At 65.8% G+C, this 56,294-nt stretch carries 51 protein-coding genes and 1 pseudogene (2 of these 52 cut by a window edge); 31 read left to right on the forward strand and 21 right to left on the reverse strand.

The genetic code is table 11. From position 1 onward, the window contains the following. Window positions 1–1,261 carry the 3' portion of a xanthine dehydrogenase family protein molybdopterin-binding subunit gene (locus tag N2602_RS08275; protein ID WP_260382307.1) on the forward strand. Its footprint begins 1,001 nt before the window's first position, so the window shows 1,261 of its 2,262 coding nt (coding positions 1,002–2,262); its start codon lies off the left edge, out of view; the stop codon is at window positions 1,259–1,261. A 103-nt stretch (window positions 1,262–1,364) separates the two neighbouring features. On the opposite strand, the gene N2602_RS08280 is transcribed toward N2602_RS08275, so the two are convergent. Beyond that, the gene (locus N2602_RS08280) at window positions 1,365–1,913 is read right to left on the reverse strand and encodes a cupin domain-containing protein (protein WP_008561958.1); all 549 of its coding nucleotides are present in this window, start codon (window positions 1,911–1,913) and stop codon (window positions 1,365–1,367) included. Between the two features lie 148 nt (window positions 1,914–2,061). Between N2602_RS08280 and N2602_RS08285 the strand changes: the two genes are divergently transcribed. Both N2602_RS08285 and N2602_RS08290 read left to right on the forward strand, forming a co-directional pair. Beyond that, the gene (locus N2602_RS08285) at window positions 2,062–3,390 is read left to right on the forward strand and encodes an aspartate aminotransferase family protein (RefSeq protein ID WP_172788141.1); all 1,329 of its coding nucleotides are present in this window, start codon (window positions 2,062–2,064) and stop codon (window positions 3,388–3,390) included. A 66-nt stretch (window positions 3,391–3,456) separates the two neighbouring features. Then, window positions 3,457–4,722: a D-amino acid dehydrogenase gene (locus N2602_RS08290; protein ID WP_260382308.1), complete on the forward strand. Its 1,266-nt coding sequence runs from the start codon at window positions 3,457–3,459 to the stop codon at window positions 4,720–4,722. Between the two features lie 149 nt (window positions 4,723–4,871). On the opposite strand, the gene N2602_RS08295 is transcribed toward N2602_RS08290, so the two are convergent. After that, a complete protein-coding gene (locus tag N2602_RS08295; protein WP_172788143.1) occupies window positions 4,872–5,516 on the reverse strand; it encodes a helix-turn-helix domain-containing protein in 645 nt (214 codons plus the stop codon). A 168-nt stretch (window positions 5,517–5,684) separates the two neighbouring features. On the opposite strand from N2602_RS08295, the gene N2602_RS08300 reads away from it, so the two are divergent. The 4 genes from N2602_RS08300 to N2602_RS08315 are packed head-to-tail and all read left to right on the forward strand — an operon-like array spanning window position 5,685 to window position 9,165. Next, a complete protein-coding gene (locus N2602_RS08300; RefSeq protein WP_212259265.1) occupies window positions 5,685–6,443 on the forward strand; it encodes an ABC transporter substrate-binding protein in 759 nt (252 codons plus the stop codon). A 45-nt stretch (window positions 6,444–6,488) separates the two neighbouring features. Next, window positions 6,489–7,142 carry an amino acid ABC transporter permease gene (locus tag N2602_RS08305; protein ID WP_172788145.1) on the forward strand — a complete coding sequence of 218 codons (654 nt, stop codon included), beginning with the start codon at window positions 6,489–6,491 and terminating at the stop codon, window positions 7,140–7,142. Then, window positions 7,139–7,870 carry an amino acid ABC transporter ATP-binding protein gene (locus N2602_RS08310; RefSeq protein WP_260382309.1) on the forward strand — a complete coding sequence of 244 codons (732 nt, stop codon included), beginning with the start codon at window positions 7,139–7,141 and terminating at the stop codon, window positions 7,868–7,870. Before N2602_RS08305 ends, N2602_RS08310 begins: the two co-directional genes overlap by 4 nt. Before the next feature lie 11 nt (window positions 7,871–7,881). Further along, window positions 7,882–9,165: an FAD-binding oxidoreductase gene (locus N2602_RS08315; protein WP_260382310.1), complete on the forward strand. Its 1,284-nt coding sequence runs from the start codon at window positions 7,882–7,884 to the stop codon at window positions 9,163–9,165. 51 nt (window positions 9,166–9,216) lie between these two features. Here the strand turns inward: N2602_RS08315 and N2602_RS08320 are convergent, their stop codons facing one another. Beyond that, entirely contained in the window at window positions 9,217–9,441 is a 225-nt protein-coding gene (locus tag N2602_RS08320; protein ID WP_260382311.1) for a hypothetical protein, read from the reverse strand. A gap of 147 nt (window positions 9,442–9,588) precedes the next feature. After that, on the reverse strand, window positions 9,589–11,178 hold the full coding sequence (locus N2602_RS08325) for a gamma-glutamyltransferase family protein (protein ID WP_260382312.1): 1,590 nt from the start codon (window positions 11,176–11,178) through the stop codon (window positions 9,589–9,591). 119 nt (window positions 11,179–11,297) lie between these two features. Here N2602_RS08325 and N2602_RS08330 point away from each other — a divergent pair, with 119 nt between their 5' ends. After that, window positions 11,298–12,071, forward strand: a complete 774-nt coding sequence (locus N2602_RS08330; protein ID WP_260382313.1) for an enoyl-CoA hydratase-related protein — start codon at window positions 11,298–11,300, stop codon at window positions 12,069–12,071. A 158-nt stretch (window positions 12,072–12,229) separates the two neighbouring features. On the opposite strand, the gene N2602_RS08335 is transcribed toward N2602_RS08330, so the two are convergent. Together N2602_RS08335 and N2602_RS08340 are read right to left on the reverse strand one after the other, a co-directional pair. Beyond that, on the reverse strand, window positions 12,230–12,406 hold the full coding sequence (locus N2602_RS08335) for a hypothetical protein (RefSeq protein WP_172788150.1): 177 nt from the start codon (window positions 12,404–12,406) through the stop codon (window positions 12,230–12,232). Between the two features lie 9 nt (window positions 12,407–12,415). Then, window positions 12,416–12,649 (reverse strand): DUF6894 family protein, encoded by a 234-nt coding sequence (locus tag N2602_RS08340; RefSeq protein WP_025032002.1) that lies wholly within the window; start codon window positions 12,647–12,649, stop codon window positions 12,416–12,418. 200 nt (window positions 12,650–12,849) lie between these two features. Here N2602_RS08340 and N2602_RS08345 point away from each other — a divergent pair, with 200 nt between their 5' ends. The 3 genes from N2602_RS08345 (at window position 12,850) to N2602_RS08355 (ending at window position 16,989) form a co-directional block, all read left to right on the forward strand. Beyond that, window positions 12,850–14,937 (forward strand): sorbosone dehydrogenase family protein, encoded by a 2,088-nt coding sequence (locus N2602_RS08345; protein WP_260382314.1) that lies wholly within the window; start codon window positions 12,850–12,852, stop codon window positions 14,935–14,937. Further along, on the forward strand, window positions 14,894–15,832 hold the full coding sequence (locus N2602_RS08350) for an SMP-30/gluconolactonase/LRE family protein (RefSeq protein ID WP_260382315.1): 939 nt from the start codon (window positions 14,894–14,896) through the stop codon (window positions 15,830–15,832). Before N2602_RS08345 ends, N2602_RS08350 begins: the two co-directional genes overlap by 44 nt. Window positions 15,833–15,963: 131 nt before the next feature. After that, window positions 15,964–16,989, forward strand: a complete 1,026-nt coding sequence (locus N2602_RS08355; RefSeq protein WP_260382316.1) for a histone deacetylase family protein — start codon at window positions 15,964–15,966, stop codon at window positions 16,987–16,989. Between the two features lie 30 nt (window positions 16,990–17,019). Here the strand turns inward: N2602_RS08355 and N2602_RS08360 are convergent, their stop codons facing one another. The 3 genes from N2602_RS08360 to N2602_RS08370 all read right to left on the reverse strand — a co-directional run bounded on the left by N2602_RS08360 (window position 17,020) and on the right by N2602_RS08370 (window position 24,726). Continuing rightward, window positions 17,020–17,751: a 4'-phosphopantetheinyl transferase superfamily protein gene (locus N2602_RS08360; protein WP_172788154.1), complete on the reverse strand. Its 732-nt coding sequence runs from the start codon at window positions 17,749–17,751 to the stop codon at window positions 17,020–17,022. 218 nt (window positions 17,752–17,969) lie between these two features. Beyond that, window positions 17,970–18,143: a hypothetical protein gene (locus N2602_RS08365; RefSeq protein ID WP_172788155.1), complete on the reverse strand. Its 174-nt coding sequence runs from the start codon at window positions 18,141–18,143 to the stop codon at window positions 17,970–17,972. A gap of 139 nt (window positions 18,144–18,282) precedes the next feature. Next, complete coding sequence (locus tag N2602_RS08370) at window positions 18,283–24,726, reverse strand: non-ribosomal peptide synthetase (RefSeq protein ID WP_260382317.1); 6,444 nt, start codon at window positions 24,724–24,726, stop codon at window positions 18,283–18,285. Window positions 24,727–24,862: 136 nt separating this feature from the next. Between N2602_RS08370 and N2602_RS08375 the strand changes: the two genes are divergently transcribed. From N2602_RS08375 to N2602_RS08395, 6 genes and pseudogenes are all read left to right on the forward strand, one after another. Then, entirely contained in the window at window positions 24,863–28,333 is a 3,471-nt protein-coding gene (locus tag N2602_RS08375) for an AAA family ATPase (RefSeq protein ID WP_172788157.1), read from the forward strand. Beyond that, window positions 28,330–29,124: a protein-L-isoaspartate O-methyltransferase gene (locus N2602_RS08380; protein ID WP_260382318.1), complete on the forward strand. Its 795-nt coding sequence runs from the start codon at window positions 28,330–28,332 to the stop codon at window positions 29,122–29,124. The genes N2602_RS08375 and N2602_RS08380 overlap by 4 nt, the downstream gene beginning before the upstream one ends. A gap of 102 nt (window positions 29,125–29,226) precedes the next feature. Next, window positions 29,227–29,328, forward strand: a pseudogene (locus N2602_RS38905) (prevent-host-death protein); the annotation flags it as partial. Between the two features lie 15 nt (window positions 29,329–29,343). Beyond that, on the forward strand, window positions 29,344–29,493 hold the full coding sequence (locus N2602_RS08385; RefSeq protein ID WP_260382319.1) for a hypothetical protein: 150 nt from the start codon (window positions 29,344–29,346) through the stop codon (window positions 29,491–29,493). 8 nt (window positions 29,494–29,501) lie between these two features. After that, complete coding sequence (locus N2602_RS08390; RefSeq protein ID WP_172788160.1) at window positions 29,502–29,972, forward strand: hypothetical protein; 471 nt, start codon at window positions 29,502–29,504, stop codon at window positions 29,970–29,972. 138 nt (window positions 29,973–30,110) lie between these two features. Beyond that, on the forward strand, window positions 30,111–31,058 hold the full coding sequence (locus N2602_RS08395; protein WP_260382320.1) for a DUF6492 family protein: 948 nt from the start codon (window positions 30,111–30,113) through the stop codon (window positions 31,056–31,058). Between the two features lie 3 nt (window positions 31,059–31,061). Here the strand turns inward: N2602_RS08395 and N2602_RS08400 are convergent, their stop codons facing one another. Beyond that, window positions 31,062–32,129 (reverse strand): endo-1,4-beta-xylanase, encoded by a 1,068-nt coding sequence (locus N2602_RS08400; RefSeq protein WP_260382321.1) that lies wholly within the window; start codon window positions 32,127–32,129, stop codon window positions 31,062–31,064. A 347-nt stretch (window positions 32,130–32,476) separates the two neighbouring features. Between N2602_RS08400 and N2602_RS08405 the strand changes: the two genes are divergently transcribed. After that, a complete protein-coding gene (locus N2602_RS08405; protein ID WP_260382322.1) occupies window positions 32,477–33,913 on the forward strand; it encodes a lipopolysaccharide biosynthesis protein in 1,437 nt (478 codons plus the stop codon). A gap of 234 nt (window positions 33,914–34,147) precedes the next feature. Further along, window positions 34,148–35,698: a L,D-transpeptidase gene (locus N2602_RS08410; protein WP_260382323.1), complete on the forward strand. Its 1,551-nt coding sequence runs from the start codon at window positions 34,148–34,150 to the stop codon at window positions 35,696–35,698. A gap of 29 nt (window positions 35,699–35,727) precedes the next feature. Here N2602_RS08410 and N2602_RS08415 read toward each other — a convergent pair whose 3' ends face one another. From N2602_RS08415 to N2602_RS08435, 5 genes are all read right to left on the reverse strand, one after another. After that, complete coding sequence (locus N2602_RS08415) at window positions 35,728–36,540, reverse strand: class I SAM-dependent methyltransferase (protein WP_260382324.1); 813 nt, start codon at window positions 36,538–36,540, stop codon at window positions 35,728–35,730. A gap of 298 nt (window positions 36,541–36,838) precedes the next feature. After that, the gene (locus N2602_RS08420; protein ID WP_260382325.1) at window positions 36,839–37,348 is read right to left on the reverse strand and encodes a DoxX family protein; all 510 of its coding nucleotides are present in this window, start codon (window positions 37,346–37,348) and stop codon (window positions 36,839–36,841) included. Continuing rightward, the gene (locus N2602_RS08425; protein ID WP_260382326.1) at window positions 37,345–38,127 is read right to left on the reverse strand and encodes a DNA-binding domain-containing protein; all 783 of its coding nucleotides are present in this window, start codon (window positions 38,125–38,127) and stop codon (window positions 37,345–37,347) included. Before N2602_RS08425 ends, N2602_RS08420 begins: the two co-directional genes overlap by 4 nt. Continuing rightward, window positions 38,117–39,031, reverse strand: a complete 915-nt coding sequence (locus N2602_RS08430) for a DUF692 domain-containing protein (protein WP_260382327.1) — start codon at window positions 39,029–39,031, stop codon at window positions 38,117–38,119. The genes N2602_RS08425 and N2602_RS08430 overlap by 11 nt, the downstream gene beginning before the upstream one ends. A 37-nt stretch (window positions 39,032–39,068) precedes the next feature. Next, window positions 39,069–39,374, reverse strand: coding sequence for a DUF2282 domain-containing protein (locus N2602_RS08435; RefSeq protein ID WP_260382328.1), 306 nt, complete (start codon window positions 39,372–39,374; stop codon window positions 39,069–39,071). A gap of 311 nt (window positions 39,375–39,685) precedes the next feature. On the opposite strand from N2602_RS08435, the gene N2602_RS08440 reads away from it, so the two are divergent. The 4 genes from N2602_RS08440 to N2602_RS08455 all read left to right on the forward strand — a co-directional run bounded on the left by N2602_RS08440 (window position 39,686) and on the right by N2602_RS08455 (window position 44,781). Next, window positions 39,686–41,782: an adenylate/guanylate cyclase domain-containing protein gene (locus N2602_RS08440; RefSeq protein ID WP_260382329.1), complete on the forward strand. Its 2,097-nt coding sequence runs from the start codon at window positions 39,686–39,688 to the stop codon at window positions 41,780–41,782. Window positions 41,783–41,958: 176 nt separating this feature from the next. Next, entirely contained in the window at window positions 41,959–42,912 is a 954-nt protein-coding gene (locus N2602_RS08445) for an alpha/beta fold hydrolase (protein WP_260382330.1), read from the forward strand. Beyond that, window positions 42,887–43,471, forward strand: coding sequence for a HutD family protein (locus N2602_RS08450; protein ID WP_260382331.1), 585 nt, complete (start codon window positions 42,887–42,889; stop codon window positions 43,469–43,471). Before N2602_RS08445 ends, N2602_RS08450 begins: the two co-directional genes overlap by 26 nt. A gap of 104 nt (window positions 43,472–43,575) precedes the next feature. Then, window positions 43,576–44,781 (forward strand): adenylate/guanylate cyclase domain-containing protein, encoded by a 1,206-nt coding sequence (locus N2602_RS08455; protein ID WP_212259240.1) that lies wholly within the window; start codon window positions 43,576–43,578, stop codon window positions 44,779–44,781. Here the strand turns inward: N2602_RS08455 and N2602_RS08460 are convergent. The 3 genes from N2602_RS08460 to N2602_RS08470 all read right to left on the reverse strand — a co-directional run bounded on the left by N2602_RS08460 (window position 44,768) and on the right by N2602_RS08470 (window position 45,692). Beyond that, window positions 44,768–45,061, reverse strand: coding sequence for a hypothetical protein (locus N2602_RS08460; protein WP_172788174.1), 294 nt, complete (start codon window positions 45,059–45,061; stop codon window positions 44,768–44,770). The genes N2602_RS08455 and N2602_RS08460 overlap by 14 nt on opposite strands. A gap of 165 nt (window positions 45,062–45,226) precedes the next feature. Then, complete coding sequence (locus N2602_RS08465; RefSeq protein WP_036035855.1) at window positions 45,227–45,406, reverse strand: hypothetical protein; 180 nt, start codon at window positions 45,404–45,406, stop codon at window positions 45,227–45,229. A 79-nt stretch (window positions 45,407–45,485) separates the two neighbouring features. Further along, window positions 45,486–45,692 (reverse strand): hypothetical protein, encoded by a 207-nt coding sequence (locus N2602_RS08470; RefSeq protein ID WP_210342456.1) that lies wholly within the window; start codon window positions 45,690–45,692, stop codon window positions 45,486–45,488. A gap of 148 nt (window positions 45,693–45,840) precedes the next feature. Here N2602_RS08470 and N2602_RS08475 point away from each other — a divergent pair, with 148 nt between their 5' ends. The 3 genes from N2602_RS08475 (at window position 45,841) to N2602_RS08485 (ending at window position 49,865) form a co-directional block, all read left to right on the forward strand. Further along, window positions 45,841–46,638 carry an adenylate/guanylate cyclase domain-containing protein gene (locus tag N2602_RS08475; protein ID WP_212259238.1) on the forward strand — a complete coding sequence of 266 codons (798 nt, stop codon included), beginning with the start codon at window positions 45,841–45,843 and terminating at the stop codon, window positions 46,636–46,638. Between the two features lie 157 nt (window positions 46,639–46,795). After that, complete coding sequence (locus N2602_RS08480) at window positions 46,796–48,838, forward strand: PAS-domain containing protein (protein ID WP_260382332.1); 2,043 nt, start codon at window positions 46,796–46,798, stop codon at window positions 48,836–48,838. Continuing rightward, on the forward strand, window positions 48,732–49,865 hold the full coding sequence (locus N2602_RS08485) for a bifunctional diguanylate cyclase/phosphodiesterase (RefSeq protein ID WP_260383627.1): 1,134 nt from the start codon (window positions 48,732–48,734) through the stop codon (window positions 49,863–49,865). Before N2602_RS08480 ends, N2602_RS08485 begins: the two co-directional genes overlap by 107 nt. Before the next feature lie 57 nt (window positions 49,866–49,922). On the opposite strand, the gene N2602_RS08490 is transcribed toward N2602_RS08485, so the two are convergent. Beyond that, window positions 49,923–50,495, reverse strand: a complete 573-nt coding sequence (locus N2602_RS08490; RefSeq protein ID WP_260382333.1) for a hypothetical protein — start codon at window positions 50,493–50,495, stop codon at window positions 49,923–49,925. A 265-nt stretch (window positions 50,496–50,760) separates the two neighbouring features. Here N2602_RS08490 and N2602_RS08495 point away from each other — a divergent pair, with 265 nt between their 5' ends. Further along, window positions 50,761–51,702, forward strand: a complete 942-nt coding sequence (locus N2602_RS08495) for a Ku protein (RefSeq protein WP_260382334.1) — start codon at window positions 50,761–50,763, stop codon at window positions 51,700–51,702. A gap of 45 nt (window positions 51,703–51,747) precedes the next feature. On the opposite strand, the gene N2602_RS08500 is transcribed toward N2602_RS08495, so the two are convergent. Next, the gene (locus N2602_RS08500) at window positions 51,748–52,017 is read right to left on the reverse strand and encodes a hypothetical protein (protein ID WP_260382335.1); all 270 of its coding nucleotides are present in this window, start codon (window positions 52,015–52,017) and stop codon (window positions 51,748–51,750) included. Between the two features lie 247 nt (window positions 52,018–52,264). On the opposite strand from N2602_RS08500, the gene N2602_RS08505 reads away from it, so the two are divergent. The 4 genes from N2602_RS08505 (at window position 52,265) to N2602_RS08520 (ending at window position 55,397) form a co-directional block, all read left to right on the forward strand. Further along, window positions 52,265–52,741: a DUF3833 family protein gene (locus tag N2602_RS08505; protein ID WP_172788182.1), complete on the forward strand. Its 477-nt coding sequence runs from the start codon at window positions 52,265–52,267 to the stop codon at window positions 52,739–52,741. A gap of 156 nt (window positions 52,742–52,897) precedes the next feature. Beyond that, window positions 52,898–53,320, forward strand: coding sequence for a hypothetical protein (locus N2602_RS08510; RefSeq protein WP_260383628.1), 423 nt, complete (start codon window positions 52,898–52,900; stop codon window positions 53,318–53,320). A 502-nt stretch (window positions 53,321–53,822) separates the two neighbouring features. Beyond that, complete coding sequence (locus N2602_RS08515; RefSeq protein ID WP_260382336.1) at window positions 53,823–54,407, forward strand: hypothetical protein; 585 nt, start codon at window positions 53,823–53,825, stop codon at window positions 54,405–54,407. A 144-nt stretch (window positions 54,408–54,551) separates the two neighbouring features. Beyond that, entirely contained in the window at window positions 54,552–55,397 is an 846-nt protein-coding gene (locus N2602_RS08520) for a response regulator transcription factor (RefSeq protein ID WP_260382337.1), read from the forward strand. On the opposite strand, the gene N2602_RS08525 is transcribed toward N2602_RS08520, so the two are convergent. Further along, on the reverse strand, window positions 55,394–56,294 hold the 3' portion of the coding sequence (locus N2602_RS08525; protein ID WP_172788185.1) for an HlyD family type I secretion periplasmic adaptor subunit. It continues 572 nt past the right edge of the window; only the last 901 of its 1,473 coding nucleotides appear in the window; its start codon lies off the right edge, out of view; the stop codon is at window positions 55,394–55,396. The genes N2602_RS08520 and N2602_RS08525 overlap by 4 nt on opposite strands.

A 56,294-nucleotide genomic window follows, 5' to 3' on the forward strand; every position in this document is an offset into this window, starting at 1 on the left:
GCTCTATGCGGCGCCGGCGATCCGCACCTCGCACGATGCCGTCCGCGTCAACACCGGCACGCCGCTGTTCATGCGCGCGCCCGGCGAGGCGACCGGCTCGATCGCGCTGGAGAGCGCGATCGACGAGATGGCCTGGGCCTGCGGCATGGATCCGCTGGCCTTCCGCCTGAAGAACTACGCCGAGGTGGAGCCGATGACGGGGCGGCCTTTCTCCTCCAAGGCGCTGCGGGCCTGCTACGAGCAGGGCGCCGCGCGCTTCGGCTGGGCGAAGCGTCCGCTGCAGCCGCGCCAGATGCGCGACGATGCCGGCCTTCTGGTCGGCTGGGGCATGGGCACGGCGACCTTCCCGGCGCTCATGTTCCAGGCCGAGGCGCGCGCGGCGATCCGGCGCGACGGCTCCGGCGTGATGGAGATCGGCGCGCACGACATGGGGCAGGGCGCCTGGACGGCGCTGGCGCAGATCGCGGCCGATGCCGTCGGCCTCGACATCGACCGCCTCGACTTCAAGTCCGGCACGTCCGACCTGCCCGACGCCGGCATCGCCGGCGGCTCGGCGCACACGGCAACGGCGGGCGCGGCGATCCACAGCGCCGGTGCGGCCGTGATCGCAAAGCTCGCCGATCTCGCCACCAGCGACGAGCGCTCGCCACTGTTCGGCGCCGGCAATGCCGGCGTGATCGCGCGCGACGGCAGGCTGATCCGCCGCGACGACGAGAGCCGGAGCGAGAGCTATGCCGAGATTCTCGCGCGCGCCGGCGTTGCCGAAGTCGAGGCGCGCGGCACCGGCGCGCCGAACCCTGCGGCGATGGAGCAATATGCGATGCATGCCCACGGCGCGGTGTTCGCCGAGGTGAAGGTCGATCCCGAGCTCGGCCAGGTCCGCCTCAGTCGCATGGTCGGCGCCTTCGCCGCCGGACGCATCGTCAATCCGCGCATGGTGCAGAGCCAGCTGTTCGGCGGCATGATCTGGGGTCTGTCCTTCGCGCTGCACGAGGCGGCGATCACCGACCGCCGCAGCGGGCGGATCATGAATGCTGATCTCGGCGAGTACCACATCCCGGTGAACGCCGACGTGCCGCCGCTCGACGTCATCACCGTCGAGGAGCACGATCCGCACGTCAACGCGCTCGGCATCAAGGGCGTCGGCGAGATCGGCATCACCGGCAGCGCCGGCGCGGTCGCCAACGCGGTCTGGCACGCCACCGGCGTGCGGGTGCGCAAATTTCCGATCCGGATCGAGGAGTTGCTGACGCAGCTTTGAAGCGCGATGAAATGAGGCCAAATCGCTGCAACGACGGAGGTGCGCTCCCTCTCCCGCTTGCGGGAGAGGTGAACGAGTCGCGCCGGATGCGTCGATCTCGCCTTCAGAACGTCGGCGGCGTGCAGGCCGAGATCACCTCGCACGGCTTGCCGCCGACGCAGCGGAAGCGATGCGGGCGGCGGCTCTCGAAATAATAGGCATCGCCGGGATTGAGGATGCGGCGCTCGTCCTCGACGGTGACTTCGAGCTTGCCTGAGATCACGATGCCGCCTTCCTCGCCGTCATGGACGAGATGCACGCGCCCGGTGTCGCTGCCGGGCTCGTAGCGCTCTTTGAGGATCTGCAGGCTGCGGCCGAACAGATTGTCGCCGATTTGTCGGTACGAGATCGGCTTCTTGCCGACCTCGGTGAGCTCCTCGGCGCGGTAGAAGATCTTGCGCCTGGACTCCGGCTCCAGCGCGAAGAACTCGGCGAGCCCCATCGGGATGCCGTCGAGGATGCGCTTGAGCGCGCCGACCGAGGGGTTCATCTGGTTGGATTCGATCAGCGAGATGGTCGAATTGGTGACGCCGGCACGCTTGGCCAGCTCGCGCTGCGACAGCTTGTGGCGCGCCCGGATGAATCGCAGCCGTCCACCGATGTCGACGCTCATGCCCTGGTCCCGTGTTGCAGGTGTTGCGGATCGCGCAAATATGGACCGGCAGCCCCAGCTAAATCAATGGCTTGCAGGTCACCAGAAAAGGACTTGTTGCGGTTTCCAAGCCGTGGCTCTGCTAGCGGGTCAGCAAAGGAGCGCGGCCGTGACCCTTCATCAGATTCCGAACACCATCAAGACCGACTCGTTCTGGATGCCGTTCACGGCCAACCGGCAGTTCAAGAAGGCGCCGCGCCTGTTCTCCTCGGCCGAGGGCATGCATTACACCACCGTCGACGGCCGCAAGGTGATCGACGGCTCCGCCGGCCTCTGGTGCGTCAATGCCGGCCACGGCCGCAAGCAGATCGCCGCCGCGGTCGAGCGCCAGCTGATGACGCTGGATTTCGCGCCCACGTTCCAGATGGGCCACCCGCTGGCCTTCGACTTCGCCGAGCGCCTCGCCGAGATCGCGCCGAAGGGCCTCGATCGCATCTTCTTCACCAATTCCGGCTCCGAGTCGGTCGACACCGCGCTGAAGATCGCGCTGGCCTATCACCGCGCCAACGGCCAGTCGAGCCGCACCCGCCTGATCGGCCGCGAGCGGGGCTATCACGGCGTCGGCTTCGGCGGCACGTCGGTCGGCGGCATGGTCGCCAACCGTCGTGCGTTTGCGACCCTGCTGCCGGGCGTCGACCACATCCGCCACACCCACGATCTCACCCGCAACGCCTTCGCCAAGGACCAGCCCGAGCATGGCGCCGAGCTCGCCGACGATCTCGAGCGTCTGGTCGCCTTGCATGGCGCCGAGACCATTGCCGCCGTCATCGTCGAGCCGGTGCCGGGCTCGACCGCGGTGCTGCCGCCGCCGAAGGGCTATCTGCAGCGCCTGCGCGAGATCTGCGACAAGCACGGCATCCTCCTGATCTTCGACGAGGTCATCACCGGCTTCGGCCGCCTCGGCACGCCGTTCGCCGCCAACTTCTTCGGCGTCACGCCGGACCTGATGACGACGGCCAAGGGCATCACCAACGGCACCATTCCCTGCGGCGCCGTGTTTGCGAGCCGCAAGGTGCATGACGGCATGATGGTCGGCCCCGAGAATCAGATGGAGCTGTTCCACGGCTACACCTATTCGGCGCATCCGACCGCATGCGCCGCCGGCATCGCGACGCTCGACATCTACAAGGACGAAGGCCTGCTCACGCGCGGTGCGTCGATCGCCGAATACTGGCGCGATGCGCTGCACTCGCTGAAGGGATTGCCGAACGTCGTCGACATCCGCAATTGCGGCCTGATGGGCGCGGTCGAGCTCGCCCCGCGCGACGGCGTCGTCGGCGCGCGCGGCTATGACGTCATGGTCGACTGCTTCAACACCGGCCTTTACTTGCGCATGAGCGGCGACAGCTTCGCGATGTCGCCTCCGCTCATCGTCGAGAAGAGCCACATCGACCAGATGGTCTCGATCCTCGGCGACGCCATCAAGAAGGTGGCCTGATAATTGCTCTCGCCGCCAGCGAGTTGTGTCCTTGCAGCGGCGAGCGCCGCGGGAGTTTGACGAAGCGTGAAAGTCCTGATCCTCGGCAGCGGTGTCATCGGTGTCACCTCTGCCTACTACCTCGCGCGTGCCGGGCATGAGGTGACGGTCGTCGACCGTCAGCCGGAGCCGGCGCTGGAGACCTCTTTCGCCAACGCCGGCGAGGTGTCGCCCGGCTATTCTTCGCCCTGGGCCGGCCCCGGCGTGCCGGTGAAGGCGGTTAAGTGGCTGTTGATGAAGCACGGCCCGCTGGTGATCCGGCCGAAGCTCGATCCCGTCATGTGGGTCTGGCTGCTCAAAATGCTGCGCAACTGCACCAGCGCGCGCTACGCGGTCAACAAGAGCCGGATGATCCCGATCGCGGAATACAGCCGCGACTCTTTACGCGATCTGCGCCGCGACATCGGCATCCAGTACGACGAGCGCTCGCAGGGCACGCTGCAGCTGTTTCGCTACCAGGTCCAGCTCGACGGTACCGCCGAAGACATCGCCGTGCTCAAGCAGTACGGCGTTCCCTTCGAGGTGCTGAGCCGCGAGGGCTGCATCGCAGTCGAGCCGGCGCTTGCGGGCGTGAAGGAGAAGTTCGTCGGCGGGCTCCGCCTGCCACAGGACGAGACCGGCGACTGCCACATGTTCACGCAGGCGCTCGCCAAGCACGCCCAGGCGCTCGGCGTGCGCTTCATGTTCAACACCTCGATCGATCGCATCGTCACCGAGGGCGCGCGCGTCAGCGGGGTCGCGACCAGCGCCGGCCTGCTGCAGGCGGACGCCTACGTGCTCGCGCTCGGCAGCTGGTCGTCGCGGCTGGCGGCGCCGCTCGGCATCTCGCTGCCGGTCTATCCGGTGAAGGGCTATTCGATCACGGTGCCGATCAAGGACGCCTCCGGCGCGCCGGAATCGACCGTGATGGACGAGAGCTACAAGGTCGCGATCACCCGCCTCGGCAATCGCATCCGCGTCGGCGGCACCGCGGAGATCTCGGGCTATTCGAGCAAGCTCTACGACGCGCGCCGCGACACGCTCGATCATTCGCTGACCGACCTGTTCCCGCGCGGCGGCGATCTGTCCAAGGCGACGTTCTGGAGCGGCCTGCGCCCGATGACGCCGGACGGCCCGCCCGTGATCGGCCCGACGCACTACGCCAACCTGCACCTCAACACCGGCCACGGCACGCTCGGTTGGACCATGTCCTGCGGCTCGGGCCGCGTGCTCGCCGACATGCTGTCAGGCAAGAAGCCGGAGATCGACGTCAGCGCGCTGTCAGTGGAGCGGTACAAGCACCGGTTTGGCTAAGGCTCTATCCCCTCGTCATTGCGAGGAGCGAAGCGACGAAGCAATCCAGGCCGTCTCCGCGGTGAGACTCTGGATTGCTTCGCTTCGCTCGCAATGACGGCGTGGAGATGTCCCGGGATTTCTTCAGTCCGCCGCGTGCGTTGAAGCAGCTACCCCGCCCCCGTCACGCAATTCACCCACAGCACCACGGCCTTCGCATCCTGCGCCGGATTGGAAAACCGGTGCGGCCTTCGGCTCGCGAAGCGAAAGCTGTCGCCTGTTTTCAGCGACCACGTCTGGCTGTCCACCGTCAGCATCATCTCGCCTTCGAGCACCAGCCCTGCCTCTTCGCCGTCGTGGGTGTAGAGCTCATCGCCGGTGGAGCCGCCGGGCTCCAGATGCACCAGGAACAGATTGAGCTTGTTGTCGCTGCTGGCCGGGCTCAGCAATTGTTTGGACACGCCGGTGCGCCAGAGCTTCAGCTCGGGCCGTTGCAGCCCGCGTGTCACCACCTGATCCGATGCGCCGTCGGCGCTCGGGCTCGCGCCGAACAGCGCGGCGATGCCGACGCCGAGCACGTCGGCGAGGGTCGCCAGCACCCGCAGCGACGGCGACGACAGCCCGCGCTCGATCTGGCTGAGAAAGCCGATCGACAGCTCCGTGCGCGCGGCGACCGTCTCCAGCGAGAATTGCCTGACCCGCCTGAGGTCGCGGATGCGGCGGCCGACCGCGACGTCCATCGCCGGCTCGGCCGGCTTGGCCTTCACCTTAGCCGGCCTTTTCTTGGCCGGCTTTGCGGCGGCCGGTTTGCGCATTCTTTTGCCACCGCTCACGTCAAACCGCTTCCTTCATGTGCATGAAAACCGCTTGCATCGTCCGCGAAAGTATGACCAAATTTTCATATTGGTGAAAATAGGCCGAAACGGCCCGGCCCGCAACGTCTGATCGCGACATGCGCCGGCCAGGCCCAAAAGGGGGATGCGATGAAGCGTTTTGTTCAGGCCGCAATCGCGGCGCTCGCCATTGCCACAGCCGTGCCGGCTTCGGCGCAGCAGGTGCTGAAGGTCGGCTCGACACCGACAGGCATTCCCTTCACGTTCCTCGACACCAAGACCAACACCATCCAGGGCATCATGGTCGATCTCGTCACCGAGATCGGCAAGGACGCCGGCCTCAACCTGCAGATCGAGCCGATGGCGTTCTCGGCGCTGATCCCGTCGCTGACCTCGAGCAAGATCGACATCATTGCGGCCGCGATGTTCATCACCGCGCCGCGCAAGGAGGTCGTCGACTTCTCAGACCCGATCTACACCTATGGCGAAGGCCTCGTGGTGCCGAAGGGCGATGCCAAGGCCTACGCTGCGCAGGAGGACCTGAAGGGCGAGACAGTCGGCGCGCAAGTCGGCACCGCCTTCGTCGATGCGCTGAAGAAGTCCGGCCTGTTCGCGGACGTGAAGGCCTACGACACCATCCCCGACATCCTGCGCGACGTGAACACCGGCCGTCTCAAGGCCGGCTTCGCCGACTATCCGATCCTCGCCTACAATCTGAAGCAGGGCGGTTTCCCCGACGTGCGTCTCGTCGACAGCTACAAGCCCGTTACCGTCGGCTCGGTCGGCATCGGCGTGCGCAAGGGCGAGAGCGCACTGCTCGGCAAGATCAATGCCTCGCTGGCGAAGCTGAAGGCCAACGGCACCATCGACAAGATCCTCGAGAAATGGGGCCAGAAGGCGCAAGGTTGATTGCCAAGACCTGACCGCAAGACCTGATCGATCGAAGGCTGCCCAATGAAAGGCTTCTGGCGCGACGCCGTCGAGTTCTTCCCGATCCTGCTGAACGGCGTCGCCCTGACGATCATCGTCACGGTGGGCTCGCTGCTGCTCTCGACGGTGCTGGGCCTCGTCTGGGCGATGATGCGGGTCTCCGGCATAAGAGCGCTGTCGATGCTCAGCGCCAGCCTGATCAACGTGATCCGCGGCATCCCGATCATCGTGCTGTTGTTCTACCTCTACTTCGTGATGCCGGATCTCGGCGTCACGCTGTCGGCCTTGCAGGCCGCCATCCTCGGCCTCGGCATCGCCTATTCGGCCTATCAGGCCGAGAACTTCCGCGCCGGCATCGAGGCCATCGACAAGGGCCAGATCGAGGCGGCGCAGTCGATCGGCATGGGCTGGTGGCTCACCATGCGCCGCGTGGTGCTGCCGCAGGCGGTGCGCATCGTGCTGCCGCCTTACGGCAACGTCATGATCATGATGCTGAAGGATTCCTCGCAGGCCTCGACCATCACGGTCGCCGAGCTCGCGCTGCAGGGCAAGCTGATCGCGTCCTCGACGTTCAAGAACACCAGCGTGTTCACGCTGGTCGCCCTGATGTATCTCACCATGAGCATTCCGTTGATCCTGCTCGTCCGTCACTTCGAGAAGCGGGCCGGCAAGCGATGATCGAGCTGAGCGACGTCCACAAGAGCTTTGGCAAGGTCGAGGTGCTCAAGGGCATCACGGCGAGCGTCGAGAAGGGCGAGGTGGTCTGCATCATCGGCCCCTCCGGCTCCGGCAAATCCACCATCCTGCGCTGCATCAACGGGCTCGAAAGCTACGACCGCGGCGAGATCAGCGTCGAAGGCTTGAAGGTTGACCGCGACGCGCCGTCGATCGTGAACATCCGCACCCAGGTCTCGATGGTGTTCCAGCGCTTCAACCTGTTCCCGCATCGGACAGTGCTGGAGAACGTGATCGAGGGACCGCTCTTCGTGAAGAAGGAGCCGCGTGCGCAAGTGCTGGAGCGCGGCCGGACGCTGCTCGCCCAGGTCGGGCTTGCGGAAAAGGCCGACGCGCATCCGCCGCAGCTCTCCGGCGGCCAGCAGCAGCGCGTCGCCATCGCGCGGGCGCTCGCCATGCAGCCCAAGGCCATTCTGTTCGACGAGCCGACCTCGGCGCTCGATCCCGAGCTCGTCGGCGACGTTCTTGGCGTCATGCGCAAGCTCGCCGACGACGGCATGACCATGGTCGTCGTCACCCACGAGATGGGCTTTGCCCGCGACGTTGCCGATCGCGTGCTGTTCATCGATGGCGGTGTGATTGTCGAGCAGGGGCCGGCGAAATCGGTGCTCAATCAACCGCAGCACGCGCGGACGCAGGACTTCCTGCGCCGCGTGCTGCATCCGCTCTGACCGGACTCGCCATGACGCGCCTGCCTCTGCCGCCCTCGCTCTATGCCGATACTGCAGTCGCGCCGGTTGCCACGCCGCCGCTCGACGTCGACAAGAGCGTCTCCGTCGCGATCGTCGGCGGCGGGTACACCGGCCTCTCCACCGCGCTGCATCTGGCGGAGCAGGGCGTCGAGGCGCTGGTGCTGGAGGCGCAGGAGCCGGGCTGGGGCGCGTCCGGCAACAATGGCGGCCACACCAACCCCGGACTGAAGCACGATCCCGATCAGATCGAGGCCGATTTCGGCACTGACCTCGGCCGCCGCATGATCGCGTTCGCCTACGGCACGACCAACTTCACGCACGATTTGATCCGCCGTTACCAGATCCCGTGCGAGGCGCGGCAGAACGGTACGCTGCGCGCGGCTTACAATGAGAGCAGCGCCGCCGCGATCGAGAAGACCGCGCAGCAATGCATCCGCCGCGGCCTGCCGGTGACGTACCTCGACCGAGCGCAGCTCCGCGACATGACCGGCACCGACCGCTACATCGGCGCCATGCTCGATACAAGCGGCGGCGATCTGCATCCCCTCAGCTACGCCCGCGGGCTTGCGCGGGCCGCCATTTCGGCGGGCGCGACGGTTCATGGCGAGACGCCGGCGTTGTCGCTGCGCCGCGACGGCTCGCGCTGGCGCATCGAGACGCCGCGCGCGGTGGTTCATGCCGACAAGGTCCTGCTCGCCACCAACGGTTTTACCGACGATCTCTGGCCGGCGCTCCGCCGCACCATCGTGCCGGTGTTTTCCTCCATCGCCGCCACCGCGCCGCTCTCCGACGCGGTCGCCCGTTCGATCATGCCGACGCGCCCCGTTCTCTACGAGAGCGGCCACATCACGGTCTATTATCGCATCGATCAGCAGAACCGCCTGCTGATGGGCGGACGCGGCCCGATGCGCTGGATCAAGTCGCCGCATGACGTCGCCTATCTCATGCGCTATGCGGAGCGGCTCTGGCCGCAGCTCAAGGGCGTTGCCTGGACCCACGGCTGGAACAGCCGGCTCGCCATCACCAAGGACCATTATCCCCACGTGCACGAGCCGGCGGAAAGCGTTCTGATCTCACTCGGCTGCAACGGCCGCGGTGTTGCGCTCTCGACCGCGATGGGCGCGCAGCTCGCCCGCCGCCTGATCGGCGGCGCCAAGGCCGAGATCGACATGCCCATCACCGGCATCAAGCCGATCCCGATGCATGCGTTCTGGCCGGTCGGCGTGACCACCGCCGTGATCGCGGGCCGCGTGCGGGACCAGCTCGGCATATGAAAAAAGCGTCGCCCGTGAGGAGCGACGCCTTGTGTGAATTCCGGATCGGCTTTAGCAGCGACCCTGCTTCCACAGTCCGGGCGGGCAGCCGTAACCGCGCCAGCCCACTTTGCGTCCCTGCGACCAGCCGGGCGGCGTGCCATGGTAATGATGGCCCATCTTATGGCCATGACCATGGCCATGACCGCCACCGTGGCCGCCCTTGGCCAAAGCAGGGCTGGTGAATGTGAACCCGGCCGCAATGACCAGCGACGCAGCGAGCGCAAGTTTCTTCATATGTCCTCCAGGGGTGAGCGCACTTGTCCGTTCAATGAACGACGTTCGGCTGCCTAAGTTCCCCGCGAATGTGGAGGAGTCGTGACGCTCGCCTTGATGCGTAATCGCGCAAATGCTCAACGCGCGCTGGTTCTTCGATCCCCGCGGTCAGCTCTCCGCCACCGCATCGGCCCACGGCTGGAAAATCTCGACCGCGCCGGAGTTGAGCTCGCCCTCGCGCATCACGACGCTCGGGAAGGCGAACTTCTGCGGCACCGCCTGCAGCCGGCTCTCTTCATAGTCGAAGCGCGCGGCCAGCGCTTTGCGCACCTCCGCCGGCAGGCGCGCATCGCCGATCACCACCGCGCCTTCGCTGGCGTCGATGCGCGGCTGGTGGATGGCGGCGTCCAGGTCCATGCCGTAATCCATCGCGAATGACACGAGCTGCATCACCGCGGGCAGGATGCGGCGTCCGCCGGAGGCGCCGACGGCGAGGCGCTTGCCGTCCTTGGTCTCGGCGATGACCGGCGTGTAGTTGCAAAGGCAGCGCTTGCCCGGTGCAAGCGAGTTGGTGGTACCAGGCGTCGGGTCGAACCACATGATGCCGTTGTTCATGGTGATGCCTGTGTGCGGTGTCACGTAGCGCGAGCCGAACGACGAGAGCAACGTCTGCGTCACCGCCGCGATGTTGCCGTGACGGTCGACCACCGAGAAATGCGTGGTGCAGGCCGGCGCCAGATATTCGGCGCCGAGCGAGCGCTTGCCGTCGGCATCGCCCATGTCCTTGAGCCGCTCGCGGAAGGCGGCCTGCAGGGCGAGCGCATATTCGACATAGGCGCCGGCATCCGGCGCGCCTGCGGGCGTCAAGCTCTGCTGCAGCAGGCGCAGCGCATGCGCCATGGTCGGCCCCGCGGTGAGCTCGGGGGTCGCGAACACCCTGCCTTCGCGATAGGGGATCGCCAGCGGCTCGCGCAGATGGGCGCGGAAGGCAGCGAGATCCTCCACCGACAGCGAGCCGCCGTCGGCCTTGATGTCGGAAGCAATGCTCCTGGCGAGATCGCCTTGGTAGAAATCGCGAGCGCCCGCATCGGCGAGATGTGACAGCGTCGCCTTCAGGGCGTCCTGCGGCAGCCGCGTCTCGAACTTGATGCCCCAGGGCGCGGTCGGCGGCAGGCCGTCCTTCAGATATGCGGCCGCGCTCGCGGGATGGCGCCTGAGATCGGCTGCCGAGCCCGCGATCGTCACCGTCGTCCACCAATCGACCAGCAGGCCTTCGCCGGCGAGCCGAGCTGCCGGCGCGATCAGATCCTTCCACGGCATCTTGGCGTAGCGGCGATGCGCCTCTTCCATTCCGGCGACGACGCCGGGCACGGCAATCGAGCCGGGGCCGTGAATGTTGCGATCGCCTTTCACCCTTGGCCAGGGAAACAGGTCGGAGGCGGCGCCTTCGCCGCTGAGCGAATAGTCCTCAGTGCGCAGGCTCTGCGGCGCGCACATGCCGTAGTCGATCACCTCATAGCGATTTTCCTTGGCGCGGTAGAGCACCATCGCACCGCCGCCGCCGATGCCGCTGTTCCAGGGCTCGAGGACGTTGAGGGCAAATGTGGTCGCGACGATCGCGTCCACGCAGTCGCCGCCGGCGGCCAGCACCTGCGCCCCGACTTCAGCCGCCCGCCGCGATTGCGAGGCAACGATGCCGCCCTGGGATGTGACGGCGGGCTTGCGGACGGTTTGGTTGAGACTGAACTGCTGAGGCATGGTGTCGTCTTGATGCTTGTCGATGGCTTCGCTGCGTTGAATGCGAGGCTCCGCAATTGGCGAAGCGCGCGGACAATGGCACATTGCCGCCAACGAGAACATCCAAAGGGAGGCGCGGCATGGCTGGTGTGAAACAGGCGCGGGATGGCGCGGTCGGGATCCTGACGCTCGACGAACCGGCCAGCCTCAACGCGATGACGCCGGACCTGCTCGGCGCGCTCGCCGCTGCCGTGACCGAGATGACGCAGGACGAGGACATCCGCGCTCTGATCCTGACCGGCGCGGGGCGCGGCTTCTGCTCGGGCCAGAACCTGAAGGCCTCGGAGGCACTCGGCGAGGACATCGCGGCCGGCGTGATGCGCTTCTACTGGCCGGCCTTCAAGGCGCTGCGCGAATGCCGCGTGCCCGTCCTCGTCGCCGTCAATGGCGTTGCGGCTGGCGGCGGTTTTAGCCTGGCCATGGCCGGCGACATCATCGTCGCGGCGCGGTCGGCGAGCTTCATCCAGGTTTTCAGCCGCATCGCGCTGGTGCCGGATCTCGGCTCGACCTGGCTGCTGCCGCGACTGATCGGCCGGCAGCGCGCGCTCGAGCTGATGCTGCTCAACGAGCCGCTGACGGCGGAACGTGCCCAGGAGATCGGCCTGGTGCGGCAGGTCGTCGACGACGCCAAGCTGATGGACGAGGCGTTAGGTCTGGCCCGCCGCCTGGCGGAAGGCCCGACCCGCGCCTTGGTCGCAACCCGCACCCTGGTCGAGGAGAGCGAGCACGCGACCTACGAGGCGCAGTTCCGCCGCGAGATCGAGCTTCAGGCGGTGATCCGCAAGAGCGCGGACGCCATCGAGGGCCGCAACGCGTTCGTCGAAAAGCGCAAGGCGAGGTTTACGGGGAGGTGAGGTGGGGCACACTTTCTCCCCTCGTCATGCCCGGGCTTGTCCAGGCTTGTCCCGGGCATCCACGTCTTCGTATCGGCGCCCCCAAAACGTGGATGGCCGGGACGAGCCCGGCCATGACGAAAGATAAAAATGTCTGCAAAGGCGCGCTAAGCGCTGCCTCAGCGCATGCGATCCAGCCGGCTGGCCTGATACTTGGCGCGCCATTTCGGGCCCGGTCCGCGCATGTAGTGCAGCTCGGGGCGATAGGGGTTGGCCGCGACGCGGATCAGCGTCTGCCATCGGGTGGCGACGAAGCTCAGGGGCTGACGCAGCAGGCTCAGTGAAGCGAGCAACATGGCATCACCTCAATGCGGCTTGCCGAGCATGGCGGTGAAGGGGAGATCGAAGATCTCCTCGCCAGCGTCGTCGCTGACATGGATCACCCAGTCGCGCCAGTCTTCGGCACCGGGGGTCTGGATCATCGAGTTCATGATCTGAGCGGCGCGGTCGCGCGCCTCGGTCAGATTGGCGACGGCGGCGCCGTAGCGGTCGATCAGCGTGCCCTCGGTGTTGGAGCAGTGAAAATAGACCTGGACCATAGGCGCCTCCTGTAGAAAGCGATTGGGACGGCAAACCGATACCACCCCAAGCATTCGCGAAACATTCGGGTCGAGCCCGGTAAGGAAATCTACGGATATTGGTCGGACCCAAGGTCGTTACAGGTTTAATCACAGGCGGGTGATGACTGGACGGCGCCGCGGCGGCATGGAACAACGTCCGCGGGAAGGCGGGGGTCACCGTGAACCAGCTCACATTCGCGCGCGAACGCCGACATCTGCGCTTGCTTGCAGCGATTGTCTTTCCAGCGGTTTTGGCCGCCGCGCCGCTCGGCTTGGCCCCGGCCTCATCCGAGCCGGTCAGGAAGAGCGGCTATGCGATCGGCACGGAAGCCTGCGGCAGCGGCGAACTGGCCTTTCCCAGGATCCAGATCGACATGAAGGCGGGATTTTGCGCCGGCCTCGTCGCCAGCGAAGAGGACCGCCTCAAATTTCCGCGCGCGATCGTGCAGGTGCCGGGCCGCGACCTGTTCGTGGTCGCCGACATGGGCGGCTGGGGCCACACCGACGGGCGGCTGCTGCTGCTCGATCCGCGTGCGCCGCAGGGGCAACGCTTCAAGGATCTGCTGACGGGGATAGAATATCCGTTCGGCCTGGTCGTCGGCCCGGACAGGAAGCTCTACGCCTCGACCGCGGAGACGATCTTCCGGTTCGATCCGCTTGCCGACAACCCGCGCAGCACGGTCGAGACCATCATCCGTCACATGCCCGGCCGCCGGATCACGCTGCCGGATGGCAAGAGGGTCGATGAGAGCGCGCATCCGCTCAAGCAGTTCGTGTTCGATCGCGACGGCCGGCTGTTCGTCAATGTCGGCTCGCACAGTGACGACTGCATCACGCCTGCGCCGATCACGAAAGCCTGCGCGGCGGCCGAGGGCGCGTCCGCGCTGGCCTCGATCTGGCTGTTCACGCCGCCGGCAGGCGGTGTCTTTCCGGCATTGAAGCCCGGCGATCCCGACCCGCCGCACACCGTCTATGCGCGCGGCTTGCGCAACTCGATGGCCCTGGTGCTGCATCCGAATTTTCCGGATGCCGGCTACGCCTTCCTGCAGGGCGAGAACGCCCGCGACCTGCCCGACATCTTCAAGCCGAACGAGGAGATCAACGCAATCGAGCAGGGCAGGCACTATGGCTGGCCCTATTGCTACGATTTGTCGACGCCGAGCCCCGAATTCAGGCTGGTGCTGCAATCGGGGATCTACAAATCGCTCTGCTCAGCCAACGCGCTCTACAAGCCGCCGCTCTCGCTGATGCCGCCGCACGGCGCGCCGCTCGCGATGCTCTATTACCACGGCGCCAAATTCCCCGAGCTGGAAGGCAAGCTCTTGGTCGGCCTGCACGGTTATCGGCCGACCGGCAGCCGGCTGCTGGTCTATGACGTCGACGAGCACGGCTTTCCCAAACCCAGTGCGGCACCGGTGCGCTATCACGTGAGTTGCGCGGCCGACCCGACCCGCAGTTTCCAGACCGACGCCGGCGAGGTCGCGGCCGCGCCGTTCGAGGAGCTGATCGCAGGCTGGCATCGCGTCAACGGCGCGCGGCCGCAAGGCGCGCCGGTCGGCATGACGGTCGCCGAGGACGGCGCGATCTGGCTGGTCGAGGACAAGAACCAGACCGTGATCCGGATCGATCGCGCGGCCGGCGAGCGACCTCAGCCGCTCCCCTGCGATACGCGCAGCCAAGCGATGATCGACCAGCTCGCGGCTTTCGTCGCCAGGGATGCGCAGAACAGCGCTCGCCTCACCACCTTGCGCAAGGGCCTCGTCCAGAAGCATTGCGTCGGCTGCCATTCGGATTTCGGCCTGAATGCGGGGCAATCGGATGCGGAGAAGGACAGGGTGGTGCTGCACTTCATGCTGGCGCAGGACGGCTGGATCTATCCTGGCGATCCCGACGCCGGCAGGCTGCGCACGCGCCTGCGCGGCCTTGGCGCCGAGAAGCTGATGCCGCCCGGCGGTGAGAGCCTGCCGAAGACCGAGCCCGGCTATTCGCGCCTGCGCGATACCGCGGACCTGTTCGTCGCCAAAATGGTTCCGGGCACGCGGATGCGGATCAAGCCGGGCCCGCCGCAGCGGAAGTTTTTCAGCAAGGCCAACAAGGAATGCGGCGAAATACCGGCCGGAAAGGTCGTCGTCGTGACACAAAGGAGCGCTGTAGACAAACCCGGCTTCAGCCGATTCTTCCGGCCAGCCGATCCCTATCTGAATGGTGAGTGCACCGACGGCGATGGCTATTACATCCGGCAGGAACTTCTGGTGCCTGTGCAGTAGCATCCTGCTCGTCGCGACGCAGCCGGCCGCCGCCGAAACGAAATTGTTCGACAGCGCACAGGTGACGCCCGCTAGCGAATACACCTTCGGGATCGAAGGGCCGGCCGCCGATCTCGACGGCAATCTGTTCGTGGTCAATCTCGGCAAGCCCGGCACCATCGGCAAATTGCCCGCGGGCGGCGCCGCCTCGGAGCTGTTCACGACGCTCCCCGGCGGCAGCGTCGGCAATGCGATCCGTTTCGATCGCAGCGGCACCATGTTCATCGCCGACTACAAGAAGCACAACATCTTCGCGATCCCAAAGGGCGCGACCGAGCCCGCGGTGTGGTTTCACTCCGACGAGATGAACCAGCCCAACGACATCACCATCGCGCGCGACGGCACGATCTATGCGAGCGATCCGAACTGGAAGGGCCGCGAAGGCCACATCTGGCGCATCGTCAGAGGAGCGGACGGGACCGCGCAGGGGCAGGTGATGTCGGCACCGCGCGCGATGGGCACCACCAACGGCATCGACCTCAGTCCTGACGGCAAAACGCTCTATGTCGGCGAGTCCAGCAGCGGCCAGATCTGGTCCTATGCGATCAGCGGCAACGAGCTCACCGCGGCAAAACTGGTCAAGGCATTTCAGCCCGACACGATCGACGGCCTGCGCACCGATGTCGCCGGCCGCCTCTACGTCGCACGCATTCTCAAGGGCACGATCGCCTTGATGAAGCCGACCGGCGCGGTCGAGCGCGAGATCCCGCTGAAGGCCAAGGAGCCGACCAACCTTGCCTTCGGCGGCAGCGACGGCAAGACCGTCTTCGTCACCCAGCGTCAGGGCGGCTTCATCGAATCCTTCCGCACCGACCAGCAGGGCCGCGAGCACTGTCTCCAGCGCGGCCGCTGCTGAGCTTCGCAAGCGCTCTGCTTTCGGCGCAGGGCAGCGCGACGATGGACGGCATTCTTCTTGCTTGCATCCGGCGGCCGTGGCGATCAAGACTCTGCGGCACGTCCAGTAGCTTGCGACCACGGAGTGTTTGAGTGAAAGCCGTCCATACCGAACTGCACCGCAGCCACGATCCGCAATTCTTCCTGGTGCGCGGTGTCGTCAAGCGCACCACCGAGCAGCCCGAGCGCGCCGACCGCCTGCTCAAGGGGTTGAAGGACGGCAAGCATCAACTGGTCGAGCCCAAGACATTCGGGCAGGGGCCCCGCGCGCGCATTCACAGCCCGGAATACCTGTCGTTCCTCAGCGAAGCCTGGGACGCCTGGACCGCGCTCGGCGATTCCGGCCCGGAGATGATCGGCAATATCCATCCCGTGCGCCATGCCGCGACTTATCCGACCCATATCGTCGGCAAGCTCGGCTGGCACACCGCCGACACCGCGGCGCCGATCGGCCCGGGCACCTGGGCCGCGGCCTGCGCCGCCACCGACGTTGCGGTCACCGCCGCGCAGATGGTGATGGATGGCGAGGACGCCGTCTACGCGCTCTGCCGTCCGCCCGGCCACCACGCCTATCGCGACATGGCCGGCGGCTTCTGCTTCCTCAACAACAGCGCGATCGCGGCGGCGCATCTGCAGCAGAAGCACGAGCGCGTCGTGATCCTCGACGTCGATGTCCATCACGGCAACGGCACGCAAGGTATCTTCTATGCCCGGCCCGACGTCTACACGATCTCGATCCATGCCGACCCCGCTGCGTATTATCCCTACGTATGGGGCTATGCGCATGAGCGCGGCGAAGGTCCGGGCCTCGGCACCAATCTCAACATTCCGCTTCCCATCGGCACCGGCGATGACGGCTATCTCCAGGCGCTGGACATCGCGCGCAAGGCGATCGAATCCTTTGCCCCCGGCGCCCTCGTCGTCGCACTTGGTCTCGATGCCTCCGAGCACGATCCGCTGAAGGGATTGGCCGTCACCACACCCGGCTTCCGCCGCATCGGCCAGGCCATCGCGAAGATGGGCCTGCCGACCGTGTTGGTGCAGGAAGGCGGCTATCTCTCGGATATCCTCGGTGCCAACCTGACCTCTGTGCTGGCGGGCTTCGAAGACGCGCGGTGAGATCGCTTCGCCTCTTCCTGCTCAACGCGCTCACTCAGCCGCTTCGCGGAGCGGCCAGGCATGGCGGCTGATGGGAAGGCCGCCGTGCGCGCGGGAGCCGTCGGCGATCGCGAGGCGATGCGAGGGCGATGGCGAGCACAGCGAGAAGCGCCAGCCGTCCGGATCGTCGACGATGTCGGGCTTGAAGCTGATCTCGATGGCCTCGCGTGACACCTGCATGGCGAAGGCGTCGAGCGGCAGATTGAGCCCAAAGCCCCTGGCCTTCAGATAGGCCTCCTTGAGCGTCCAATAGTCGAAGAAGCGCTCGATCGCCGCGGGCTCCGGCAGTCCGCGCAAGGTTTCGACCTCCTCCGGCGCAAAGAAGCGAAGCGCGGTGGACAGCGGCGCGATGCGCCGCGACACGGTTTCGACGTCGACCCCGACGGCCTCATGCCGCGACACCACGCAGGCGACGCAGCCGTCGGCATGCGACAGGCTGAAATGCAGCGCGGTCGAGGTGGCCGGTGCTGCGACGAACGGCCGGCCATAGCGGCCCGCGCCGAACGACCAGTCGGTGGGTGCGACGTTGGAAGCGACCTGCGACAGCGCCAGGCGCAACATGGCATGTGCGAAAATGTACTGCCGCCGATGCCGCTCGAACACGAAGCGATCGGCCCGCGCCCGTTCGTCGACCGAGAGCAGGCGTCGGCACGCCTCGACCGCGCCCGGCGCGTCAATGGTCTCGATCAGTCCGACAAAGAGTTCGATTCTGTCGTCTGCCATCAATTGGGCCCATGGCGTCAGGCGAGGCCACATCCCCGGTCCCGACGGAAGAAGCAACTGCGCAAGAATCAGCCGAGAGGACCGTTCCTAGCGGTCCACCCGGGCGATTTCTTGTCGATTGTAGGCCGGTTTACAGGCGCAAGCTTGTGCGAGCCCCCAAGCTCGACAAGCAAGCGGCCGATCTGCGAAGACTCGTACGGCGTCCCCGACCGACGAATTTATTTCTTCTTCTTGGACTTCTTCTTCTTGGACGCGCGCAGAGCCTTAAGGCTGGCTTCGACATCCTTCAGCTCGGTCTGGAGTTTCTGCTTCTCGAAATTGAGCAGGTCCTGCAGCGCCTTACGGTCCTCCGCGCTGAGCGAGGTCTTCTTGGTAAATTTGATGAAACCCATAACACTCCCCGGGTTGAAAATAATCGTCCAAATCAAACCCCGGGAATAATCTTGCGCGCTGGTGCCAAATAATCAAGATGCAACTTGATCATTCACAGCTTTGCCGCGTGAACCCGTATTCTTGCGCGATGCAGCGGCGTCAGGCGGCCCTGCGCGCGAGCAATCTGCCGAGCGGTGCGTTGGGCTGGGCGATCGCCGCCGTCAGCAGCGCGACGAGGTCCTCCATCCATTCTCCGACCACGGGGCCCTCCAGCAAATCGCGCTTGTAATTGCATGAGCCGGTGATGCCGGTCGGGCGCTCCTTGAGCATCAGTGACAGCCCGGTCTGGTCGATCGGCAGCACCGGCTGGCCCTCGCGCGCCACGTTGCCGATCGATTCCGTCGCGAGATCCGGGAGATCGAGCGGTTGGCGCAGCGGATTCTGCAGCGTGAAATAGACCTGGAGCAGCGAGGCCGGATCGATCCCCTCCTGCTCCAATCGATCGGCCAGGACGTTGAACGGCAGCTCCTGCCGTGCATGCGCGTCGAGCACGCTCTGGCGCACCCGCATCAAGGCCTGGACGAACGACAGATCCGGTGTGATTGTCGTGCGGACGATCACCGTGTTCTCGAACGGGCCGATGATTCGGTCGGTGTCCGGCTGGGCACGATTGGCCATGGCGGTCGCGATCGCGATGTCGGTGCGGCCCGTCCGGGCCAGCAGCATGGCCTTCAGGCCGGTGAGCAGGCACATGAACAGCGTGCAACTGTGCTGGCCGGCGAACGCCGTCAGCCGGGCGATCAGCTCGTGCTCGAGGCTGACCGGATGATGCCCGGTGGAGGCGCCCGGGCTCGATTCTCCGTCGAAAAGGGGGCCGGCTCCACGCAAATTCTGGGTCCAGTCTTCAGCCTGGCGCCGCGCCGCGTCGGTGCCGCACCACCAGCGCTGCCAGCGTGCGACATCCGAAAAGGCCGGCGGCGGCTTCGGCAATGGCGCGGACGGATATCCGGCCAGCGCCGCATAGCGGCTCGACAATTCCTCGAACAGCACGCCGATCGACCAGCCGTCGACGACGGCGTGATGCAGCGTCAGCAGCAGCACGTGATCGTCGTCGTGGCGTCGCAACAGCCGGGCGCGCAACAGCGGCGCGCGCCTGGTGTCGATCGGGATATAGGTCTCCTGCTCGATCAGGAGATTGATCTTCCTGAGCTCAAGCGCCTTGCGCCGCTTGTTGTTGTGGGGATGGCCGTCGCCGATCGTCTCGACCGCCATGATTCGGCCGAGCGTGCGCGGCGCGGCGATGCGGCTTTCGGGCTCATCGCCGCGCCAGGCGAACGCGGTGCGCAGCGATTCGTGCCGGCGCACCACGTCGTCGATCGCCTTTGCCAGGGCAGCCGAATCGAGCGGGCCCTGCAGACGGAAGGCGAAGGGCAGGTTGAACTGCGGCAGCCCCGGCAGATTCCGTTCGATGTGCAGCATCTGGTCCTGCCCGATGGAAGGCGCGGGCGGCCCGCCCGCAGCTGATCGTGGCAGGCTTGCGGCAGGCTTGCGCGGCTTCGTGGCCACGGCCTGGTCGACCCGCCGCGCCAGCCCTTCGATCGTCGGCGCCTCGAAGACGGTCTTGATCGGCAGCGACACGCCGAGCGCCCGCGCGATCCGCGCCATCACCTGGCCGGCCAGCAGCGAATGGCCGCCGAGGTCGAAGAAATTGTCGGTGACACCAATGCTCTCGGCCTTCAGCAGTTCGATCCAGATGTCCGAGAGCACCTTTTCGGTGAAGCGCCGCGCCGGGACGGCCGCATCCGGGCCGGTCGTTTCCGGCGGGACGGGCGCCAGCAGCGCGGAGCGGTCGATCTTGCCATGGGCGTTGAGCGGCACCTGATCCAGGAACAGGAAGGCGGAGGGGATGGCGTGGCCGGGCAACCGGCTCTTCAGGAAGTCGCGCAGCTCGCTGGCGCTGCTGCGGCTGCCGGGCTTGGCGACGACATGGGCGATCAGCCTGATATCTCCGCTCGCCTCGCGGCGCGGTTCGACGATGGCGGCGCGCACGCTTGGATGCTCGGCCAGCGCGTTCTCGATCTCCTTGAGCTCGATGCGATAGCCGCGGACCTTGACCTGATGGTCGGCGCGGCCGAGGCATTCGATCGTCCCGTCGGCGCGGCGCCGGGCCAGATCGCCGGTCCGGTAGAGCCGGCTGGCGGCCTGGCGCGAGAACGGATCGGGCAGAAAGCGCTGCCGGCTCTGCGCGGGATCGTTTATGTAGCCGCGGCCGATTCCTGCGCCGCCGATGCAGAGCTCGCCGGTCACGCCGATCGGTTGCGGTTGGAGGTGCGCGTCGAGCACGTAGAGCTGGGTGTTCGGCAGCGGCGCGCCGACCGGAACGTTGGCCGTCGCGATCGCCGGCGCCTCGGTCAGGCGATGCAGGGAGACGTCGTCGGAGCATTCCGACGCGCCATAGGCATTGATCAGCGGCACCCTCGGGCAGCGGGCAAACCAAGCGCGGCAGAGCTCGACGGGCAACGGCTCGCCGGTCGAGATCAGCAGCCGCAATTTGGAGAAGGCGCGCCGCATCGGCGCCTCATCCATGCGATCGAGAATGACGCGCAGCAGCGAAGGCACGATCTCGAGCACCGTGATGCCCTCGCGCTCGATCTCCCGCGCCAGCAGGATCGGGTCCTGCACGATCGCGTTGCCGCAGACATGGACGCGCGCGCCGACCATGGGACCGGCGAGGAATTGCCAGACCGAGATGACGAAGCTCTGCGGCGCGGTCTGCGCGATCACGTCCTTGGGCGAGAGACCGAGCTCGGAGATGAGCGAGGCCAGATGGTTCGACAGGCCGCGCTGCTCGATCATGACGCCCTTCGGCGCGCCGGAGGAGCCGGACGTATAGACGAGATAAGCGAGGCTCGTGGCGGCGCGCCGTGCGGCGCGGGCCGGCTCGTCTGCCCTTGGCGCGAGCGCGTCGTCGAGCTCGGCCACCTGGATACGCTCGACCAGCGGTTCGAGCAGGGCCTCGACCATGGCAGACTGAGCCCGCCCGGTCAGCAGCACACCGGCACAGCTGGATCCGAGGATGGTCGAAAGCCGTGCCGTCGGCTGGTCGGGATCGAGATTGAGGAAGGCCGCGCCGACGCGCTGTACCGCGGTCATCGCGGCAAGCAGGTCGGGGCCGCGCTCCGCGAGCAGGGCAACCACGCTCTCGGCGCCGACGCCCTCGCGGGCCAGCCAGCGCGCGGCCGCCCGGCTGCGGCGTCCCAGCTCGCGATAGGTCAGGGACGTGCGACCGTCCGACACCGCGACGGCGTTCGGCGTCTTCCTCGCCTGGCGGTCGAAGCGTTCGCTTAAGTTGCCGCTTGTGGTGAAATCGGCCGGCGTGCCCCGGCCTTTCGCCAGCAATTGCCGGCGTTCGGCTTCGGTCAGGAGCGGCAGGCGCGAGATGCGCTGCTCCGGATTGGCGATGACGGCCTTGAGCAGCGTCTTGAACTGAGCAGCCATGCCTTCGATCGTCGCGGCATCGAGCAGATCGGTGGCGTATTCGAAGAAGCCGGTGAAGCGGCCATCGGCCTCGACCAGTTCGAGCGTGATGTCGAAGCGCGCCACCCTGGGATCGACTTCCAGCCGCCGCGTGGACAGGCCGGGAAAGCGCGCCGCCTCGATCGAGGCGTTCTGGAGGATGAACATGATCCGGAACAGCGGATTGCCGTCGCTGCGGCGCGCGACCTGCAATGCGCGCAACACCTCCTCGATCGGAAGGTCCTGGTTGCGGTAGGCGTCCAGCGTGACCTGCCGCACCCGCCGCAACATCTCGCCGAAGCTCGGATCGCCGCTGAAATCGTTGCGCAGGATCAGGGTGTTGGCGAACAGCCCGATCAGGCGTTCGCTCTCGATCTGGTTGCGGTTGGCGATCAGCGATCCCGTGGCGACATCCTCATGCGAGGTGTGGCGGAACAACAGGCACTGGAAGGCGGCGAGCAGCGTCATGAACGGTGTGACGCCCTGGTTCTGGCTCAGCGTGCGCAGCTCGGCCGACAGGGATTTTGGCAATTCGAGATAGTGGCGCGCGCCGTGCCCGCTCCAGACCTCAGGCCTCGGCCTGTCGGTTCGGAGCGGCAGCATGGTGACGCCGTCGAGCTGGGTCCGCCAATAATCGAGCTGCTCCGTGGCCGCCGGCGTCTGCGCCCAGCTTTGCTGCCAGAGCGCGAAGTCGCGATATTGGAAGGCGGGCGGAGGCAGTGCGGCCGGATGCTTCTTGCGCGCCGCGGCATAATGGACGGCGAGCTCCTCCCAGAACAGCCGCTGCGACCAGCCATCGGTGGCGAGGTGATGGACGTTGACCACCAGCGCATGGCTGTTCTTGTCGAATGACAGCAATGTGGCCTTCAGGGGCGGCTCGTGGGCGAGGTCGAACTGATGTTGCGCGAGCTTGAGCGCCTCGCGCCGGATTGCCGCAGGCCGCTTGTCTGCCGGGCAGGGCTTGAGCTTGATGCGCGCCAACCGCGGCGTCGATGACAGCACGAGCTGCACCGGCTCGCCCTGGCGCTCGATGAAGACCGAGCGCAGCGCCTCATGGCGCGTTGAGATCGCAGCGAGGCTCGCAGACAGCGCGGCGGCGTCGACGCGGCCCTCGAGAACGGCGATCTCGACGACGTTATAATTGTACCGGGTCGGGTCGAGCCGCGAGAGCACGTACATCCGCTGCTGCTGGAACGACAGCGGTGCGTCCGTGCCCGCGGCGCGGCGCCAGGCCGGCAGCGTCGTCTCGCGCCGGCTTGCGGCGGTCTCGATCCGGGCCGCGAGCGCTGCGACCGTCGGGCAATCGAAGATGTCCTCGAACGAGAAGTCGACATTGAAGCGGTCGCGCAGGCGCGAGCGCACCTGTGTCACCACGAGCGAATCCGCGCCGAGCGCGAAGACGTCCTGGTCGGCGCCGACCTGCGGCAGCTCCAACAGGCCGGCCCAGATCTCGGCGAGCTGGCTCTCGACCGCATTGCGCGGCAGCCGGGTCTCGCGACCTGCGTCCGCAGTTGCAATCAGTTCGGCGAGGGCATTGCGCTTGACCTTGCCGCTGGCGCCCTTCGGCAGCGTGGCCACACTGCGGATCAGGCTCGGCACCTTGTAGGCTGCAAGCCGCTTTCGTGCGAATTGGCGCAGCTGGTCCGAGGTCGCCTCGGCGTTCGGCCGCAGCACTACGATTGCTGCGACGTTCTCGCCGAGCTTCTCGTGCGGGACCGCGAACACGCCGGCCTCCAGCACCGCCGGATGGCTGAGCAGGACGTCCTCCACCTCCAGCGGCGAGATCTTCTGCCCGCCGCGATTGATGACGTCCTTGATGCGGCCGACGATGAAGAGATAGCCGTCGTCATCGAGATAGCCGAGGTCGCCAGTCCTGAACCAGCCGTTGCGGAACGCGGCCCGTGTCGCCGCCTCGTCATTGTAATAGCCGCGGCTCATGTTCGGCCCGCGCAGCATGATCTCGCCGTGCGCGCCGCTTGCGAGCATGCGGCCCGTCTCGTCCATGATCGCGATCTCCGGGCCGGCGGCGCGGCCGACCGATCCGACCTTGCGCAGCTCGAACGGATTGGCCGCGATCTGCGAGGCCGCCTCGGTCATGCCGTAGGTCTCGAGCACGGGAACGCCGAACGTCGCCTCCAGCCCGGCGAGAATCGCCGGCGCGAGCGAGGCCGAGGCCGACCGGATCACGCGCAGCGACGACGGTCGGGCGCGGTCCGGGTTCGCTTCCGCCGCCGTCAGCAATGCGCGATGAATGGTCGGCACCGCCGTGTACCAGGTCGGCTGCAGCTCCCGCATCCAGCCGAAGAAGGACGATGCGTCGAAACCGTCGGTGCAGATCACGCTGGAGCCCGCAGCCAGCGCCGTGAGCAGGCCGGAGATCAAGCCATGGGCATGAAACAGTGGCAGCACATTGAGCAGGCGATCATGCGTCGTGAGCGACAGCACATGGCCGGCATTGTAAGCGGAGAGGCAGACATTGCGGTGGGTCAGCGGCACCATTTTCGGCCGCGCCGCCGTACCTGACGTCAGCAGGATGAACGCATCGTCGTCGCCGCGCGAAGCGCCGTTGGCTCTTGCCGCCCCGATCGCCGGAGCGATGAACGTGCAGCCGCCGAGATCGTGGGCGGGCCCCGCCACGAAATCGATCACGGCGATATCGAGCGCCCTGGCGACGTCACGGCTCGCCGAGTTCATGTCGGCCCGGGTCACGAGCGCCGTCAGCTTCAACTCGCTGAAATAGCGTTGCAGCTCGTCTGCCGTCAGGTCGGGGTTGACGGGGACGCAGGCGCAGCCTGATGCGACCGCGATCAGCGCCAGCGCAGAATCCGCGCCGCGCGGCAGCGCAACCGCGATGCGGTCTGCGGGGCCGATGCCGAGTTCACGCAAGGTCTGGACCAATTGCCGGATCGACTCGGCCAGCGCGCCATATTTGAGCGCCGGCCGGCCGGGAGCGAGGAGTGCGGGGGCGGCCGGCGTCTTGCGGGCATAGAATTCGAGAAGGCCGCTGATATGCGCGAATATCTTCGGTTCGGCCGTGGTGCCGGCGAAGGCTTCGTCCGCTCCGGTTGCAATACCCGACAACGCCATTCCCTTTTGGTCCGATTAAGTTATTCTTCCAAGAAGTTAGGGAATGCGTCCAGTCCGAGGTGAAGTTTGGCCCCCAAAATCTTTGGTTGAGGGGCCTCCAAGCCCTTCGACGGAGTGATGGTCGGGCAGAATCACCATGCTGGAGAATGAGCCGGGCACGAGTTTGGAAGGCGGGCTGAAACGCTGGCTCGAAAGTATCGGCCTCGGGCACTACACCGATCTTTTCGCGCAGCACCGTCTCGATCTCGACGTCATCGCGGATCTCACCGAAGCCGATCTGGTCGAGCTCGGATTGCCGCTCGGCGATCGCAAGCGGCTCCAGCGGGCGATGGCGGCGCTGTTTCAAGCGGAGACCACGGAGGCGCCAGCCGCGGCGGCGCGTCCGCAAATCCGGGCGGAAGTCGGAGCCGAACGGCGCCAGCTCACCACCATGTTCTGCGACATGGTGGATTCCACCTCGCTGTCCGCGCAGTTCGATCCGGAGGACGTCCGCGACATGATCGCGGACTTTCGCGAGACCTGCGTCCGGGTGGTCAAGCAATACGAGGGCTTTGCCGCCCGTTTCGTCGGCGACGGTATCCTGGTCTATTTCGGCTATCCGACCGCACATGAGGACGATGCCGAGCGCGCGGTGCGCGCCGGACTCGAGATCGTGCGGGTGCTGTCGACCGCACGCGCGGTCGAGCCGCGCGGTGCGCTCAGCCATTCACCCGCCGTCCGCATCGGGATCGCGACCGGCCTCGTCGTGGTCGGCGATCTGGTCGGGCAGGGTACCGAAGAACGCGATTCCGCGGTCGGGGAAACCGTCAATCTCGCGGCGCGCCTGCAAGGCCTGGCGCCGCCCAACGGCGTGGTCATCTCCGCTTCGACACAGTCGCTGCTGAAGGGGAAGTTCGACTACCGCAATCTCGGCGTCCACGACTTGAAGGGAATTCCCGAGAAGACACAGGCCTGGCACGTGGTGCGCGCCTCGCGGGTGGAGACCCGCTTCGCCGCCGCGATGGGCACGCGGCTGACGCCGCTCGTCAACCGCGAGGAGGAGATCGCGCTGTTGATGGGGCGCTGGCAGCAGACCAAGGACGGCGACGGCCAGGTCGTGGTCAAGTTCGGCGAGCCCGGCATCGGCAAGTCGCGCATCATCCAGGAGATCTTCGAGCGGGTATCGGGCGACCGCCATGGACAGGTCTCGCTGCAGTGCTCGCCCTACTACACCTCGACCGCGTTCCATCCGTTCGTCGCGCAGCTCAAATTCACCCTCGGCCTCGATCGCGAGGAGTCGTCCGCGCTGTCGCTGGCGAGCCTGGAGAACGCGATCGCCGCCGCTCATGGCGACATCGAGCAGGTCACCCCGCTGTTTGCCGCGTTGCTGTCGATACCGACCGGAGACCGCTATCCGCCGCTCGAGCTGTCGCCGCAGCAGCAGAAGGATGCGACCGTCGTGGCGCTGGTCAACCATTTCCTCGGCCTTGCGCGCGAGATGCCGCTCGTGATCGCGTTCGAGGATCTGCACTGGATCGACCCGACCTCCCGCGAGGTGATCGACCTCCTGGTCGACCGGGTGCAGAACCGGCCGATCCTGGCGATCATCACCGCGCGATCGGAATTCCAGCCGAGTTGGAACGCGCATTCGCACGTCACCACCCTGGTCCTGAATCGGCTGAGCCGGCAGCTGCGCACGACGCTGGTCGAGCGCGTCGCGGGGCGCGAGATGCCCAAGGAGGTCGTCGAGGAGATCATCGTCAAGACTGACGGCGTGCCGCTATTCCTGGAAGAGCTGACCAAGACGGTGCTCGAATCCAATCTGCTCACCGAGCGGCACGGGCGCTATGTGCTGTCGGGACCGTGGCGGCAGCTCGCAATCCCGGCCACCCTGACCGATTCGCTGATGGCGCGGCTCGACCGGATGGGACCCTCCAAGCGCATCGCGCAGATCGGCGCCACGATCGGCCGCGAGTTCTCCTACGAGACGCTGCACGCCGTCGCCAACACGCCGGCCGAGCAGATCGAGGCGGCACTCAATCATCTGGAGGAGGCGGGGCTGATCATGCGCCGCGGCCATCCGCCGGACGCGCTCTACTCCTTCAAGCATGTGATGATCCAGAACGCCGCGCATGCGAGCCTGCTGCACAGCGAGCGGCGCAAGCTGCATGCGCGGATCGCCCAGGTGCTCGCCGAGATGTATCCGGAGAAGACCGAGCGCGAACCGGAGCTGCTCGCCCATCATTTGACCGAATCCGGCCAGAGCGAGGGCGCCGCCAGCTTCTGGCTCAAGGCCGGCAAGCAGGCGGCCAAGACCGGCGCCAACCTGGAAGCGATCGGCCATCTCCGCCGCGGCCTTAACGTCGTGCAGGCCAATACGCGCATGCAGGGCGCGGACGAGATGGAGCTCGAGCTGCGTATTGCGCTCGGCAATGCGCTGATCGCCGCCAAGGGCTACGCGGTGCAGGAGGTCGAGGAGAACTACATCCGCGCGCTGGAGCTGGGCCGTCAGCTCGACGACGACGAAAAGGTCTTCGCTGCCACGCGCGGGCTCTGGGTGTGCCATTTCATCCGGGCCGATCTCACCCGCGCGCACGATCTCAGCGTCGAGCTGTTGAAGTTCGCCAAGCGCGAGCGGCTGAACGAGCGGACGCAGCCGGCGCAGCAGACCGGCTATCTGATCGAGGCGCACCGCGCGATCGCGATGACCATGTTCTATCGCGGCCGCTTCGCAGCCTCGCAGCACCATCTGCACCGCTGCATCAACCTGTTCAGCCCCGATCTGCACTCCGATTTGATGGAACGGCACGGCATCGATCCCGGGGTCGTCTCGCTGTCCTATCTCGGTTATCTCTTGTGGTTCCTCGGCCGGCCCGACGCCGCGCGCCAGCACAGCGAGCAGGCGATCGCGAACGCCGAGAAGATCCGCCACCCGTTTACGCTCGCCTTCGCGCTGGTGTTCGGCGCCTATCTCCGGCAGCATTTGCGCGACGTGGAAGGCACGCGCGACCACGCCAACCGCGCCATGATCATTGCCACCGAGCACAATTTCCTGCACTGGAAGCAGCAGGCGGCGATCCTGCGCGGCTGGGCGCTGGCTCAGCTCGGCGAAGCCGACGAAGGCCTCGCTCAGATGCGCTTCGGCCTCGACGAGTACGAGGCGATGGATTCCTGGCTCGCCGGCTGCTGGTTCCGCTGTCTGCTCGCGGAAACTTACGCCAAGGTCGGGATGCGCGACGCCGCCTTGCGCGCGCTGGATGGTGCGCTTGCGACCGCAAGGCGGACCGGCGATCACTTCTATCTGGCCGAGGTCTATCGCCTGCAAGGCGAGATCACGCTGGCGGGTGGCGACCCGGCGTCGGTACAGGAGGCGGAGGACCTGTTCAGCCTGTCGCTGGAGATCGCGCGCAAGCAGGGTGCGCTGTCCTGGGAGCTCCGCACCGCCGTTTGCCTCGCGCGCCTGTCGCATCAAGCCGGCAAGCGCGAGCACGCAAGGCTCCTGCTCATGCCGATCGTCGGTAAATTCAGCGAGGGCTTTCATACGCAGGACCTGAAGCAGGCGATGCAGCTCGTCGAGGAGCTCGGTATGGACGCGCCGGTGCGCGAGCAGGCCGGTCATGTGACATGAGCGATCTTGCCGCCGCGCGTGCGCGCTATGTGGAGCTGATCGCCAGGCGCGAGCGGATTGCCTCAAGGCGTCTGCTCGATGCGCTCGCCGCCGTCCCGCGCGAGAAGTTTCTGCCAAGGGGACCGTGGCGCATCAAGGGCGAGGCGGCGCGCAGCTACCGGCTGACGCCCGATGCCGATCCCGTTCATCTCTATGACAACGTGCTGGTCGCCATCGATGCACGCCGCAAGCTCGACACCGGCCTGCCGAGCCTGTGGGCGCATTTGCTCGACATGCTCGACGTCAAGCGGGCGGACCGTGTCGTGCAGATCGGCTGCGGTCTCGGCTATTTCTCGGCGGTGCTGTCGATCATGGTCGGCGAGAAGGGCCGCGTCCATGCGATCGAATGCGACGAGCGGCTCGCGGCCCGAGCGGCGAGCTATTTGCGCGACTATGGGAACGTCACCGTCGTCCACGGCGATGGATGCAAGGACGTGGGCGAGCCCGCCCACGTGATCATCGTGCATGCCGGCTTCTCGCATCCGCATCCGCTCTGGCTGCGGTCGCTCCGTCCGCGCGGCCGTCTTCTGGTGCCGCTGACCCAGCGCGACCGCGAAGGCGCCGCCCTCAAGATCAGCCGGAGGGCCAGGGGTTTCGAGGCAGAGGCGATCCAGCAGATCCGGATCTTCCCCGGCCAGGGCCGCGGCGTGAGCGCCCTCGACGACCGCGTCGCCGACTGGTGGCAGCGCGCCTCAGCCCTCGCACCGCTCCGCTTTCGTGCGCTGGAGCAGGGGCTGCCGTCGGATGGATAAGTTATTGATCAATAACAGTTTTATATCTTTCCGGCGTCTGCCATTGAACGCGCAATATATGTGAATTACATATTTCACAGCTTCAATGTAGTTTGGTGAGACATGCGGGATCTAAAGGAGTTTAGCGCGCAAGACCTGCAAAGACGCTTGGGGGAGGTCCAAGACGCAGCTCTCGTTGCGCCGATCGCGATCACACATCGCGGTCGCCGGCGGCACGTCATGATGTCCATCGATGAGTTCAACCGCCTCGAACAAGCCGCCAGCGCAAGGGTCTACAGGATCGGAGAGCTGCCCGGCGATCTCGCGGAAGATCTGGCTAATGTCGAGATGGATTCCCGGCATGACCATCTCGACAAGTTGCTGGATTAGGTGACGGCTTGCGCGAGCAATTGCCGACACCCGAACCGGGCATGGTCGTTCGCTTCGATTATCAATGGGCCGATCGCAAGCAGCCCCGGAAAGATCGGCCAGCCTGTGTCGTTCTCGTCAAGGTGCGGCCTGACCCCCGACCGCATCGGGAGGGTGATGAGCCTGCCCGTCTCGACGAAGTCATTTACCTACCGGTCAGCACCAAGCCGCCCCGCGCAGATCAGGCAGCTGTTCGTATCCCCGATCAGGTTCGACGTCATCTCGGGCTTCCCGGCGAATCCTGGATCGTGATCTCCGAGTGCAACGTCCAGTTCTGGCCGAACGATTTGTCGCGCGTTCCAGGATCTGGAAGGTGGCTATACGGATTTCTGCCTCCACGCTTCTTCCGTAGCGTTCGCGACAGGCTCGTCGAAGAGTTGAAGAGCCAGCGATTGAAGATGGGGAATGTGCGCTATCTGCCGCCGCGCACGAGGTCGTAGGTGTCCGACGGAACTCGAAGCAAGGCTGCCGTCGGATGGATAACACTTCGTTTCATTTTACCTTGATTCCGTTTGTGGGTTTCCCCGGTTTCACGGCGCCGCTATCAGTGCGGGCTGATGGCCATTTGAGCGTGCTCCATGCATTCCGTCGCCCTGCTGACCGCCAGCTACGCCAAGGATATCGAACGCTTTTCGCTGCTCGGCGAGAGCATCGACACCTGGCTGACGGGCTACACGCGGCATTATGTGCTCGTTAACGATGAGGACGTGCCGTTGTTCGCGCGCTTCGCGTCCGACAAGCGGGTGATCGTTCCGGCCTCGCGGTATCTGCCGAAATGGCTGTTCGCGCTGCCGCCCGCCCTCCAGTTCGGCAACCGGCGGGTCTGGTTGTCGCTGCTGTCGTCGCCGGTGCACGGCTGGCACATCCAGCAGATCCTGAAGATCGCCGGCGTCCTCAATGCGCCGGAGCAGCGCCTCTGCATCCTGGACTCGGACAATCTGTTCTTCCGCGAATTCGACGTCGGCCAATATGCCGGCGGCGAGAAGACGCCTCTGTTCGTCACGCGCGAAGCGATCGGTGCCGACCACCCGCTGCACGGTCTGTGGCTGCGCACGGTCGATCAGTTGCTCGGCATCAAGCAGCGCACCTTCCCGGCGGACGATTATGTCGGCAACGCGCTGGTCTGGGACAAGGACACCGCGCGTGCGATGACGGACGCGATCAAGTCGGCGACGGGCCTGAGCTGGGCGCTGGCGCTGTGCCGGAAGAAGAAATTCTCCGAGTATTTGCTTTACGGAAACTTCGTCGCGACCTCGCCGGAGCACCTGGCGCGACATCGGGTCACCGAAGACAGCATCGCGGTCTCGCACTGGGACGACACGCCGCTCGACCGCACTGCGATCGAAGCGATGATGCGCACGGCCTCGCCCGAGCAGGTCGCGCTTTGCATTCAGTCCTATTCGTCGACCTCGATCGACGACATCCGCGACGTGTTCCGTCTCTCATCAAGCGACCGACGCGCGCCGAGCCTGGCTCCCGATCACATCGGCGATGTAGCCGCGTTCGAAACGCCCAAGACACGCTGATCTCTAAGTATCTTTCGTGAACTTGCTGATGACGTCCATGAACGGCTTCGGCTTGAACTCGCCGTCGAGTGGCAGCGGGCGGTTCGGCTGCTTGTCCGCGCGGGCGAAGGTGCCGTTGATCCAGCTGTAACGGTCCGAGAGGCCCCAGGTCAGGATCGAGCGCACCGGGCCGCTCGCGGAAACGGCGGTCAGCAGGTCGTCGACGCGCTTGGCGACGACGGCATCGCGCTCCGCAGGACTTCCCGCCAGCTTCTGGTCATCGACGTCGAGCTCGGTGATGAGCACCTCGAGCCCCCAGGAGCGCAGCTCGGTGACGAAGTCGGCGAGCCCGTGCGTGTCGATCTCGAGCTCGGCATGCAGATGCGATTGCAGCCCGACGGCGTGGAGCGGAACGCCCTGATCGAGCAGGTCCATGATGAGGTTGCGATAGGCCGCCCGCTTGGCGATGAAGGAGTCCTTCGCCGATTCGATGTCATATTCGTTGATCGCGAGCTTGACGAAGGGATCGGCCGCGGCCGCTGTGCGGAACGCCAGCGGAATCCAGCTCTTGCCGAGATGCTGCGTCCAGAACGTATCGCGCCGGTCGGTGATCCCCTTCGGATTGTCCGGGATCGGCTCGTTCACGACGTCCCACGACGTCAGCTTGTCCTTGTAGTAGGAAACGACGGTGCCGATGTGGTCGAGATAGGCGCGCTCGACGCCCCTTCTGTCCTTGATCTGCTTGGTCCAGTCCGGAATGTCGTGATACCAGGCGAGCGCGTGGCCGCGCATGGTCAGATCGTTGTCGCGCGCGAAATCCAGGATCGCGTCGGCGCGCTCGAAGGCGAACGTATGGGCGTCCGGCCGCAGCATCGGCCATTTCAGCTCGAGCACCGGCACCACCTGCGTGCAATAGGTGCTGATGGCCTCGCCGAGCCGCGGATCGGCTTGCAGGTCCCACAGCGTCGCCGCAGCGCCAAAGCCGGGACGGCGCTGGGCGCGTTTCGAGGCCGGCACCGCGGACGCAGATGCGCCCGCAGCAAGGGCCGCGGCGCTGCCGAGGAGAAATTCGCGTCTAGCGAGCCTGGTCACGTTGGGACGTTCCTTCTGCAACCAACGCGCCTTCGTACCAAGCGGTGCGGTGAACCGCCCGGGTTTCATGGCGTTCGGTTAACTCTGCAGCAGGGCGGGTAAAAAGGGACCCGGAAGCGAAAAACGCCGGGAAACATGGTTTCTTTTCCCTGATCCATGCGCCCGTTCAGCACAAAGCAAATTTAACGCTAACGCGCGAAAGCCGCTCCAACGCCGCATTCGCCGCCCGATCTGCAGACTTATGTGACACTCTTGAGGGATGCTGCGGCGCAGTTCGTTCGCCCGCCAAGATCCAATTGGATCGAGCCTCGCCACACTCGCAAGTCCGCTGCCGGTCCCGTGCTCGCATGCTCAACCGCCATTTCTCGATTTATCTCGTCGCCTACATCCTGCCTGCGGCGGTGGGCTTCTTGGCCGTCACGGCCTATACGCGGCTGCTGAGCCCGGCGGAGTACGGCGTCTATGTGGTCGGCATCAGCCTTGCGGGCATTCTGGGTGCGATCTTCTTCGCCTGGATCAAGCTGTCGGTGTCGCGCTATCAGGCGATGTCGGCGGAGGTCGATTTTCGCGGCACGGCGATCGTCGCCTTTGCCCTGACTGTCGCGGTGCTCTGCGCCACCACGCCGTTGATTGTCCTGTTCCGCAGCGATGTCAGCGTCGAGCTGCTGCTCGCCAGCATGTTCGTCGCGATCATGGCCAACGCGGTCGATGTCGGCCAGGAGTTCGAGCGCGCCAAATTGCGGCCCTACCGCTTCGCGGCGATCTCGATCGTGCGCAGCGTCTCCAGCGTCGGCTTCGGTCTGCTCGGCATCTGGCTCGGCTGGGGTGGATTGGGACTGCTCGCCGCATTCGGTTTGGGGTCGCTCGCCGGCATCATTCTCAATCTCGTCGGCGACCGCACTGGGATCGCGCGCTTCCAGCGCAGCCAGTTCATGCAGCTGGCGCGCTATGGCCTGCCGCTGACGCTGGCCGGCCTCTCCGTCGCAGTTTATTCGGCCTGCGACCGGTTGATCGTCGCCTATCTGCTCGGCAAGGACGCTGCCGGCATTTTCGGCGTTGCCGCCGATCTGCCGCGCCAGTTCATGGTCATGATCGCATCCAGCGTCGCCGCGGCGACCGTGCCGCTGGTGTTCCGGTCATTGTCCGAGAATAACGGCGAGACGACGCGCGAGCGGCTGACCGAAAGCCTCGAGCTCCTGCTCGTCGTCGTCGCGCCCGTTGCGGTGTGGCTCGCGCTCGCCGCGGACCAGGTGGCCGGCACGCTCGTCGGCATCGACTTCCGCGCCGGCGTCTCGGCGCTGCTGCCGACCCTGGTGCTCGCGCGGCTTTTCGGCATCGCCAATCAGTTCTACGTGCAGATCAGCTTCCAGCTCGCCGAGCGGCCGTTCATGCTGGCGGCGCAATCCTTTCTCACGCTGGTGATCAGTGTGATTCTGATGTTCGCGCTGATCGGCGGCTACGGCCTGTACGGCGCGGCGCTGGCGACGCTGGCAACCGAGGCGATCGGCTTCCTCGTCGCACTCGTCCTGATGCATCGGGCCCATCCGGTCCCGTTCGAGCTCAATCGCCTCGCCGGCGTTGCCGCCTCCGCAGCCGCGATGGCGGCGGCAATTCTGCTGGCGCGCTCGCAAGCGGGCGGCACCGGTCTCGTATCGCTCGTCATCGTCAGCCTCGCCGGCGGCCTCGCCTATGCGGCTGCGGCCTGGCTGCTCAATGTCGCGAACGTGCGAACCTTGTCGCTGCGTGTACTGCGAACGCTGAACCGCAAGGCGTTGGGCGTCTAGCCGCCGTGGGCGGCTGATCGGACATTCTGCCGCAGTGGTCCAGACCAGCTTCGGGCCAGCCTCGGCTGAAGGCCGCCTTCCGCCTGGGCGAGGCGTCGTATATGAGAGATTTGCCGCCGGAAGTGCCGAATCTCGCCACAGAGGGAACGTAAGGCGGCTGCGATTTCTTAATGCAATGACTCCAATCTGGCACGTGAGCGACACCAGCCGACTGGCAGTTCGACCGAGGATGGCATGAAAAACCGATCGACGACGGCGCAATCCATCAGGGCGGTGGGGCGCCGGGGGCCTGCCGGAATCATGGCGCTCGTGGCGGCGGCGACCCTTGCAGCAGCGGCGCCGGCGATTGCGGCCAAGCAGCAGCGCCAGGTGGCCGAGGCGGTGGCGCAGCGTGTGGCTGGCGAGCCGATCATGGCGATCGTGTCGATCAAGAGCCAGCAGGTCACGTTCTACGATGCCGATGGCTGGATCCTGCGCGCGCCGGTATCGACCGGCACCACGGGCCGCGAGACGCCGGCCGGGGTGTTCGCCATCGTCGAGAAGGAAAGGGAGCACCGCTCGACGATGTATGACGATGCCTGGATGCCGCATATGCAGCGCATCACCTGGAACGGCATCGCCCTGCATGGCGGACCGCTGCCCGGCTACGCCGCCTCGCACGGCTGCGTGCGCATGCCGTTCGGCTTCGCCGAGAACCTGTTCGACAAGACCTATCTCGGGATGCGCGTGATCATCTCGCCGTATGACTCGGTCCCGACCGACTTCTCTCACCCCTCGCTGTTCGTGCCGAAGCCGGAGGCCATCGCGGCCGTGCCTGCTCGGGCCGACAAGCTCTCCGCCGAGGCCGAGGAGGCCACAAGGGCGGCCGACGAGGCCAAGAAGGCGGCGTCCGCCGCCGCGAAGGAAGCCGCCTCGCTCCCGGCCGCGCTGCGCAAGCTGGAACAGCAGAAGGCCCGCGCCGATGCCGAGCTTGCCTTCGCCGACAAGACGCTCGCGAACGCCAGGAACGATCAGGCCCGCGCCAAGGCCGAGGAGCTGAAGCAGAAGGCGGCAGCCAAGGCTGCCGACACGGCGACGCAGCTCGACGCTGCCAGGGCCGCCGCGCAGCCGAAGCGCGATGCGGTGGCCGCGACCAAGGAAGCCGCGAAGACCGCTGCGGCCAGAAAAACCGAGGCCGTCAAGCTGGCGACCGACGCAAAGCTCGCCGGCGAGCCGGTCTCGGTCTACATCAGCCGTTCGACACAGAAGCTCTACGTGCGGCGGAACACGCACAAGCCGGCGCCCGACGGCGGCGGCGAGGTGTTCGACACCAGCATCGAGGTCCCGGTCACGATCCGCAATCCCGAGCAGCCGATCGGCACGCATATCTTCACGGCGATGGCGAAGAGCGGCACCGGCTTGCGCTGGAGCGTGGTCACGATCGAGAACGGCGACGAGGCACGCAACGCGCTCGACCGCATCACCATCCCGCAGGACGTGTGGGACCGCATCGGGCCGACCGCGTTGCCGCGCTCCTCGATCATCATCTCGGACGAGCCGCTGAGCAGCGAGACCAATTACCGGACCGAGTTCGTCGCGGTGCTGAGCAACGAGCCGCAAGGCGGCTTCATCACGCGCAAGCCGACCGCGCCTGCGATGATCGCAAGCGATGACGGCTGGGATAATAACGGCTTCGGCTTCTTCTTCCAGCAGCGCGATCCCTACGTCCAGCCGGCCAACCCGCGCCGGCGCAGCCAGTACCAGTACTATCAGCCGGCGCAGCCGATGCAGCGGGGCTTCTGGTAAGGACGTGCCGCGTCGGCCGACGCCCGCAGCTAGGGGCGGGCCTCGATCACGATCGCCTGGATCTTGCCCTCGACCGGACCGGACCCATGGCGCGTCCGGATCGTCTCGGCAACGATCTCGGTTGCGGCCTGAAGCTTGCCGGCATCCCGTGCCTCGATCTCGCTGCGCAGCGGCGTGCCCTGGCAGAGCGCAATGGCGACGTACTCGGCTGACGGCGCGCGGCTGATTTCGGATCGGGTTTCGATCGAGATGTCGCGGAAGCCCGCGCGTTCGAGATCGCCCCTGATGACGGCCTTGTCGTGATAGCCGTGCGGCGTCCGGATCATGAAACGCGGCGGATCATCGGGAAACAGCTTTCCGAGCGCGGCCGTGGCTTCATGCGTCAGCACGTTGTCCTCGATGCGATCCCAGACATTGAACACGAACGTGCCGTCGCCCTTCAGGACGCGCTTCACCTCTCCATAGGCCTTGATGCGGTCCGGAAAGAACATCGCGCCGAACTGGCAGCAGACCACGTCGAACTCGGCATCGCCGAAGGGCAGGGCCAGCCCGTCCGCCTGGCGCCAGGTGATGCGATCGTCATCCGCCTGGCGCTGCGCTGCGACCGCGAGCATCGGCTCGTTGAGATCGGTTGCAACGTAGCGAACGCCGCGCGGCAGCGCCGCCGCCACGGCACGCGTCACGGCGCCGGTGCCCGCGGCGATCTCGAGCAATACGGAGGGAGAGCGTGCGGCGACGCGCCGAGCCATGTCCTCCGCATAGACGGCGAAGATCATCGGGACGAGATAATCGTCGTAGATTTTCGGAATCGAGCCGGCGAAGACCTTGTCAGTGTCGGGCATGCTAGCCTCGCTGAAGGTTCTGACACGAGGTGCAAATTACCATGGTTTCCCGCCAAGGCTAGCACCTCGCGGTCGATAGCGTTTGAGTGGGATGTAGCTACGCTCATCACACCCGCAGCCGTCATCCCTGCGCAACTGCGAAGCAGTTGTCGCTGGAGGTGCGAGCCTTGCGATGCGCTCGCATCGCAAGGTGTGCCTCGAAGGATGGGCCACAGACGCTTGCAGCTCATCCTTCGAGGCGCGCAAGGGCGCGCACCTCAGGATGACGGAGTGCTTGTGGATAGATAAGATCGCAGGCTCATCGCCCGTGCGACCGCGCACGACAAACAAGATGGTCGAGCGAGATGAGCCCGGGCCCGTAAGCCATGATGCCGAGCGCCATCGCCGCCCAGGTGAGGTGGATCGGCCAGCCGTCGGGCACCGTGAGCTCGACGATCACCGTCATGAACAGCAGCCCGAGCGCTGCGAACCGCGTGCCGAGCCCCAGCACCAGCAGGATCGGGAACATGATCTCGCCGCAGCCCGACAGGAAGGCCATCACCGTCGGTGCCGGAAAGTGATAGGGCCCGCCCGGCAGATGCAGCATGAATTCGTCGCTGAACAGCGTCACCGCGGTGTCGTTGAGCTTGAGGAAGCCGCCCCATTTGAGCAGGCCCGAGCGCCAAAATGGCACGGCCAGCGCGAGGCGCAGCACCAGCTGGACCAGCGATGGCGTCGCGAGCGTCTGCACGAGATGATTGGCTCTGTCGATGATTGCTCCGGGCGAGGGCAGGCCGCTGGCGGTCGTCATGTGCTGGTCCGTGATCATGATGGGTCTCCGCAACAGAGCGAGGTGAAGGCGCCGGCTTCCATCAGCCCGGCGATGTTCGCGGCGATGTCGAATTCGCTGGCAGCCTCCAGCGCCGCCGCCGCGGCTTCGCCGAGCGGCCGGCCCGACATGAGATGGTGCGCGAAGACCGCGCCGCCGGGCGGAAGGCGGCGCACGGCGACGTCAAACTCGCCTCGCGTGACCAGCGCATCCTCCGGCGTCGAGGCATCGATCCGCATGACCGGTGCGTTGTCGCGGATGGCCGCAAAGATCGTCACGGCGGCGTAGTCCGAACGCAAGCATTGTGCGGCCGGGTGCGGAATGAACACCAGATCAGCCAAGCGATCGGGTGTCACCGCCACGAGCCGGGCCGGCGACAGCGGGGCGGCGTCGGCGGCGTGATAGGCATCGAGCCAGGCCCGTTCGAGACGCGCGACGTCGGCGAGCCAGGGCATATCTTGCGCATGCTCGTAAGCTTCGATGAACTCGGCGAAGTCGCGGCCGTATTCGAACAGCAGCGGCGATGTCGGCGGATGGCTGCGCACATGCAAGCGCGCCATCGCGCGGAAGAAGTCGGTGCCGGTGATGCGCTGCACCGCCGGATAAATCGCGGCCAGCGCGTCGATCAGGCTGACCGTGACGTTGTTGCGGTAGACGTCGTAGCGCCGGCCAGCGGCTTTGCCGTTCGGGCCGGTGACCAGCTCAGGCGTGCTGCGTGCCGGATCCAGCAGCGACGGCGCGAACGATGCGGCAAAGGACAAGCCGGGTTCAGGCAGCATGACGGTCTCCTGCCATTGCTGTGGACTGATGGCGATCGAGGATCGCCTGGGCGGCAGCGGCCTCCGCTTGCAGCACCGGCCAGTCCGGAATCTTGCTGTCCCATTCGATCAGCGTCGGCACCGGCCCGCGGCGTTGGATGACGATTTCGTAGAGCTTCCAGACGGCGTCCGCGACCGGGCCATCGTGGCTGTCGATCAACAGCAGGTCACCTTCGTCGTCGGCCTGCTCGGCATGCCCGGCGAGATGAATTTCCTCGACGCGCGACAGCGGGAAATCAGCGAGGTAGTCGAGCGCGGAGTATCCATGGTTGGTCGCGGAGACGAACAAATTGTTGACGTCGAGCAGCAGGCCGCAGCCGGTGCGCTCCGCAACGGCGCGGATGAATTCGGTCTCGCGCATCGAGGATTCGCGGAAGGCGAGATAGGTCGACGGGTTTTCCAAGAGCAACGGCCGGCGGAGCGCCTCCTGCACCTGGTCGATGTGATCGCAGACGCAGGACAGCGTCGCTTCGGTATAGGGCAGCGGCAACAGATCGTTGAAGAAGCTGGTCTCATGTGTCGACCAGGCGAGGTGCTCGGAGACCAGCGCGGGCTGATAGCGCGCGACCAGGCCGCGGAAGCGTGCCAGATGCGCCTTGTCGAGCGGCCGGGGTCCGCCGATCGACATGCAGACGCCGTGCAGCGAGAGCGGATGATCGCGGCGGATCGCCTCCAGCGCGCGATGCGGCGGCCCGCCGGCGCCCATGTAGTTCTCGGCGTGGACCTCGAAGAAGCCGCGCCGAGGCTTTGCCTGAAGGATTGCCGGGAGGTGCTCGGGCTTGAAGCTCGTTCCGGCAACGCCGCCGATCGGCGTCGCGAAGCGGAGCGGCAGCGCTGCTGGCAGGGCCGGCTTGATTGTGCTCATCGTGCTGCTCCGTTCGCGCTTGCTGTTGCGCCGGCCGTTACACCGGCTTGAGCGAACCCTTCTTGCCGCCCGGCAGCTCGATGCTGGTGCAGGTGCCGCCCTGGACGAATTTCCAGGCATTGCCCTGGTAGTCGGCGGTCGAGGTGCCCTGGCAGGTCGTGCCCGGTCCCGCCGCGCAATCGTTCTGGCCTTTCAGGGCGACGCCGAAGCACTTCTCCTTCTTGGCGGCGACGGCGGCATCGGCTTCGGCCTTGGTCAGAGGGCCGGCGGAGGCAAGCGTTGCGAGCGCGGTCGACACCGCACCGGCGAGGACGAGAGAGGTCACGGCATGTTTGACAGACATCAGAGGTTCTCCTGTTCGAGGTGGCATCGCCTGGGCGGGGATGCGCGCATGGTCTCCTTCGCTCCGCGCGCCGCCCGCGTTACGGCGGGCTGCTCACGAATCCGTGAGACCGAGTGGGTCGGGCGCACGGCGGTGCGCTTGGGTGGGGATTAGTGGGCAAGTGGGCGGCCAAATCCAATGCCTTGGCGCTATCGACACGTTAGAGCGAGAGCATTGGATGCGTCCTACCAAACTTGGCAGAGGTAACGGACGGTAGGAAATCTGCGTAGAGCGATGACAGGAGCCGTGCCCACCCAAAGGCGGATACAACCATGAACGTCGATCCCGGACGCCAGCTTCGTGCGATCGCAAGGATGACGGTGAGCATCCGCCTTGCTGTGTCCGCGCTGGTCCTCACGGCGATCCTGCTGACCGCGGCGCTTTCCAGCCTGCTGTGGTGGCGCACGGCGGAGGCGGCCAGCCGGCAGCTCGCCTCGACCATCAACGAGCAGATCGTGGCGGCGGTGCGCAAGGAAGTCTCGGCCATCGTCGACGAGGCGCGGGCCGCGCACACCGCGATCCGCACCCTGTTCCTCCAGAACGTGCTCGACACCCGCGAGGCCGACAAGCGCGAGTTCGTCTTTCTCTCGCAATTGCAATCGCAGGCGACGATTTCCTGGGTCGCGTTCGGCTGGCCCGACGGCTCCTTCTTCGCCGCGCACAAGCTCGGCGATCGGCGCCTGGAGATGATGGAGATCTCGCTGACGGATCATCCGGGGCAGCGCCGCGTCGACGAATATGACGTGGTGCCCGGCGACATCGAGTTCGCCAACCGGCGCTTCGAGCCGACCGATTTCCGCGTCGCCGATCAGGCCTGGTTCAAGGCCGGGCTCGGCGCGGACGACCCGCAATGGTTCAGGGTGATGGACCATGCGACCGGCGAGCGCCCGTCGATCGCTTTCGCCGGACCGATCGACGTCTACCAGGAACGGCAAGGCGTGCTTGCCGTCATCATCGAATATACCAGGCTCGCGCGTTTCCTGTCGCAGCTGGAGGTCGGGCGCACCGGCACCGCCTTCATCGTCGACGGCAGCGGCGAGCTCGTGGCGGCGCCCGACAAGGACGCCGACGAGCTCCATCCAGCCCGTGGCGACACCGCGCTGCTGCCGCTGGCGCGCACCGCGCTCGGCCATGCCGGGAAAGCCGGCCGCAAGGAGGCCTGGCGAAGCCGGCTCACCTCGGGCGGAGCGGCCTATGAGGTCGCGCTGACGCCGCTGCCGTTTCCCGGCTGGTCGCTCGCGACCGTGATCCCGGAGGCCGAATTTCTCGGGCCGGTCGAGACGACATTGCATCGCCTGATCCTCGGCCTCGCCATTGGCGCGGTGCTCGCGGCGCTGGCCTCTGCGATGCTGGCGCGGTCCGTCATCGCCGCGCCGCTGTCGCGCGTCGTCGGCGAGCTGCGCCATGTCGAAGCCTTCGCACTGGAGCAGGTTCGTCGCCATCCGTCGCGGCTCAAGGAGATCGCGAGCCTGTCGGGTGCAATCGCGGAGATGGCGGCCGGCCTGTCCGCATTCCGCAAGTTCATCCCGGCGGATCTCGTCCGCGGCCTGCTGCGTCAGGGCGTCGAGGCGCGGCCGGGCGGCAGCATCCAGGAGCTCAGCGTGATGTTCATCGACATAGCCGGCTTCACCGGATTGTCGGAGCGGCTCGGCGATCGCGTCGTGCCGCTGCTGTCGCGCTATCTCGACCTCACCTCGGAGATCATCGTCGCCAACGGCGGGACCATCGACAAGTTCATCGGCGATGCCGTGATGGCGTTCTGGGGCGCGCCGCAGGCGCAAGACGATCACGCCGCGCGATGCTGCCGCGCCGCGCTCGCCTGCCGCCTTGCGGTCGAACAATCCGGCCTCGTCGACGATCTCGGCCAGCCGCTCCAGATCCGCATCGGCATCAATTCCGGCCGCATGCTGGTCGGCAATATCGGCTCGGAGCTGCGGCTGAACTACACGGTGATCGGCGATGCCGTAAACGTTGCGAGCCGGCTCGAAGGCGCCAACAAATCTTACGGCACGCAAATCCTGATCGGCGCGGCGACCGAACGTCTGGCGCGCGGCGCCGTCGTCACGCGCGAGGTCGACAGCATCGCGGTTTACGGACGCGAGGAGGGGCTGTCCGTTCACGAGCTGATCGGGATGGTGAACGATAATGCGGCGGGCAGCGACACGATCGGCTGGATCGCGGATTACGAACGCGGTCTCGCCGCCTATCGCGCGCGCCGATTTGCCGACGCACTCGCCGATTTCGAGGCCGTGCTGAGGCAACGCGGCGACGATCGTCCGGCCGAGCTGATGCGTGACCGCTGCCGCCGGCTCGCTGCAGCTGCGCCCGACGTCACTTGGCGGCCTGTGGCGGCATTGACGTCGAAATAGCCGCGCGGATTTTGCGACGTCATGCGCGTGCCGCGCATTCCGCAGGCCGAGCCCTTGAGCTCGCCGGGGGCCCATAGTAAGGATCGCCTGGGTCTGCAGTTCACCCAGGCGTCAGCGTCCCGCGAAGCTTCTGCGTCATCTCAAGGCCGGCGCACTCGAGGCGTGGAAGGCGCGACATGACCGCAAATCCGGATGCATTGCCGCTCGCCGGGCCTGCTCCGGTCTCGGTGCAGACCTCCCGCGGGATCTTCCAATGCGCGGTCGCAGGCGAGGGGCCCGCCATCCTCGCCATTCATGGTGGCATGGGCGGCCACGACCAATCCTGGCTGCTCGCGCGTGCGCTCGCCTCGACGCTCGGCGACAAGCGGGTGGTGGCCGTGTCTCGCCCGGGCTATCTCGGCTCGCGCCTGGAGCTCGGTGCCTCGCCCGACGAGCAGGCTGATCTCTATCGCGAGCTGCTCGATGCGCTCGGGATCTCCAATGCGGCGGTCGTCGCGGTCTCCGCCGGCGGCCCCTCGGCGCTGCAATTCGCCGCGCGGCATCCCTCGCGCTGCCGCTCGCTGGTGCTGGTGTCGGCCTGCACGGGGCGACTGCAAACGCCGCCGGACATCGCCGGGCGGCTGCGCATGATGCGCCATCTTGCGCGTCTTCCCGGATTGCCTCGGCTCCTGAAGTGGCGGGCTGAACGAAATCCGCAATCCGGTGCGCGCCGCGCGATTCCCGATGACGCGATGCGCGAACGAACCTTGCGCCATCCCGAGGCAGCTCTCTTATTGCGCACCTTGCAGTCGAGCGTGCTCGAGCATCTGCACGCCAGGATCCCCGGGACCGTCAACGACATCGCGCAATTTGCCGCGCTGGAGCAATTGCCCGCAGGAACGGTCTCGGCGCCTGCTCTCGTCGTGCACGGCCGCGCCGACGATGTGGTGGCCTTCTCGCATGCCGAGAACGTCTGCCGCGCAATCCCGCAGGCGAAGCTGCTGGCGCTCCCCGACGGCGGTCACGTCTCGCTGTTCACGCATCTGGACGCTGTGCGCAAGGCGGCCGAGCCGTTCCTGGACGCGAGCGCCGCTGCTTCGCACCCTCATCGCATCAGGGATCTCCATGAAGGCAACGCTGCTCAATCCTGAAAGCTACACCCGCTCGCCGTGGAAGAATGGCGGCGGCATCTTCACCGACATCGCCGACGCTCATCGGGCCGATGCGCCGCGGAAGGACTGGGACAGCCTGCTCTGGCGCTTTGCGTCGACGCCGATTCTTGCGCCTGGTCCCTTCTCCCATATGCCCGGCATCGACCGCTTGCAGATGGTGGTCGAGGGGCGCGGACTGGTGCTGAAGTCGCCGACGCAGGACTTCGACGAACGTGAACCTTTTACGACGGTGCGTTTCACCGGCGAGCTCGAGATCGTGACCGAGCTCGAGGCGGGTCCCGTCGAGGTCGTGAACCTCATGGCGCGGCGCGGTGCGGCGGAGATCGACCTCCTCGCGCTGAAGGAGCCCGGCGAAAAGGCGCTCGCCGCCGGCACGCATCTGGTCTACGCCCCGCGCGGCGAATGCCGCATCCGTCTCGACCATGAGGATTTTGCGATTCCCCGCACCGGCACGCTGAAGCTCGAGCTGGCCGGGCCGTCGCAGCTCGTGCTCGTCTCGGGCCTGGCGGTGCTGGGGTCGATCCGGCTTTTGGGGTAGAACTTCAGACCAATGCGCACAATCCGTGCAACTGGCTAGGTTGACGCGGCCCGGCCGGCGCACGATATCTGCTTCGCAAAGACCGCACCCCGAGGGGGCAGGATATGAATGCGCCAGATACATACGCCCCCACGCAGGCCGACGGCGTCATCGACTGGCTGACCAACGGTACGCGCGACGAGCGTTACATCGACGACATCTTCGCGCAGATGTGCATCCGCCTGCAGCAGGCGGGCATTCCGGTGCAGCGCGCGACGCTCCATGTGCTGATCAATCACCCGCAATGGCTGGGCGCCCGGATGATGTGGTCCGACGGGATGCGCGAGGCGGAGATTGCGCTGGTCGACTACGATGTGCGCGAGCGATCCGAATATATCGGCAGCGCCGCCAACGAGATCCATGACGGCGCCGCCGAGGTGCGCGAGCGGCTCGCGCAGGATTCCGCGCATCGCCGCAAGCACGCCCTCTATGACGAGATGCGGGCCAAGGGCCTGACCGACTATGTCGCCTGGCCGCTCTATCATACGCTCGGCAAGCGCCACATCGTCACTTTCGCGACCGCCCGGCCCGGCGGCTTCGAGGACGCCCACATCGCCGGCCTGAAGAAGCTGCTGCCGGTGCTGGCGCTGGTCAGCGAGATCCGCGTCAAGAATCGCCTGGCACGCACGTTGCTGGAGACCTATGTCGGCACGCATGCCGGCGAGCTGATCCTGGCCGGCGCCACAAGGCGCGGCAGCGGCACGACGGTGCGCGCGGCGATCATGATCTGCGACCTCAGGGACTTCACCAAGATCTCCGACAACTGGCCGCGCGACGACGTGATCGACCTGCTCAACGACTATTTCGACGCGATGTCGGAGCCGATCGCGCGGCACGGCGGCGAGATCCTCAAATTCATCGGCGACGGGCTGCTCGCCATCTTCCCGCTGCATCAGCCGAACGCCTGCGCCAATCTGCTGCACGCGGTGGGGGAGGCGAGGGGAGCCATGGCCGCGCTCAACGAGCGGAACAGCGGAAGCGGCCGCGCGCCGCTGAATTACGGCATCGGCGTCCACGTTGGCGACGTCATGTACGGCAATATCGGATCGGCCAGGCGGCTCGACTTCACGGTGATCGGCCCGGCCGTCAACATGGCCTCCCGCCTGGAGACACTGACCAAGACGCTCGGTAGGAACGTGCTGCTGTCACGCGATTTCGCCGAGCTGGTCGAGAAGCAGTTCGCGCTGGAGCATGTCGGCAGCCACGAGGTGCGCGGCTTCAACGCTCCGATCGAGCTGTATGCCTATCCGGCTCGCGCTACTTCCGGTTAGTTCCGCTGGTGTTCGGCAGGGCCTGCTGGCCGCCCTGGGTTTGCCTGGCCGGATCGTTGTCGCCCGGCCTCATCGTTGACGACTTCGCCGGTGCATTCGCGCCGCCGCTGTTGGCGTCCGACGAGGTATTGAGGCTGGAGGCGCCCGCGCCGGTGGTGCCGCCGGTGCCGGTCGAATTGATGCTCGAGCCCGTCCTCGACGCACCCGCGCCGCTTTGCGCGAAGGCGGAAGGAGACGAGGCGAGAGCCGCGATGAGCCCTGCGATGACGAGTGCTTTCATGTCCGCTCCTGTGCTCGGCCCCAGGCGGCCCCGGCCCGGCGGTCCGGGGGCGGGGCTTTGAGCCGGGGCCGCCATTTGCCGGAATGGTGAGACGCCGGCGAAAGGCCAATGCGCGGCAGCGCGTGGTCGTTCCAAATCCGATGGCGCGGCCGCAAACCCGCTGAACTACGCCGACCAGCGATCCTGCTCTTCCTGGTGCGCGTGCTCGTTCAGCCGGTCGGCGATCTCGTCCGCAATCTGCTCGGTCTCGGCCGAAGCCACCGGCTCGCCCTTGTGGGTCTTCAGCTTGTCCTTGTCGGCTTCAATCGGAAAATCGTCGGGTGTCAGTCCGGTCGTCTTGTTCATGGCGCGCCTCACTGCATCCAGTTGCGGAAAACACACGTGAAGGCCGATCGTTGCTACCAAGATGAAGCCGCTGGCGGCGTCAGGCGCCGCCGACCGCCCGCGTGATGGTGCCGCTCCCGCCGCAGGTCGCGCAAGGCGCGCCATCGATGCGCCCCTTGCCGTGACAATCGGGACAGACGTCTTCGCCGGTGCCCTTGGTTCCGGGCGGGGCTTCGTCACCGGGGTTGAGCGCTGCTTGCGTCGGGATCTTTGCGTCTTGCGCGTGGGCAGCCTTCGTCTTGGTCATCTGCGCCTCCTCGAAAACACCGCAACGCGCCTTGCCGCAGAAAGTGCCAATCGGTCGGCCAGAGAACCGAGCGCCTATTGCCGATGCGGAACTCTCCGAATAGGCTTGGCGCACATCGTCCAACGGTCCTTCCATCGGCCGCGCCTTCATGCCCAAATTCCTCCGCATCGGTGTCCATCAGTCCAACGTCTCCGGATACACGTCGAAGGCGTGGTGCGTCAGGCGGGTCGGCTCGGCGGTCTTCCTGAAATGGGGCGCGGTGGAGGTGCATGGCACAGGTGCTGCGCGCAAGGTCTATTGGTCGCGCCTGCCGCAGGAGAAGACCGTTCGTTGCGGCAGTGCGCAAGCCGCGCAGGACTACACCAAAGCCGCGATCGCGCGGCGCCGCAGCCATCGCTATGAGCCGCTGACCGGCGCGATCGCGAACCGGCGGCCGTCGGCCGCGCGCGGCGCCGAGCTCAAGCAGGCGCTCGCCACCATCCTGATCGTCGACATCGTCGGCTCCACCGCGAAGGCGGCCAAGCTCGGCGATGCGCGCTGGACCAAGGTGATGGGCCACTATTACGCGGCGGTCCGCAAAGAGCTGAAGACGTGCGGCGGCAAGGAAGTCGTCACCACCGGCGACGGCGTGCTGGCGACCTTCAGGAAGCCCGCCGCCGCCATCGCCTGCGCCAGCGCGATCCAGAAAGCCGTGCGCACGCTCGGCCTCGAGATCAGGGTTGGCCTGCACACCGGCGAATACACCATCAGCGGCGGCGAGATGGTCGGCCTCGCCTTCCACATCGGCACCCGTATTGCCGCGAAGGCGCGCGCCGGCGAGGTCCTGGTGTCGAGCGCGGTGAAGGAGCTGATGACGACGCAGACGGCGATCGGCCTGCGCGATCACGGCCTGCACCGGCTGAAGGGCGTGCCGGAAAGGTGGAGGCTGTGGCGGGTGGAGGGGTGAGGGCGGCTCTTTGCCGAGCCCCGAGGTTTCATTTCAGGAACCGAGATGATCGACGTCCCAGTGTTTCCGACATTCCGTTAAACCTAAAAACACCAAGCGCCTTTACGGGTCCTTCGCCACTCCTGCCCTAGCCTTCACGGCGGCTGGGGCAAATTTGATGGGCTTCTTCGCGCGGCTTCGCGACTCCTTCTCCGTGGGCGACACGAGCGATCCGCTCGGCCGTGCGCTGCTGGTCGAACAGTTCCGGGTTTTGCGCAAGCAGGTGCCCGTTCTCTACGCCATGCTCCTGGTCAACAGCATCAGCGTCGGGCTGGTCCTTCCCAACACGATATCGGCGTGGCTGCGATTTGCCTTGCCGGCCGCCCTTCTGGCGGCCTGTCTGTTTCGGCTCGCCCAGTGGCTGCGGCTCAAGAAGGCCGATTTCACCGCCGAGGAGGCGTATCTCGAGCTTGCAAGAGTTCGCACCGCCACGGTGGTGCTCAGCTCCGGCTTCGTGATCTGGATCCTGGCGCTGTTCATGGTCGTCGATCCCGGTCTGCGCGCGTCGGTCTCGCTGCTTCTCTTCATGGGCTGCGTCGGCACCGCCTACTGCCTCGGCAGCTTTCCGCCCGCGACGCGGCTGACGATGATCATCGCCGGCGCACCGATCGCCACCCTCCTCTTGCTCTCGGGCGAGGGGATGCTGGTCTCGGTCGGGATCAATCTCCTGGTGTTGCTCGCTCTGCTCGCCCGGATGATCAACACCAATTTCCGTTCCTTCGTGAAGCTGGTCGAGACCCACGGACGGCTGTCCGAGGAGGGTGACCGCGCGCGGGCCGCAGAGCAGACCGCGACCGCCTTCGCCGAGCGCTTCGACCGGGCGCTCAACAACATGTCCCATGGCCTCTGCTTCTTCGACGACGATCAGCGCCTGATCGTCTGCAACAGGCAATATCTCGAGATCTACGATCTGGATCCGAAGCTGGTCCGGCCCGGCATGAAGCTGACCGAGATCGTCGATCTCCGCTATTCGGCCGGCAGCGCGCCGAAGATGTCGAAGCAGGACTATCTGGTCTGGCGCAACAGCGCTCCGGTGAGCGCCGAGAATTCGGATACCACCGTGGAATTGACCAACGGCCGGATCGTGCGGATCAAGCATCGCCCGATGGAGGGCAAGGGCTGGGTCGCCACCCACGAGGATATCACCGAGCGTCATCGAACCGAGATGGCGCTTGCGGAAGCCAAGACGGCGGCCGAGCAGGCCGAAGCCGCCGCCCGCGCGGCTCACACCCATCTGACCGAAGCCCTCGACGTCGTCCCCGAAGGACTTGCCGTTTTCGACAAGGACGATCGCCTGGTGCTCTGGAATCATCAATACGCCGAATTCTACACGGCCAGCCGGGAAGCCCTTGCGGCCGGCACGCCGTTCGAAACCATGCTTCGAACCGGCCTTGCCGCGGGACAATACCCGGACGCGGCGGGGCGCGAGGAGGCGTGGCTCGCCGAGCGCCTCGCGCACCACGCGCTGCCGCACCATTCGCACGAGCAGCATCTGGCGGGCGACCGCTGGGTCCGCGTCGAGGAACGGCGCACCAGCGACGGCGGCAGCATCGGCGTCCGCATCGACATCACCGACCTCAAGCGCCGCGAGGCCTCGTTCCGCCTGCTGTTCGAGGAGAATCCGCTTCCGATGTGGGTGGTCGACGCCAAGCGGCGGCGCCTCATCGCCGTCAATGGCGCGATGTGCCGGCACTACGGCTATTCCCGCCACGACCTGCTCGCGATGTCCGAACGCCAGCTCGAATATGGCGAGCGACAGGACGCCGAGCAGGACTACGAATTGCACAGGACCGCCGACGGCGAGGCTATCCAGGTCGTGATCGAATCCCGGCCGCTGGTCTATGAGGGCCGTCCGGCCCATGTCTGCGTCGCCTTCGACGTCACCGAGCGCAATCGGGCGCAACAGCGGGTGAGCTATCTCGCGGGCCACGACGCGCTCACGGAGCTGCCCAACAGGGCCGCGCTGGGTGAGCATCTCGGCGATGCCATCGAGCACGGAGATCACGGACGGCGCCTTCGCGGTGCTCTGTATCGATCTCGACCACTTCAAGGCAATCAACGACCGCTTCGGTCATGCCGTCGGCGATGCCGTGCTGCGCGAAGCCTCGCGCCGGCTGCAGGAGGCCGCGCAGGGAGCTTACGTGGCGCGCGTCGGCGGTGACGAGTTCATTGGCGTCACCGATGAGCTGCCGCTGCCGGCGACCGCCGAGCTGCTTGCGACGCGCATGCGGGCGCAATTCGAGCGTCCGATCGAGGTCGACGGCCACGCGCTCAAGATCGACCTCTGTGTCGGCGTTGCGCTCTATCCGCGCGATGCGGACAACGCCGCCTCGCTGCTCGCAAACGCCGATGCCGCGCTCTATCGCGCCAAGCACGAGGGCAGGGGAGCCATCCGCCTCTTCACCAGCGCGATGGACCAGCAGCTGCGCGACCGCCGCGCGCTGGAGCACGATCTGCGCCTCGCGGTGGAGCGGGGCGAGTTCTATCTCGAGTACCAGCCGCAGCATCATCGGGACGGCACGCTGATGGCTTACGAGGCGCTGGTGCGCTGGCGGCATCCGTTGCGCGGTGTCATTCCTCCGGGAGAGTTCATCCCGATCGCGGAGCAGAGCGGCGCCATCGCGCAGATCGACGATTGGGTGCTGATGGAGGCGTGCCGGGAGGCGGCGTCATGGGATCAGCCGCTGCGGGTCGCCGTCAACGTCTCCGCGGCCCAGTTCCGCCGCGAAAACCTCAATGCGCAGGTCCGAAGGGCGCTGCGCGACAGCGGGCTTGCCGCAGCGCGGCTCGAGCTCGAAATCACCGAAGGCGTCCTGATCGAGGACGTGCCGCGCGCCAGGCGGACCATGCAGTCGCTCAAGTCGCTCGGCATCCTGATCGCGCTCGACGATTTCGGAACGGGATATTCGTCGCTGTCCTATCTCGAAGCGTTTCCTCTGGACCGGATCAAGGTCGACCGCTCCTTCGTCGCCGCTCTCGGCCAGAGCGAGCGCTCGCTCGCCATCGTCCGCGCCGTGATCGGCCTCGCCCATGGGCTCGGCGTCCCCGTCCTCGCCGAAGGCATCGAGACCGAGGCCCAGATGTCGCTCCTCGTCCAGGAAGGCTGCGACGAGATGCAGGGCTATCTCTTGGGGCGGCCGCGGCGGCTGGAGGCGGCGGCGGAGAAGGTGAGGCGGGCGGCATCCTGAGGGATGCACGCGGATTGGAGTTTCAGTCGACTTTGATTCCAGGAGGTGAGGAGCGCGTCATCGGAGCGGACAATTGGTGGTCGTGACGATAAAGATTCCACGACGCATCCGTTTTGAAGCAACGATGTCGCAACTCGATCCGACGTGGCGGAGCCACTCCGAAGCTCCACCGTCCTCGGCAAGGGTATCGCTTGGGTTCGAGACGAGGTAAGCGTTGTTTTCCATGCCGACCATGCCCCAGCTTTCCCAATCCAGCATGACCGCGTCTTTGTCTGCGAACCACCCTTCTGCCGCGTCGCTGTGCGTGTGCGACCAAGCTAAGAACCGAAGTTCATCCTTGACTCGCGGCAGTGCCCAGAATGTCCCGCCGATCAGCGTGAGCATCACCGCAAGCGAGATGACGATCGAGCGCGCGCGGGATGACTTCCTCTCGACGGCTGCCCAGATGCAGAGCCCGATGCAAACCAAGGCCATCGCGGGCAAGTAGAGCGAGATGAGAAGGAGAAACGTGCGAAGGCTCTTATCCCACGCAAACGGAGCTGCAGTCACGACTGCGGCAATTGCGGCAATGAAGGGCAGCCACCGCAGGGTGCGTGATTTTTCTTCGGGGGCTTGAGCAAACGAGGTCATGGGTCTCAAGTTTAATTACGATGATCGTCCAGTACTGTCACCGTAATTCCGGGCTCGGCGTCCCCCTCCTCGCCGAAGGCATCGAGACCGAGGGCCCAGATGTCGCTCCTCGTCCAGGACGGCTGCGACCAGATGCAGGGCTATCTGCTGGGGCGGCTGCGGAGAAGGTTAGGCGGGCGGCGTCTTAATTGTCGCTCCCCATGTCGGAACCCGGGCCGGCCGTTCGTCTTGAATCCGTGTCGCCTCGAACCGGAGTTCTGCGTAAATGGCCCCGCGCGCCAATTGGAAAGGCTTCCTGAGACTGTCCCTCGTCACCTGTCCCGTGGCGCTCTATCCGGCCACGTCCGAGAGCGAGAAGATCTCGTTCAACCAGCTCAACCGGCAGACCGGCCACCGCGTCAAGTATCTGAAAGTCGATGCGGAAACCGGCGACGAGGTGCCGAATGAGGACATCGTCAAGGGCTACGAGCTCGAGAAGGGCCAGTACATCGAGGTCTCGAAAGAGGAGCTCGAGGAGATCGCGCTGGAGTCCACCCGCACTATCGAGATCGACGAGTTCGTCGACAGGTCGGATATCGACCCGCGCTATTTGATCCGCCCCTATTACATCCGCCCCGACGGCAAGGTCGGCCACGACGCCTTCGCGGTGATCCGCGAGACCATCCGCGAGATGGACAAGGTCGCGATCGGGCGGGTGGTGCTGACCAACCGCGAGCACATCATCGCGCTGGAGCCGATGGACAAGGGCCTGGTCGGCACCCTCCTGCGCTACCCCTACGAGGTGCGCAGCGAGCAGGACTATTTCGACGATATCCAGGACGTGAAAGTCACCAAGGACATGCTCGATCTCGCCCGGCACATCGTCAACCAGAAGGCCGGACGCTTCACACCCGAGAAGTTCGAAGACCATTACGAGACCGCGCTGATCGAGCTGATCAACGAAAAGCGCGCCGGGAAGGTGATCCGGCCGAAGGAGCGGCCCAAGGGCGAGAACGTCGTCGACCTCATGGAGGCGCTGCGGCGAAGCGTCGGCAAGGAAGCCGGGAAGCAGGCCGCGCCCGCGAAGGCAGACAAGCCAGCCAAGAAGCCGAGGAAGGCGGCGGCCGGCCAGAAGGAGATGCTGATGCCGATCGCGGGCAAGAAGGCGGCCGCCAAGGAGTCGTCCGCTAAGAAGCCGGCGGCAGGGGCGCGGCGGAAATCGGCATGAAGCATCTTCATCGTCCGCGGTACGCGAAGGTCCTTGCCGGAAGCCTCAAAGGCCCTCGTCAGGGCACTCCGGACAGGTATCGCCGATCGAATCGAGGACATCGTTGATCTCAGCGACGGCCTGATCGGCGGAGACGCCGTCCGGTGGATCCTGGCTCGCAAGCTCGACCGCGCGTTTCCGAGCGTGCGGGTCGGCACGATCCTTGGCCCAGCCGTGCTCCTCGCATTCGCAAATCGCGCCGGCGTCCTGCAGCAAATTGATGGCCCATCCGCGCAAGGTCCGGATCGCCGGCCGTCTTTCCCTGGTCATCAGCATGCAAGATCGCTCCTGCGGGACGAATCCGCGCTACCGCCCGCTCGTTCCCGGCGGTTAGCACGGGTCAGGGATTCCCAAACGGCGGGGCTGATCTTGTCCACGTGTTCCGGCGGGCTGTGGAGAAGGCGAAGTGTTGACGCGGGGTCTGCATGCGCCGCAAGCACGCGACCGAGCCAGGCGGGTCCCTGCTGGGGAACCCGGTGCCGAGAGGCGACTTGAGTGGTCATCGGTTTCGGAGGAAAAGCCCATGGCCATTGATGCGTTCGCTGGCACCACGCCGGTGTTTCTCCCTGAGCAATTCTTCGTCGGCCGCCTGGAAGGATGGGCGGTGGTCGAGAGCCTCGTCGGCGGGCTGTTGAAGCGGGCGACGATCACGGCGCATGGCGAGTTGGACGCGGACACCGACACAGTCGTCCTGACCGAAACCTACACCTTCGATGACGGCCACAGCGACACGCTGCGCTGGACGATTCACAAGCTGGGCGAAGGCCAATACACCGGCCATGAGAACCGACTGGAAGGCGAAGCCACCGGCGAGCAGGCCGGTTGTGCATTTCATTGGACCTACACGCGCGACACGCCCCAAGGCGATGGAAAGTCGTTCAAGCTGAACTTCGATGATTGGCTCTATGCGATCGACGACCGCGCCTGCATCGTGCGCGGATCCGCCGGGCGCGCGGGCATTCCGTTCGCGACGGCGCATGTGACCTATCGGAAGCTTTAGGTTCGCCCGACCCGCTCTGCAGCCCCGCTCCCCCTGCGCGCGCTTCTTTCTCGAACTTAACATTTTTGAATCGCGAAGGCACCGAAGCAAAGTACGGTGGGCGTTTCCCGGGAGGGGATTTTCTGGCGCTGATTGATCCAGCGCGGGGGCAAGGGCGTGAATTTCCAGGTTACGGTTTTGAAGATCCTGGTGAGCTATCCGGACGGCTTTGCCGTCATGGAAGACCTCAAGCGCGACATGGCCATCCTGGCGACCAGTGGCCGCGATTGGGCGGAGCGGACGAGGCGTCTCGCCAGCCGGGTGCCGGACCTCGACATCTTTTCACAAGGGCTGGTCGAGCGCATCAGCGGTGGCTGGAGACTCACCTCCAAGGGGCGAGACGTCTTGGAGTTCATGGAAGCCCGCCCGGCACCAAGCCAGCCAAGCCTCGCGTCCGTGGTCAATGAGACGTCCCCACCGGTGTTCGAGCGTGCTCCCGTTTCCCCGCTGCCGCAGCCAGCTGACCGTGCCAAGCGGCGGCGCGAGCGCCGAGAGCGCCGCCGCGAAGCCCTCGAACGGGCGAGGGCGAACGCGTCCTGAAGCGGGATTGAGGTCCGCACCGAACATCTCTGCTCGTGCCAAGACAACAGCAGCAGTTTTGGAATGCTCTCCAGTGCCACCACGCTACTTGACGAAATCGATACTCCGGCACTTCCAGTCATCGAGCGGAAATTCAAACGATAAGAAACCTCATCGGGCACGGCAGCCTTAACTCGCTTCGCTTCTAATGTGTGTCGCTGGCTCTCCTACTGAAGCTCGCCGCAACAGTCCGTCGTCGCTTCCGCTGCGCTCCAGCTATGCCGGACACCGCGCTTCGCCCTTCGGGCCTCTGCGTGGCTGTGCCACGCGCCGGTGATCGGCAGCTTTTGGTGGTGCAAGGCGGACGTTCGAACACGCAAGTTGCAGAGAGGTCCAAGAGCGGACCAAATCGCGCCGCTGCGCGCTTAATGGGCGTTTAACGCTTTTGCGCAACAGATGGATCACCAGCGCGGAATTAGTCCTAGTTACGAGTGCGAGCCGAGCTCCCAGGGAGGGGAATCGGATGGGACTGCTTTTTGTTGGAGTGCTGGCAGGAGTCCTGATCGGCTTTGGCTGGTTCGCGCCTTCCCGAGGGTATTTCCTTGGGTGTGCGTCACGACCCTGTTTCGACCGGGTTGCGGTCGCCCGATCCCCGCAGCCAACGCCGACGGCACTGGCGCCGGATCCCGTGATCGTCAAACCGAATTCTGCAACTCCGGGAAGGTCCGGCAAGAAATCATCACCAAAGAAGAGCGCATCGGTCGACCTTGCCAAAGCGGCGTCACTGCGGACGAGGACCAGCGCCCCAGCATCCGAACGGCCCGCGGAAGACTCAGATCCTGTCCTAGAAAAGGCGAAGGTCACCATCGCGACGAAGATGGAGGATCCAGGATCGGCCGAATTCACCGAAATGAAGCGCACGATGCGAAAGAACACGCTCGGACGCCAAGTGGATACGATTTGCGGGCGTGTGAAAGGAGGAAGCGCATCAGGGGGCGAGACCGCAGAGAGACCGTTTCTTTATCTCGTGAAGGAGGATGAAGCATATGTCGTCGACGGCAAGTCGGGGTCGGCGGCGTCAACGGCCTATAGAAATATCTGCAATTAGGGAATGCGTCGGCTGCGGCAGCGCGCGGTCCGCGCCGAAATGAATTTCAGCGGAAAGAATTTCCACCCAGGCGCCAGTTAAACCGCAGTGGACAAGGCACTGGCGGCGGCACTGCGCCGCTCTCGTGATGATCATTCAGGATGAATGCAGCAGCAGGGGACAAGCAATAGGGAATGGGAATATCGCGGAAGCTCTTTTTATCTCGAGGAAATCATGGACGACATAACAAACTCCTCAAAGCGGCTCGATGGGTCACTTCACTTGCCGGTTCTGGTGCTCGTCGAACCGCTCCTGTTGCCTCGCACATGTATTCTGAACGTCCTCAGACGGGAATTGGCGGAATTCGAGATCCTCGACATGGCAACGGTCGAAAGCCTGGACTGCACATCAACCCGCGATGTTCGTCTGGTGGTGCTGAGTATCGCAGACAAGCCCATCGACGATCCCTCGGTTGAGGGAAGTCTCGCCTTCGTTGCGGAGTGTTGTCCCAACGCCGCCGTTGCAATTCTGTCAAACCATGACGACGAGCCGACCGTGCAGGCCGCGATGCAGCGGGGTGTGCGCGGCTTTCTTTCTACCTCGCTGCCGATCGAGATTGCCATAGCTGGCCTGCGCCTTGTCCTTGTCGGCGGCGTCTACAGGCCGTTGCCCGTCGCCGGGATGAACAGGATATCGGATTTCGAGCCGCCAGATGCGCGCGGGCTTGCGCGCGCATCTCTTGTGAACGAGGGAGCCGGAGTGACTATCGAAAGGAGCGTGCCGGATCTCACGCCTCGTGAGCAACAGGTTCTGGCGGAATTGGCGCTCGGCCTGCCCAACAAGCTGATCGCCGCCAAATTGAACCTGTCGGAAAGCACAGTCAAAATGCACATCCAGCACATCATGAGGAAATGTGCTGCGCACAATCGGACGGAAGCCGTGCTGCGCTGGCGCGGCCGGTTGCCGTCGCAGGGGCACGACCCCGGCGCAGGTCCGATGCAGGAGACTTAGTCCTCTCTGAATGCATTACGGAAGCAGTCGAGCAGGGGCCTGAGCGCGTAGAGAGCCACGGTACCGCGCCCTGTCGTGATGAACACTTGAACCGGCATGCCGGGGACGATCTGGATGTCGTTTGCGACGATCTGCGCGTCATCGATCCGGATTTTGGTCGCGTAGTATGGCTGGTCCGTGCGCTTGTCGAGGAGCCGGTCTGCGGACACGTGCACGACAGTTCCGATCAGGCGAGGCACGCGACGCTGATTGTACGGTACGAGGTGAACCTCGGCATTGAGGCCGGGATGAACCACATCGATATCCTCGGGCCTCAGGCGCGCGGTCACGATGAGACGGTCTTGCCGGGGTACCAGGTCCATGAGCGGAGCGCCCGCTCCGATGACGCCGCCGGCTGTATGAATCCGCAAATCGGTTATCACGCCGTCCTCTGGCGCCTTGACCTCTGTTCGCGATAGCTGGTCCCTGGCCGCAAACAACCGCTCGCGGAGCTGGAATATCTGGTTCTGTGCTTCACGAAGCGACTGTGCGATCTCGTTCTGCCTCTCGCTCTCGAGCTTGAACAATGTGGCCTGCTGTTCGCTGATGACTTGCGCGGCGCGGGAAATCTGCGCGGCGATCTCGCCGCGGCGGCCCTCAACGTCGGCCAGTTCCCGCTGCAGGTTCAGAAGTCGCGGCCGCCGTTCGAGCCCCTTGTTGACGAGGGTCGTGACCATATCCAGTTCCTCCCGGACGATGCCGACCCGCTGCCCGGTGGCGCTCTCCTGTGCCGTGAGACCTTCGATCTCCTTTTCGACTTGACGCCTTCGTTCGCGAATGACCGCAAGCTGCGACTCGTGGACCTGCAGGCGCGCCTGGAAAATGAATTGCTGCGCCGACAGTGCAGCGGCGGCCACT

Origin of the sequence: Bradyrhizobium sp. NC92 (assembly GCF_025200865.1) — a bacterium.
Taxonomy (GTDB): Bacteria; Pseudomonadota; Alphaproteobacteria; order Rhizobiales; family Xanthobacteraceae; genus Bradyrhizobium.

What these genes read in the sequence shown, in the direction of transcription:
- N2602_RS08505 (WP_172788182.1), top strand. Translation starts at nt 52,265, where the DNA reads ATGGCCATTGATGCGTTCGCTGGCACCACGCCGGTGTTTCTCCCTGAG.
- N2602_RS08280 (WP_008561958.1), bottom strand. Translation starts at nt 1,913, where the DNA reads ATGAGCGTCGACATCGGTGGACGGCTGCGATTCATCCGGGCGCGCCAC.
- N2602_RS08420 (WP_260382325.1), bottom strand. Translation starts at nt 37,348, where the DNA reads ATGATCACGGACCAGCACATGACGACCGCCAGCGGCCTGCCCTCGCCC.
- N2602_RS08360 (WP_172788154.1), bottom strand. Translation starts at nt 17,751, where the DNA reads ATGGCAGACGACAGAATCGAACTCTTTGTCGGACTGATCGAGACCATT.
- N2602_RS08460 (WP_172788174.1), bottom strand. Translation starts at nt 45,061, where the DNA reads ATGAAAGCACTCGTCATCGCAGGGCTCATCGCGGCTCTCGCCTCGTCT.
- N2602_RS08350 (WP_260382315.1), top strand. Translation starts at nt 14,894, where the DNA reads ATGGCTATTACATCCGGCAGGAACTTCTGGTGCCTGTGCAGTAGCATC.
- N2602_RS08315 (WP_260382310.1), top strand. Translation starts at nt 7,882, where the DNA reads ATGACGCGCCTGCCTCTGCCGCCCTCGCTCTATGCCGATACTGCAGTC.
- N2602_RS08305 (WP_172788145.1), top strand. Translation starts at nt 6,489, where the DNA reads ATGAAAGGCTTCTGGCGCGACGCCGTCGAGTTCTTCCCGATCCTGCTG.
- N2602_RS08445 (WP_260382330.1), top strand. Translation starts at nt 41,959, where the DNA reads ATGACCGCAAATCCGGATGCATTGCCGCTCGCCGGGCCTGCTCCGGTC.
- N2602_RS08365 (WP_172788155.1), bottom strand. Translation starts at nt 18,143, where the DNA reads ATGGGTTTCATCAAATTTACCAAGAAGACCTCGCTCAGCGCGGAGGAC.
- N2602_RS08405 (WP_260382322.1), top strand. Translation starts at nt 32,477, where the DNA reads ATGCTCAACCGCCATTTCTCGATTTATCTCGTCGCCTACATCCTGCCT.
- N2602_RS08340 (WP_025032002.1), bottom strand. Translation starts at nt 12,649, where the DNA reads ATGGTCCAGGTCTATTTTCACTGCTCCAACACCGAGGGCACGCTGATC.
- N2602_RS08500 (WP_260382335.1), bottom strand. Translation starts at nt 52,017, where the DNA reads ATGCTGATGACCAGGGAAAGACGGCCGGCGATCCGGACCTTGCGCGGA.
- N2602_RS08395 (WP_260382320.1), top strand. Translation starts at nt 30,111, where the DNA reads ATGCATTCCGTCGCCCTGCTGACCGCCAGCTACGCCAAGGATATCGAA.
- N2602_RS08495 (WP_260382334.1), top strand. Translation starts at nt 50,761, where the DNA reads ATGGCCCCGCGCGCCAATTGGAAAGGCTTCCTGAGACTGTCCCTCGTC.
- N2602_RS08475 (WP_212259238.1), top strand. Translation starts at nt 45,841, where the DNA reads ATGCCCAAATTCCTCCGCATCGGTGTCCATCAGTCCAACGTCTCCGGA.
- N2602_RS08430 (WP_260382327.1), bottom strand. Translation starts at nt 39,031, where the DNA reads ATGAGCACAATCAAGCCGGCCCTGCCAGCAGCGCTGCCGCTCCGCTTC.
- N2602_RS08455 (WP_212259240.1), top strand. Translation starts at nt 43,576, where the DNA reads ATGAATGCGCCAGATACATACGCCCCCACGCAGGCCGACGGCGTCATC.
- N2602_RS08480 (WP_260382332.1), top strand. Translation starts at nt 46,796, where the DNA reads ATGGGCTTCTTCGCGCGGCTTCGCGACTCCTTCTCCGTGGGCGACACG.
- N2602_RS08410 (WP_260382323.1), top strand. Translation starts at nt 34,148, where the DNA reads ATGAAAAACCGATCGACGACGGCGCAATCCATCAGGGCGGTGGGGCGC.
- N2602_RS08295 (WP_172788143.1), bottom strand. Translation starts at nt 5,516, where the DNA reads ATGCGCAAACCGGCCGCCGCAAAGCCGGCCAAGAAAAGGCCGGCTAAG.
- N2602_RS08490 (WP_260382333.1), bottom strand. Translation starts at nt 50,495, where the DNA reads ATGACCTCGTTTGCTCAAGCCCCCGAAGAAAAATCACGCACCCTGCGG.
- N2602_RS08335 (WP_172788150.1), bottom strand. Translation starts at nt 12,406, where the DNA reads ATGTTGCTCGCTTCACTGAGCCTGCTGCGTCAGCCCCTGAGCTTCGTC.
- N2602_RS08370 (WP_260382317.1), bottom strand. Translation starts at nt 24,726, where the DNA reads ATGGCGTTGTCGGGTATTGCAACCGGAGCGGACGAAGCCTTCGCCGGC.
- N2602_RS08450 (WP_260382331.1), top strand. Translation starts at nt 42,887, where the DNA reads ATGAAGGCAACGCTGCTCAATCCTGAAAGCTACACCCGCTCGCCGTGG.
- N2602_RS08435 (WP_260382328.1), bottom strand. Translation starts at nt 39,374, where the DNA reads ATGTCTGTCAAACATGCCGTGACCTCTCTCGTCCTCGCCGGTGCGGTG.
- N2602_RS08465 (WP_036035855.1), bottom strand. Translation starts at nt 45,406, where the DNA reads ATGAACAAGACGACCGGACTGACACCCGACGATTTTCCGATTGAAGCC.
- N2602_RS08520 (WP_260382337.1), top strand. Translation starts at nt 54,552, where the DNA reads ATGCAGCAGCAGGGGACAAGCAATAGGGAATGGGAATATCGCGGAAGC.
- N2602_RS08330 (WP_260382313.1), top strand. Translation starts at nt 11,298, where the DNA reads ATGGCTGGTGTGAAACAGGCGCGGGATGGCGCGGTCGGGATCCTGACG.
- N2602_RS08425 (WP_260382326.1), bottom strand. Translation starts at nt 38,127, where the DNA reads ATGCTGCCTGAACCCGGCTTGTCCTTTGCCGCATCGTTCGCGCCGTCG.
- N2602_RS08440 (WP_260382329.1), top strand. Translation starts at nt 39,686, where the DNA reads ATGAACGTCGATCCCGGACGCCAGCTTCGTGCGATCGCAAGGATGACG.
- N2602_RS08385 (WP_260382319.1), top strand. Translation starts at nt 29,344, where the DNA reads ATGATGTCCATCGATGAGTTCAACCGCCTCGAACAAGCCGCCAGCGCA.
- N2602_RS08415 (WP_260382324.1), bottom strand. Translation starts at nt 36,540, where the DNA reads ATGCCCGACACTGACAAGGTCTTCGCCGGCTCGATTCCGAAAATCTAC.
- N2602_RS08380 (WP_260382318.1), top strand. Translation starts at nt 28,330, where the DNA reads ATGAGCGATCTTGCCGCCGCGCGTGCGCGCTATGTGGAGCTGATCGCC.
- N2602_RS08515 (WP_260382336.1), top strand. Translation starts at nt 53,823, where the DNA reads ATGGGACTGCTTTTTGTTGGAGTGCTGGCAGGAGTCCTGATCGGCTTT.
- N2602_RS08320 (WP_260382311.1), bottom strand. Translation starts at nt 9,441, where the DNA reads ATGAAGAAACTTGCGCTCGCTGCGTCGCTGGTCATTGCGGCCGGGTTC.
- N2602_RS08375 (WP_172788157.1), top strand. Translation starts at nt 24,863, where the DNA reads ATGCTGGAGAATGAGCCGGGCACGAGTTTGGAAGGCGGGCTGAAACGC.
- N2602_RS08310 (WP_260382309.1), top strand. Translation starts at nt 7,139, where the DNA reads ATGATCGAGCTGAGCGACGTCCACAAGAGCTTTGGCAAGGTCGAGGTG.
- N2602_RS08300 (WP_212259265.1), top strand. Translation starts at nt 5,685, where the DNA reads ATGAAGCGTTTTGTTCAGGCCGCAATCGCGGCGCTCGCCATTGCCACA.
- N2602_RS08470 (WP_210342456.1), bottom strand. Translation starts at nt 45,692, where the DNA reads ATGACCAAGACGAAGGCTGCCCACGCGCAAGACGCAAAGATCCCGACG.
- N2602_RS08325 (WP_260382312.1), bottom strand. Translation starts at nt 11,178, where the DNA reads ATGCCTCAGCAGTTCAGTCTCAACCAAACCGTCCGCAAGCCCGCCGTC.